Here is a 54,014-nt window from a genome sequence, read left to right as displayed (position 1 = left end):
CGCACCAGCACGGCTTGTCCGTCCTCATCGAGAGTATCGAACAGGCGCAGCAGAGCTTGCCAGTACGGATCAGTTGCCTTGTTCCGGTCCACATTGCGCAGCAAGCCTTCGTAGGTGGCGACCAACTCGTCGACAGCCCCTGCGTGGAGAATGGCGGCGAGTTGTTCGCTGTTCACCGCTCGGCTGCCATCACGAAGTCCGCACACCGCTCGCCGATCATGATGCTCGGCGCGTTGGTGTTGCCGCTGACGAGCTTGGGCATCACGCTCGCATCCGCCACCCACAGGCCCTCGAGACCGTTGAGCCTCAGCGTCGGATCGACCACGGCGTCCGCGTCAGAGCCCATGCGGCACGTGCCGACGGGGTGATAGACCGTGTCCGCCCGCGCGCGGATCAGCGTGTCGAGCGCGGCGTCATCGTTGAGGTCGATCGGGTGCCGGTCGCGCGGGCCGAAGGCCTGCAACGGCGGGGCTTCGGCGATGCGGTGCGACAGGCGCACGCCCGCGCGCAAGCAGGCCATATCGCGCTCGTCGTCGAGGAAGTTGGGATCGATCACCGGCGCGGCGGCGGCATCGGCGCTGCCGAGGCGCACCGTCCCGCGGCTCTCGGGCCTGAGCACGCAGGCGTGGAGCGAGAAGCCGTGCGCCTTCACCTTCTCGCGCCCGTGATCCTCGAGCACGGCGGGGACGAAGTGCCACTGCACGTCCGGCGCAGGGCTGTCAGGCATGACGGTCCAGAACCCGCCCGCTTCGGCATAGCAGGTGGTCATCACGCCGGTCCGCTTGCGGCGGTGTTCGAGAATCGCCGCGGCCATCTTGAGCGTACCCTTGAGGGTCTGACCCATTGGCACGTCGCTCTCCGTCTCCCAGCCCGAGACATAGTCGATGTGGTCCTGAAGATTGCCGCCCACCGCGGGCCGATCGACCACCACGTCGATGCCGTGATCCTTGAGGTGCGCGGCCGGGCCGATGCCGGAGAGCATCAGAATCTGGGGGGAATTGAACGCCCCCGCGCTCAGCACCACGCCGGCCTTCGCGAGCAGCGTCTCGCGCTTGCCGCCGCGCCGGATCTGCACCCCGGTGACGCGCCCGGCCTCGATCACCAGCTTCTCGACCAGCGTGTCGGTGCGCACCGCGAAATTGCCTGCCCCGCGGATCGGCTCGACATAGGCGCGCGCCGCAGACCAGCGTTCGCCCTTGTGCTGGGTGACCTGGTATAGGCCGAAGCCCTCCTGCCGTTCGCCGTTGAAATCGCGGTTCGTGCGCAGCTGGAGCGCGGCGGCCGCCTCGACAAAGGCGTGGCTGGCGGGATTGGCGTATTTCTGGTCCTCGACGAACAGCGGGCCACCGGCGCCGTGGAAGTCGTCGCCCCCGCGCTCGTTGGCTTCGGCGCGCTTGAAGTAGGGGAGCACGTCGTCATAGCCCCAGCCGGTCGCGCCCATCGCGGCCCAGTTGTCATAGTCCCAGCGGTTGCCGCGGATATAGACCATCGCGTTGATCGCCGAGGAGCCGCCGAGGCCCCGCCCACGCGGCTGGTAGCCGGTGCGCCCGTTCAGGCCCTTCTGCGGCACCGTTTCGTAGCGGTAGTTCGCGTTCTTGAGCAGGAAAGGCATGAAGCCCGGGGTCTTGACGAGGATGTTGTCGTTGCGCCCGCCCGCTTCCAGCAGGCACACCCGCCGCGTGCCGTCGACGGCAAGGCGCCCCGCGACAGCGCTGCCCGCGCTGCCACCGCCGATGACGATGTAGTCGAAACTTTCCATGATCTCTCCCTTTGACGGGGGAGATTAAGCAGCTTCTTGCGTCCCCGCAATCGGGTTTCGATCAGCTACTGATGCAGTTTGTGGCGCAGCGGTGCCGACCCGCGCCTGCCACTTTGCGCGGATCATGTCCGAGGTCTCGCGGCTGCCGTCATGGCTCCATCCCGGCTCGCGCAGCAGGTAGGCAAGCTTGTGCTTCCACGGCGCGCGCCAGATGTCGGAGAGCATCCCGATCCATTCGTGAAATACCGACCACAGGAGGTTGAAGCTGCCGAGCTGCTTGACGATCCCGTAGCGGATTTTCTCGTCATCGACCTCGGGAGTGAAGGTGCCGAACAGCTTGTCCCAGACGATGAAGACGCCCGCGTAGTTCGTATCGAGATAGCGCGGGTTGGTCGCATGGTGGACGCGGTGGTGCGAGGGGGTGTTCATCACCGCCTCGAACCAGCGCGGCATCCTGCCAATCGCCTCGGTGTGGATCCAGAACTGGTAGATGAGGTTGAACCCGCCGCAGATCGCGATCATCGCCGGGTGGAACCCGAGCAGCACCAGCGGCACCGCAAAGAGGAAGCCGAAGGTAAACATCCCGGTCCATGTCTGCCGCAGCGCGGTTGAAAGGTTGTAGTGCTGGCTCGAATGGTGGTTCACGTGGCTCGCCCACATCCAGCGGATGCGGTGCCCGGCGCGGTGGACCCAGTAATACTTGAGGTCGTCGAGCACGAAGCAGACCGGCCAGGCCCACCACACCGCCCACCACTCGGGGCCGAAGTCGAAGACGCGGTATTCGTAGGTCTTGATGAACACGGTGAGCGCGAAGCCGCCCAGCAAGGCCCCCGCCACGGTCGAGCCGAGGCCGAACATCAGGCTGACGAGGGTGTCCTTCGGCTCATAGGCCTCGGGCGCGCGGAATTTCGCCCAGATCATCTCGGCCAGCACCGCGATGACGAACAGGGGAATGGCGTATTTTACAGGCTCGAAGTCAGGCATCCTTGCGCCCGTCTAGCCGATTGATCGCCTCGGCCCAAGCCTGCGCGTCCGGAAGGCTGAGGAACACCTTGCCGAAGCCCGGCTCGCCCGGATCGACGACCAGATTGAACTCGCCCGGATGGTCCTCCGCTTGCGCCGAGGCCCCTGGCCCCAGCACGCGCCCGGCAAACCGGTTGCCGTGGCGCCTGATCACCATGATCCGCCCGCCCGCATCGCGGGCGAGTGCGCTCGCGCCCTCGGCGTCGCAGGATGTCGCAACCGGCGCGAACCCGTCCTCCACCTCGCCTGCCGCACGCGCGACCGCCTCCGCGCTGTCGAGCCGGGGCGCGCCGCCCAATTTCAGCCACCACGCAAGCCCCGCCAGCGCGAGAATCGCGACTAGCGAGCCGGCAGTCTGGGTCAGCAGGGCCACGGGTGGAAGCGCCTCAGCGCGCAGCGAGCATGTCGATCATCGCGCGAATCGGGGCGACATCGTAGCCCGCCTGCGCCGCCGCGCGGGCGATGGTTTCGGGATCCGCGCCCTGCTTGGCGCTCGCCAGCGCCCACAGCAGGGTCGAGCGCGTGCCCGAGCGGCAATAGGCGAGAATCGGCCCCTCGGCCTGATCCAGCGCGGCGATCATCGCATCGACCTGCGGCTCGGAAAAGCCCGAATGGCCGACCGGAATGGCGACATAGTTCAGCCCCGCCGCGGCTGCGGCCGACTCGATGGCGTCACCTTGCGGGGCCGAGGGTTCCTCGCCGTCGGGACGATTGTTGACGATGGTGGTGACGCCGAGCGCGGCGGCAGCGGCGATATCCTCCAGCGCAAGCTGCGGGCTCACCAACACATTTTCGTTGAGGCGGCGAAAATCGCTCATGCTGTCGTCCTGCTTTGCCGGGGGGCGATGGGTCATTGATCGCGCCATTCATGCCCGCTGGGCGCAGCCCGCACAAGACCCGCCCGGTTCCCCTGACGGGCACGCGCGGGCAGGCCAGCGGGGCCCCGGTTATTTCGTTCGCAAAGCAGGCTTTTGTGCGCTATACCTAAAGTCACGTGCGCTGCCGGACAACATGCTCGGCGCGTCTGTGTCCGGTGCGGCTCACTGCTCACGACATCGGCGCATTGGAGGACGGGCAGTGTGGCAAGGTACGTACTGATCTATGGGTTACGATAGGGGACGCCGGCGCGGCCGCGACAAGCGCGACGGTTTCGGCGAAGATGGCTTCGATCCGTTTGGCGGCGGGAATGACGGTTTCCCGCCCCGCGACTTCGGCGGCGACCGGTTCGGGGGCGGTGACCGCTTCGGCGGTGGCGGCGACCGGTTTGGCGGCGGCGGCGGTGATCGCTTCGGCGGCGGCGGCGGTGGCCCGCGCGGCGGCGGTGGCGGCGGCTTCGGCGGCGGCCCGCGTGGCCCCGGCGGCGGCGGTGGCGGTGGCGGCGGTTTCAGCCGCATGCCCGCCCAGATCGTCGGCACCGGCAAGGGCACGGTGAAGTTCTTCAACGCCCAGAAGGGTTTCGGCTTCATCCAGCAGGAAGGCGGCGGGGAGGATGTGTTCGTGCACATCTCCGCGGTCGAGCGTGCCGGCCTCGAAGGCCTCGCCGAGGGGCAGGAGCTCCAGTACAACCTCGTGGATCGCGGCGGCAAGGTGTCGGCGCAGGATCTCCAGGTCGTGGGTGACGTGATCGCCGTGGCGGCCAAGCCCGCCGCCCCGCAGCGCGAGCTGACTGGTGAGCGCGCCAAGGGCACGGTCAAGTTCTTCAACGCGATGAAGGGCTTCGGCTTCCTCGTGCGCGATGACGGCCAGCCGGATGCCTTCGTGCACATCAGCGCGGTCGAGCGTTCGGGCCTGTCGGCCATCAACGAGGGCGAGCGGTTCGAATTCGATCTCGAAGTCGATCGACGCGGAAAGTATTCCGCCGTCAATCTGGCACCGATCGAAGGCTGACCCGGCCGCACTCCGCTCCCCGCGGTTTGACCAGGGGGAAGCGGAAGATTAAACGGTAAAGCGGATGGCGGCTCTGGTTCAGGGCCGCCATTTGCGTTTCAACTCCCCATCCAACGAACATTCAGGAAGCTGCTTATGTCCATCACCCCGCTCATGCCCGTCTATCCGCGCTGCGGTGTCCGGCCGGTGCGCGGCGAGCACTGCCATCTGATCGGCGAGGACGGCACCCGCTACCTCGATTTCGCGAGCGGTATCGCGGTCAACCTGCTCGGCCATTCGCACGAGGGGCTGATCGGCGCGATCCAGCAGCAGGCGGCGACGCTGATGCACGTCTCGAACCTGTATGGCAGCCCGCAGGGAGAGAAGCTCGCCCAGTGGCTGGTCGACAAGACCTTCGGCGACACGGTGTTCTTCACCAATTCGGGCGCCGAGGCGGTCGAGGCCGCGATCAAGACCGCGCGCGCCTATCACCAGAACGGAGAGGGGGGCGACAAGGGCCGCTTCGAGCTGATCACCTTCCACAACGCCTTCCACGGCCGCACGATGGCGACCATCTCGGCCTCGAACCAGGAGAAGATGCACCACGGCTTCTCGCCGCTTCTCGCCGGGTTCAAATATGCGCCGTTCGATGATCTGGAAGCGGCCAAGGCGCTGATCGGGCCGAACACCGCGGGCTTCCTCGTCGAGCCGATCCAGGGCGAGGGCGGGATCCGGCCCGCTTCGATGGAGTTCATGCAGGGCCTGCGCAAGCTCGCCGACGAGCATGATCTGATGCTGGTGCTCGATGAAGTGCAGTGCGGCGTCGCGCGCACGGGCAAGCTCTATGCCTACGAGCATTACGGGATCGAGCCCGACATCCTCGCCACCGCCAAGGGCATCGGCGGCGGCTTCCCGCTGGGTGCCTGCATCGCCACCGAGAAGGCGGCGCGCGGGATGACCTTCGGCACCCACGGATCGACCTACGGCGGCAACCCGCTCGCCATGGCGGCCGGGACGGCGGTGATGGAAGCCGTGGCGAACGACGAATTCCTCGCCTCCGTGGCCGAGAAGGGCGAGCGCCTGCGCGCGCGGCTTGAACAGTTCATCGGCAACTATCCCGAGCTGTTCGAACTGGTGCGCGGCAAGGGCCTGATGCTCGGCCTCAAGATGAAGATGGAGAGCCGCCCGTTCTACGTCCACCTGCGCGATCATCACCAACTGCTGACCGTGGCCGCGGGCGACAACACGATCCGCATCATCCCGCCGTTGGTGATCGGTGACGCGGAGATCGACGAGTTCTTCGACAAGCTCTCGGCGGGTGCGGCGAGCTTCAAGGTGCCTGAAGCGGCATGACCGGCGGCACGGGGGCGCTGCGCCACTTCCTCAACCTCGGCGATGCCGGGGGTGACGATATCGCGGCGATGATCAACGATGCGCTGGATCGCAAGGCGGCGCGCGCAGGGCTCCCCAAGGGCGCGCCCGATGCCGATGCACCGCTCAGCGGAAGGGTGCTGGCGCTGGTGTTCGAGAAGAACTCGACCCGCACCCGTGTCAGCTTCGACATCGCGATGCGCCAGCTGGGGGGCACGGTGCTGCTGCTCGATTCGGCCTCGAGCCAATTGGGGCGGGGGGAAACCATTGCCGATACCGCGCGGGTGCTCAGCCGCATGGTGGACGGCATCATGCTGCGCACCGACGATCACGCCAAGATCGAGGAGATGGCCGCCCACGCGACGGTGCCGGTGATCAACGGCCTCACCGACATGTCGCACCCCTGCCAGATCCTCGCCGATCTGCTGACGGTGATCGAGCACGGCAAGGCGCTTCCGGGCCTTGAGGTCGCGTGGTTCGGGGATGGCAACAACGTGCTGCACTCGATCCTCGAGGCGGCGGGGCTGATGAAGTTCAACGTCCGCGTGGCGACGCCTGCGGGCTACGAGCCTGATCCGGCCTTTGTGGAACTCGGCCGCGCGGGCGGGGCGACGGTCACGCTGACGCAGGATGCAGCGGCCGCCGCGCGCGGCGCCGACGTGATCGTCACCGACACCTGGATCTCGATGGGCCAGGCCCATGCCGCGGAAAAGCTCGCCGCGATGGCGCCTTTTCAGGTCAACGCCGCGCTGATGGCGCTCGCCAAGCCCGATGCGGTCTTCCTCCACTGCCTCCCCGCCCATGTCGGCGAGGAAGTGAGCGAGGAGGTGTTCGAGGGCCCGCAATCGGTGGTGTTCGACGAGGCCGAAAACCGCATCCACGCGCAGAAATCGGTGCTCTTGTGGGCCTTCGGGATGCTCGGGGACTGACGGGGGGTTTCGCCGCTCGCCCTGCGTCCCCATATGGCGGCGCATGACCGAAACGACCGCCCCAACCGAAACGACCCCCGAGACCTTCTCCGACACCCTGATGGGCTTCACCCTGCCCTCGCGCAATGCACGCGGGCGGGTGGTGCGTTTGGAAGGCGTGCTCGAGGAGGTGCTCTCCGCCCACGATTACCCCGCCCCGATCACGCACCTTCTGGGCGAGGCGCTGGTGCTGGGCGCGTTGATGGGCGGGCTGCTCAAGGGCGAGAACGCGCAGATGACCCTCCAGGCGCAGACCCAGGGCGGGATCGTCAAGCTGCTGGTGTGCGACTATCGCGCGGGCGCGGTGCGTGGCTACGCCGATTTCGACGGCGAGCGGCTGGCGACGCTGGGCGCGAACCCGAGCCTCGCGGCGCTGTTCGGCGAGGGCTATCTCGCGATCACCTTCGAGACCGAAGGACGCCAGCGCTATCAGGGGATCGTCCCGCTCGAAGGCGACAGCCTTGCCGAGGCGTGCGAGAGCTATTTCAGTCAGTCCGAACAGATCCCGACCCTGATCCGCGTCGCCAGCCGTGCCGGTACCGGCGGTCGCATGGCGGCGGGGCTGCTGGTGCAGCACCTGCCCGATGGCGAGGAAGGGCGCGAGCGGCTCCACGTGCGGCTCGACCATCCCGATTGGGAGCATGTCGCTGTGCTGGCAGGGACGATCAGCCACGAGGAACTGCTCGATGCAGATCTGTCTCTGGAGGGCATCGCATGGCGGCTGTTTCACGAGGAACCCGAAGTGCGCGTCCAGCCAGGCGACGTGCTGTCGCGCGGGTGCCGCTGCTCCTCAGAGCATTACGAGACGATCATCGCCCGTTTCCCGCTCGAAGAGCAGGAGGAGATGCGCGGTCCCGACGGAGTCATCGCCGTAGACTGTGCATTCTGTTCCAAGACGTTCGCGCTAGCGATCTGACGTTTGGTCGAAAATCTCGCGATAGGCGCAGAAATGCGTCCATTATTTGCAAGGCGCGGACGCGCAAAGCTGGCATTAGGGGGTGTATGACTAACCGGACTGACAGCAGCATGCGGATGGCGGGCCTTGCGCTGATGGGCGCCGGGGCGCTTATCGGCATGGCCGTTCCGGTGCTGGCGCAGGGCAACGGGCTCGCCATGCTCGGCACGCTTGCCAGGGGCGAATGGACCATCCGGCAGCGCGGCGGCGCGCCCGATCGCAAGATCTGCCTGAAGTCCGGCACCGAGCTCATCCAGCTTATGCACCGCGAGAGCGGGTGCAGCCAGTTCGTGGTCGAGGATGGCGCGGCGCGGGTGACGGTGCAGTACACCTGCCCCGGCAACGGCTATGGCCGCACCAGCATCCGGCGCGAGACGCCCGCGCTGGTGCAGCTCGAAAGCCAGGGCATCCAGGGCGGAATGCCGTTCGAACTGACGGGCGAGGCGCGCCGCACGGGATCGTGCTGACGGCCGCCGGATTGCCTTTGCGCGCCCGCGTGATAGGGCCGCAGCGATGACTGATCCGGCACAAACCCAGCCGCTCGCCGTGGTGCTGCTCTCGGGCGGGCTCGATTCGATGGTAACCGCCGCGCTGGCGCAGGAAGCGGGCTTTGCGGTCCATGCGCTGAGCGTCGACTACGGCCAGCGTCACAAGCTCGAGCTGCAATCGGCGGCGCGGATCGCCGAGAAGCTGGGGCTGGCGCGCCACACTCCGATCGCGCTCGATCTGCGCGCTTTCGGTGGATCGGCGCTGACCGACAGCATCGAGGTGCCCAAGAGCGGGGTGGGCGACGATATCCCCGTGACCTACGTGCCCGCACGCAATCTGGTGTTTCTTGCGCTGACCACGGCTTGCGCGGAGGCGGCGGGGGCGCGCGATGTGTTCATCGGGGTCAACGCGCTCGACTATTCGGGCTATCCCGATTGCCGCCCCGAATTCATCGCCAGCTTCGCCGAAACCGCTCGGCTCGGCACCAAGGCGGGGGTGGAGGGCGCGCCCTTCACGATCCACGCGCCGCTCCAGCACATGACCAAGGCCGACATCGCCCGCGAATGCGCGCGTCTGGGGCTCGACCCGGCATGGAGCTGGTCGTGCTACGATCCGACACCGGACGGGTTGGCCTGCGGACTGTGCGATTCGTGCCGTTTGCGGAAAAAGGGTTTTGCCGAGGCGGGGATTGTCGATAGCACCCGCTATAACGCCTGACCGGCTCCGCGCCGGTCTCGAGCGAATACACGGGATAGGGGATCGATCTTGAGCGAGGACACCACGGCGGCGCCCGTCAGCAGCGAGGCGCCCGCGTCGGCCTACAGCTGGTATGTGCTGGGGGTGCTGGTTGTGGTCTACATCCTCAACTTCATCGACCGGCAGATCCTCTCGATCCTCGCGGTCGACATCAAGCGCGATCTGGCGCTGACCGACGGACAGCTGGGCTTCCTGGGGGGCGCTGCCTTCGCGGTGTTCTACGCGCTGTTCGGGGTGCCACTCGGCCGGCTCGCGGATCGCTGGAACCGGGTGCGGCTGCTGACCATCGGCCTGTTGCTGTGGTCGACGATGACCGCGGCTTCGGGCTTTGCGAGGAATTACCTCAGCCTGTCGCTCGCGCGGATGGGGGTGGGCGTGGGCGAGGCGACCGCCAGCCCGACCGCCTATTCGCTGATCTCGGACTACTTCCCTTCGCGCCAGCGGGCGACCGCGCTCGCGATCTATTCCTCGGGGCTTTATCTGGGCGGCGGGGTATCGTTGCTGATCGGGGCGAAGATCTCGCAGGTCTGGGACGCGGCCTACCCGGGGGGCGGGATCGGGGGGCTGGTCGGCTGGCAAGCGGCGTTTCTCGCCGTGGGCGCCCCGGGGGTGCTGTTGGCGGGCTGGGTCGCCTCGCTGCGCGAACCGGTGCGGCAGCCCGACGCGGCGAGCGGCGTTCGCCACCCGCTTGCGGATTTCTTCGTCGACCTGTCGATGCTGCTGCCGCCTTTCACGCTGCTCCACGCGCTGCGGCGCGGGCCGATGGCGGCGCTGGTCAACGCGGGCATGGCTGCGGCCATGACCGCTTTCGCGCTGGGGATGATCGAGCTGACGGGGAACGTGCCGCAGTGGTCGGCGATCGCTTTCGGCTACTACGCGGTGTTCTCGTGGGCCTCGACGCTCAGGCGCCACGATCCGGCGACCTTCCGGCTGATCTGGGGAACGCCCGCCTTCATCTGTACTGCATTGGGCTACGGGCTCGTGTCGCTCGGCGCCTATGCGCTCGCCTTCTGGGCGGCGCCCTATGCCGAAACGGTACTGAAGCTGCCCAAGGCGGAGCTTGCCTTCGTGCTCGGAGGAAGCGGGGCGCTGTCGGGCTTTCTGGGGGTGATCCTCGGCGGACGCATGTCGGACTGGCTGCGCGGACGCAATCCTTCGGGGCGGATCCTGGTGGTGATGTTCGGGATCCTCGCGCCGGTGGTGCCGATCTGGATCGGCTTCACCACCGAGGTGCCAGCGCTGTTCTACGCGATGAATTTCCTGGCGGGGATGTTCGCGGCGACGGCGTTGGGCGCGGCAGCGGCGACAACGCAGGACCTTGTCCTGCCGCGCATGCGTGGCACCGCGACGGCATCGTTCTTCCTCGCGACGACGCTCGTCGGCCTGGGGCTCGGGCCCTATATGGTCGGCGCGATTTCCGAGGCGAGCGGGAGCTTGCGAATCGGGGTGCTGTCACTGATCGGGGTGGCACCGGTCTCGCTGGCGCTGCTGGTCTACGCCTATCGCTCACTGCCCAAGGCAGAGGCGACGATTGCCGAGCGTGCCGCGGCGGCGACGGCGGGGGCATGAGCGACGCCAAGGCGGCGACCTTCTAGAGGCTCAAGCCCGGTCGCGCTCCAGGTCCGGGTCACGCACTAACGCAAAAGAGCGCGCCGCAGCACGGGCATATGCCCGGCTGCGGCGCGCTCTTCGTGCTTTTATCGATGGTGTCAAAGTGCCGCCGGGCTGCTCGATCAGCTGGCCGACTGGATGGGATAGCGCGACCAGTCTGGCATAGGGCAACAAAAAAGGGGCCGGATAGCTCCGGCCCCTCTTCGTGTTCCATGGGAACCTGGACTTACATGCCCGAGCCCGGACCGTAGGTCACTTCCACGCGGCGGTTCTGCGCTTCGCGCACACCGTCGGCGGTCGGGACGCGCGGCTTGGTTTCGCCGAACGACTGGCCGGTGATGCGGGCGGCAGGGATGCCGCGACCGGTCAGGTAGGCAGTAACCGCCTTGTTGCGACGATCGGCCAGGCCTTCGTTGTACTTGGTGCTGCCCGAACGGTCGGTGTGACCGGCCAGCATCACGCTCGCCGTGCCGCAGTTGGCATAGGCGGTGACGGCGCTGTTGAGGATGCCGGCGGCTTCCGAGGTGATGTCCGACTTATCGAAGTCGAAGAACACGATGTACGGACCCGTGTTGCACGGCGCCTTGGGCGGCGGCGGCGGAGTCACCGCGGCCGGGGCGACGACCGGCTCTTCACCACCGAAGTTGTAGGTGATCGAACCGAGCAGCGAGTGCGAGGTCATCTTGGTGTCGAGCGTGCGGCCGAGGGCGTCGACCAGGTTCACGTCTTCGGCGCGGAAGTAGCGATACTTCAGACCAACGTCCCAGGAGTCGCTGAGCGGCGCGCGAACGCCGGCGAGCAGCTGCCAGGCAAAGCCGGTGTCCGAATCGTTCCAGACGCCCGGACCGTTCGAGTTGACGCGGCCGTCCAGATCGACGCGGGCCACGCCCACACCGCCACCGACAAAGCCCTGCAGGCTGTCATCATCGCCGAAATCGACGAGGCCGTTCAGCATGAAGCTGAGAGCGTTGACCTCACCCAGCGCATCGCGGGTACCGGTGAAGCGGGTGAAACCGCCCGGGGCACCTGCGGAAGGGTTGAGCGCAAGGCCCTGATTGCCAGCAACGACTTGCGTGAGGTCGGCTGCGCGGTAGCTGGCTTCAGCTTCGAGGCGGAAGCCGCCGAAGTCATAGCCGACAAGCCCGCCAAAATCGTAGCCGGTGTCATAATCGGCCTTCGCGTTGTCAGCGACGCCGTTGACATCGAGAGATTGGTCCTGGACGATCATCACGCCGCCATCACCCTGAATATACCACTGACCGTCGCGGGCCATGGCGGGCGTGGTCAGCGCGGTCGAGGCCATCGCCATTCCAATGACGAGTTTGCGCATTTCCAAAATTCCCCTTTGCGTTAGACTTGAGGCACGGGCTGTCTCTATCTTTTCCCCCCACGCGAGGCAAGCAGACATTGCCCTTTGGGTGTTGCAAGAATGTCGCTGAAAAGGGGGTGGGCATAAAAATATTGCCGCAAAATGCGCGGTAATCCGCCATTCGCGCGCCTTATGGCGTGGGCGGGGCGAGGAATCCCATCGTCGTAAGGGACGTGATCACGGCCGCGATGGCGGCCCGCGCCTCGGCATCGACCACCGTTCCGCCCGCCGGGACGGCCACGACCGAGGCCGAATGCCAATGCGACCGATAAATGACAAACGCGGTGACGGCCCGGTCGAACACCAACATCCCATTTGCCGGCGCAATGAAGTGCCACTCTCCTGCGACCAGGACAGCAAGCCGATCTTCCTTGCCGGTCCACGCGGCCGTAGCAGGGGACGTGACCCGATAACACGCGCCATCCTCCGCGCTGGCGGGCGGGGCAGACTGCGAGGCTGTCACTGCGCGAGCGTGGAGCGCGTCGAGCAGGCTCAGTGCCTCGTTGACGAAGAACTCCTTTTGCGCCTGTCCGGCGAACAGAAGCGGAAGGCCAAGCGCGGGCGTCGAACTGGCAAGGGCGATCGGGTCGGACATTCAAGTCTCCTGGGCGTCAGATCAGGTCAGGCCAAATCGGCGAGTTGCAGCGGCGGGGAGTGGTCGAAGGTGCCCACCTGACGGACCCACAGCGCACCGGGGCCATGAGCGGCGATGAGGCTGGCGCGCTCGGCGGATGTGAGCGCAAGCGAGGGGGAGTCGGTTTGCCACATGGCGTGGGGCGCCCCGGCTGGCCCGAAACCGACGAGGTAGGCTTCCCGCTCCTCGACCAGGGGCACCTCCACGCTATCCTCCCAGCGATACTGTCCGCGCGCACGGCGGGTCCAGCGCCAGGTTGTCGTCCCGCTTGTGGCCCGCTGCGTACGAGGGTGGACGGGGCACAGCGGGCGCCGCGAAAGGCCCGCGTTGGCGAGCGGTGCGATCACTGTCTCGGCATCTCCCGTGGACATGGCCGCGATGCGCGAGGTGGCGAGCGGGGGAACCGGCACCGGATCGATCGGGATCAGGCTGTCGTCGACAAGGATCGTCGCAGTGCCAACAGCGTGGCCGAGCGCGGCAGCAGGCTCGGTGCCACCACGCCCGCGCAGCAGCCCGGTGAGCCGCCAGCGCCCGCCGCCCAGCGGCTCAGCGCGCAGGAATTGCACAAGCTCACCCCCGATCAGCATCCGGTTTGCGCCTGACGCAATACCGTCGCGATCCGTGTCGAGCAGATCGAGATCGTCCGCGACCAGCGCCACCACCGCTTCCGCGGCGGGCTCGAGCAGAAGTGCGCGCGATGCCGCAAGCGGCGCGTCGAGCGTGCCCGTCACGGCCCGCCGGATGCCGGTCGTGCCGAGCTCGACGAGGGCGGTGCCCTGCAGGGCGTAGAGCGCGGCCCCCCGCCACGCGCTGTTGGCGGCCGATGCGGCAGCGAAGATCAGCGGCTGGGCGGGGTTGGTGCCGGCTTCGGGCGGCATTTCGAAGGCAGCAAGGCTGGTCGCCGGGATGGGCAGATCGACCGGCGCGAGGTTCTCGCCAGGATCACTCGCGCGCGCGCTGCCGCATGAGGGAGCGAGCCGTTCAAGCTCGAGCGCAACGCCGCGGTCGAGCCATTCCCAGCTGCGCAGCAGCCAGTACCCGGGCGTGTCCGGCAGCCTGACAATGCTGCCCGGGATCAGGCGCGGGTCAAGCTCGCCGATCCGCCAGGTGACGGTTTCGTGCTGCCAGCGGGAACGGTTGGCATTGTCATTGGCAAGCTGGCGCGCGCCGCTCGCGGTGAGCGTCGCGGGCAGATCGATCATCAGTTCGCGGCCCGCCTTTCGGCTGCCGCTCGCCCGTTGCACGCCTGTCTGGTAGTCGCGCTCCTCGTCGTAATAGCGCAGCGCGGCCGGGGTCCGGGCGGGCAGGCCGGCGCGCTGCTTTACCCTGCTTTCGTCCCGATCGCGGTCGTCGCGGGCGAGCTGGTCGGGGAGCGTCATCACCTCGCCTTCAGGTTGCACGCGCGTGGCGATGGTCAGCCCCTCCTGCCCGGATGTGCACACCAGCGGGATCACCTGATCGATCGCTGCGAGCGTTGAGGAAAGCGCGCCGCCCTCGTCGGCAAAGCCGCGCGCCTCGGCGAGCGGGGGTTCGGCCGGCGGCAGCACCGCATCGGGCACAAGCTGGGCGAGCGAGACCGTCTCGTCGCCGCCATCGGCGAAGATCTCGAAGCTCATTGCCGGGATGCGGTTGCCGTAGTCGCCCAGCTCGAGGTTCTCGAAGACGACGTAGGCGCAGTCGCGGAAGGCGGGTGCAAGGGCGCCCTTGGCGGCAGCGATCAGCGGGTCGACGGGATCGTCGCCGAAGCCGCGATAGACCCGCAAGGTGCCGCCGACCTTCAAGTCCTCCTGCGCGCCGCGCAGCAGGTTGCCATCGGCCCAGATCCGCCCGACACGGTCGATCGGCGTGCTGGACAGGGCGATGGCGAAGGAGGCCGAGTAGGAATAGACGGTGGTCGAGGGCTGGCCCTTGCGCCCCTTCTGCTTCTGCTTGCTCTCGATCAGATCGGTTGACCAGATCACCGTTCCGCCCACGCGCATTCGCCCGAACTGGCGCGGGATCGGCTGGCCATAGCTCGAGGTGCTGAGCGTCAGGTCCTTGAGCCGCGGTCCCTCGCGCCCCTTGGGGCCGAAGACGCGCGCGTCGATCTGGTGCCCCACCAGAGCGCCGAGCGCGCCGCCAAGCGGCCCGCCGATCGCGCTGCCGAGAGTGGTCAGGAGCAAGGTTGCCATCAGATTAGCTTTCGCAAGAGGAAGCGAGGCGCCATGCGGCCTCGATCTGCCAGGCGGGCTCGCGCGGCTGCCTGACCACGCGTCGCAGGCCGGCATGGGCGTGAACGACGCTGCCCGCGTCGATGGCGATCACCAGATGGTGCTGCGCATAGCCGAGGGCGAGGAGCAGGACGTCGCCCGCGCGGATCGGCCTGCCCGCCGCGACGAGGCCCGATTGCATGGCCAGGGGGAGCCAGCCATCGATCGCGATGTTCCGCAGCCCGTAGCCCTGCGGTGTCACCGTCCGCACGCCGGCAGCGGCCAGAGCGGTATCAACCAGCCCGATGCAGTCGAGCCCGGTGGCCGGATCACGCCCGTGCAGACGGAACCGGCAACCGACAAGGCCGAGGGCGGCCTCGGCCACGGCGCTGCCGTTCGGGCTCACGACTGACCGTAGCGGGCCAGAAGGTCGTTCCCCGGCAGAAACGGCTCGCCCCGGAAGTTGGCGGCATTGCCGAAACGGTCCGAGCAGGTGGCAATGGTGTGATCGCAGCCCTCGCGCAGTTCCGCCAAGGTGCCGGGCAAGGTACCCTCGACCAGTGGCCTGTCGAGCACCAGCCACTCGCCGTCGGCGTCGATCACGCCGAAGGCCACGCCGGTCTGCGGACCCGCCATGAATCGCAGCCGGCCATCGACATGGGCCTCCCCGTCGACCCCGGCAAAGCGCACGCGATTCCCTTCCAGATCGATCTCTGCCAGTTCCGGCTGCGAGGTGAAGCGCACCGCCGAAAGCCCGCATCCGGGCCCGCAGAATTCGGCCCGGCAGGTCGGCGAGGTGCGCGGCACAAGATCCTGTTCGAGCAAGCTCTTGTTCGAACGCAGCTCGGCGGAGAATTGCACCTCGTCGTCCTCGATCCGGCCGATCTGCCCGGTGTAGAGGGTGTGGTGCTCTAGCGCTGCCCAGTCGACAGCGCCGATCTCGATCGCGGCATCGTCGAACAGCCCGGCGGCCAGCTCGCTCTCGCGGATCGAATCGTGATTGAGCGCTCCCTGCACTTCCGCGCTGTCATTCGCCAGTTCGGCGGTAAGGCGGATCGCGGCGGGGATCATGCCGGGGGCGGCGAGATGGCGGATGCCGCCGAAGGTGAGATCGCGATCGTGGCTGGTGAAGGCGAGCGTGCTGCCATCGCGCCGGTAGATGCGCCAGAAGGTTGCCACCGTATCGAGCTCGCGGTCGAAGAACACGCGCGGCATCAGGCCGTCTCCCTGATCTCGATGAGCGGGACCGAGGGGGCTTCACCGGCGGCGAAATTGATTGCCGATACGTCGAGCCGGTCCTCGGCAAAGCGCACCGGCACGTCGAAGCGGAAACCCGCGCGCACCTCGGCGCCGGCGGCGGGGGCGGCGGCGAAGCGGAGCATGCCTTTCTCGCCGAGCGTCCAGGCGGTGGTGGCGACGCCGCCTACGCTGACCACCAACGTATCGGCCCGCGGGCGGGTGATGGCGCGTACTTGCGGCTGCGTGCCGCCGCCGTAGAGCTTCACCAGCTGGAAATCCGCGCGCACGCCGTCGCCAATGCCCAGCAGCTGGTCGAGCCGGGTGGGCGTGCCGGCCATCCCGTTGGAACTGTTGTCGAACGGGTCCATCAGCCGGAAGCCGCGGGCAGGGCCACGGCGGGCGCGGAAGAAGGCGATCAGATCGGCAAGCTCGGTCTCCGAGCGGATGCCCGGGCCGACATCGAAATGCAGCCGCGCGTCCGACCACAGCGAATTGCGCCTCTCGTGCCCGGACGCGGTCACTGCGATCGAGGTCGAGAATTCGGGCGCCACTGATGCGCTCCGGCCGAGCGCGAAGGGATAAAGCACGTCGTCGAAGGGGTCCATGGCTTGCTCCGGAGGAGGGGCGAGGCGGGTGTAGCCGTCGCGGCTGACCTGCGGCAGCGCCCAGACATAGCGGCGGGCGATGCCCCGGGTGGCGGCCTCGTCGAGCCCGGCATCGATGCGCGTCCAGAAGGTTTCGGCATTGGCCGGATCGAGAACAAAGCCGGCAAGGTAATCCTGCGCCGCGAGCGGGTAGCCGAGTCGGGAGTTGACGAATGTGTAAGCCGCGCGCCGCTCGGCGTCGGCGCCCGAGGTGAGCCAATCGTAGTCTTCCAGCTGCAGGCGATTGAAGGCGGGATAGGCCCAAGCGGCCGGTAGATTGGCGCGGTACAGCTCGGGCATGTTCGCGGCGAGGATCGTCGGCGTGAAGGCAAGCAGCATCACTTCGGATGGGCCTTGCGCAGCCGTGCGCACCGCGGCCGTCAGCGCAGCGGTCGACTGGGCGAGCAGCACGCCCGCCGCATCAAGCAGCGCTTTCGCAGCAGCATCGAGCGGGGCGGCCATGTCGGTGATCGCTACGGGATTGCCGCCGAGCGCCGCCTTGGAGGCATCGTCATAAAGGCAGATTTCGCGATTGGCCGTCACCCACCACCAAGGCTCGCCGATCTGGAAGCGCACCGGTTGGCCGGCCGCCTTGAGCAGCGCGACGAAGCCGACCGCGGCACCCGCCAGCCATGTGCGCACCCCATTGTTCGCGGGCGAGAGCAGGCTCGACGGCGGTACCCATCCGGTCAATGCCGGCGCGCCGCCGGTGGTGCGCTGCTTCCATTTATCCCGGGCGTAGCTGTCGAACAGCTCGTAGGACAGCGAGGTGATCACCTCGAACCCGGCCGTCTTCGCCCCGGCGAAGAAATTGTCATGCCATGCGGCCGCCGGGGTGCACAGGGCACCGGCGGCATCGACTTTGAGTGTGCCATCTGCTTGCCTGGCAAGCCGCATGAAGTGGCTCATGCCGACATAGTGCACGATGTCCCCGCGGTAGCCGAGGCCGGTCACCGTGCGCAGCAGGCGCGCCGGGGTCTGGTTGTAGGCATCGTCATAGGCGGTGGCGATGCGCTCTCCATGAGGCGGCACGAGCACGTCACCCAGTTCGAGCATCGCCCGCGATCCGTCAGCGCGGATTTCGGATAGGCTCACCGATCCGTTGAACCGCGCCGGGAGCGCTGCCGTGCTCCCCGCGACAAAGCCCTGCGGCACCAGAGAAATGAACATGCGATCAATATCGCCCGCGAAGATCGGCCCGCCCGGCAGACCATAGCCGCTCTGGAGCGTAGAGAAGGGCAGGGTGATCCGGGCATCGGCGGGCGTGCCTTCGGCATAGTTCCAGAGCCGGACATACCAGACCCGGGGCTCGCCCGCGGCATTGCGGCCCTCGATCGTCAGCGTCGGCCCGTTGGGCTGGTCAAGCGCGATGACGCCGGTCGATTGCCAGCGGAAGCTCAGCGTCGTGTAACGATAGTCGCGATCGGTGGCATAGGCGAGCAGCGGGTGATCGAGGGTGTCGACGCTCTCCCAGATCAGACCGACAATCTCTCCTGCATTGTGCAGCTCGACGTCGACCCTCAGCGCATCGGGAGCGGTTGTGATCACCGAGGCCATCGCGGGCCGCGGGAAATTGACCGTCCAGAAGCGCGGATCGAAGCGCTGCATGAAGGTGCTTTCCTGCGCGCGGCGTTCGCGGGCGAGCCAGAATGCCATCCTCGTGCTCCTTGCTCAGACCTGTTGCAGCGCGCGGCGCACGGCACTGGCGATCTGGCGGGAGGAGCGCTGCATGGCGGTGGGCGCTGCCTGCCCGCGCGGCACGGCAACCTGGATCGCGACGCGCACATCGCGGGCCTGAGCGGCTGCCGGGCCGCTCTCGATCCGCCCCGCAGCGGTCGGCACGAACACCTCCGGCCCACGCTCGCCGACCAGAAACGCGCGGCCGGGCGAAACGGGGCCGCCGGTGGCGCGTCCCGGCAGGCCGAAAGCGGCGCTGAGCGTCCCGCTGAGCAGACCGCCGAGACCGCCGCCATTGGCGCCGCCGCCTCCGCCGAACAGGCTGCCGATCCCCGCCTGCAGAGCGTAAGCGGCGATTTCGGACAGGGCGGCGAAGGCGACGCGCTTCAGGTCATCGAAGCCCAGGCTCCCGCGGCGCAGCGCGCCCAGCAGGCCGCGCTCGAGCACCGCGCCCGCGCGGCCAAAGCCGTCGGTAAGCGAGCCGTCGAGCGAGCGGCGCATCGCCTCGACATCGCTCGCAAAGCCATCGGTCTTGGCGCGTACATCGACCACCAGTTCGTCGAAATTGTCAGTCATCGGCGTCGCGCTCCATCATGCGGGCGATTGCCTCGCGGCTTGGCGGGGGAAGGGCGGTCGGGTCGTCGTGAGGGGTGAGCGCGGTCGCGAGCTCGGCAGGCGTGGCAGACCAGAATTCGGCCGGTCGCCACCCGAGCAGCTGCGCGGCAAGGCCCGCCCAGCGCAGGGCGGCGTCGCCAAAATGGGCGGTCATGCCTCGCCCTGAAGCACCTGTGCGAGCACAGCGCGCACCGGCACGGTGGCGCCGACCAGCCCCATGCCCAGCACCGCCTCGCCTACCGCGACCCGTTCGGGGCGGTGTTCGGACGGCAGGCAATGCCACAGCAGCGCGGTCATGTCGGTGAGCGTCAACCCGCCCGCCGCTGCGCGCTCGACCAGCGCAAAGAGCGAGCCGAGTTCGGCCTCGGCCAGCACGAGGTTCTCGAAGCTCGGGCGCAGCACATGGGTGACGCCCGCGACCACAAGCGTTGCCTCGCCGCGCAAGAGGTTGGCGGTGCGCGTCACGATGCCACCACCGGGCCCGAGCTTTCGAGCTGCAGCGTGTAGCTGCGCTCGCCGTTGAAATCCCCGGCATAATCAAGCCGCTGGACGAGGAACTTGCCGCGCAGCTTCGCGCCGTCCTCGAAGGACAGCTCGTAATCGTCGAGCGTCCCGTCGAGCGCGCGGGTGCGCACGGTGTTTTCGGCCACGCTGCCGAGGAAGATCCCCGCCGCGCTCACCGAAACCGAGCGCGTGCCCGCACCCGAGAGGATGTCGCGCCAGCCGCCCGATTGCTTGTGGGTGACGACCACGGTGTCGCCGTTGATCGACAGCTGCGTGGTCCTGAGGCCCGCGATCGTCTGGTACACCGCGGGCGTCGCCCCGTTGGTGATCTTGAGCAGGAAGGCGGCGCCGGATTGTGCGGGCATGGGGGTTCACTCCGTCAAAGGGGTTCGAAAATGCGGAAGCGGTATTCGAGCAGCGCCCCGCGCTGATTGTCCGCGCGGGCTTCGCTGCGCGAGCGCAGGAAGCGGATCGAGGCGAGTTCGAAGCCGGGCTGGAACGGCGGCAGATCGAGCACGCGGCGCTCGATCGCGGCGAGCAGCGGGGCGTCGTCGCCAGCCGCATCGGTGCGGCTTTCGAGCTCGAGCGCGATGCGCACCTCGCGCCCCTGCCGGTCCTTCGTGCCCCAGTCGATCGACGCGCTGGCAGCGATGCCGAGCCATGGCGGCGTGACGGAGGGCGGGGCCTCCTCCTCGATGGCGTTGATTGCGGCCAGCGCCGGATCGGCGCGCAGCCAGGCAATCAGTGCGACGCGCAGGTCATTTTCCATCGCGGCTCACTCCGGTGAAGTCAGGCCACAAGGCGGTGGCCGAATGCCAATCGGCAGGACCGCGAGATGCCCGGCGGCGGCCTGGGGCAGCAGCGCGCGCAGCGGCAAGCCGAGCGGCGCGGGCGCGCAGGCGCTGGACGAGAGCGGCGGACCGGGTGACGACCGCGATCATCCCAGTCGCACCTCGCGCCACGGCCGCCATAGCGCGGTGACGCTGGCGGGCGGAACGGAGGCCGACTTGCCCTCGCGATCGCGGAAGTGGAACGCGGCGAGCCGGACGATCCCGTGCCGCAGGGGCGCGGGCAACGCATTCCAGTCGCCTGCGATCCCGACCACCATTTCCACCGCCAGCCCGCGCCCCTCGAAAGGGCGGAGCAGCTGGATGCAAGCGCTGGTCCCGATCCGCCATTCGAGCGCATCGCCGCTCACGGCGAGGGAAGTGCGCGTCCCGTCCTGGGCGATCACTGCGGCCGCAGAGATGTTCTGCACCGGCCGCGAAACCAGCTCCTGCCAGCCTCCGACGAGCGGAACCGTCTCCTCGACTGTCTGCCGCAGCGGCGTCTTGCCGGTGAACGCCTCGCAGATCGCGAGGCTGGTTGCGAGCAACTGTCTCAGCGCCTCGTCTTCATTGGGGCGGGTGATGCCGAGCCAGTGCTTGAGTTCCGCCAGAGCAGCGTCGCCCGGCACCGGGGGCTGCACGATTGTCCGCTGCATCGCGGTTTCTCCCGATTGATGATCCACAAGAAGTGCGCCCGCATCGCGCTGGTCAGGCGGGAGGAACGGCCTGAGGCGATGCGGGCGCGAGAGCCCGGCAGCAGCGCGAAGGGGGCACGCGCTGCTGCCGGGGAACAAGGCAAGGCTTGAGGCCTCAGGCCTCGATCTTGAGCAGCTTGATCGCCGCCGAATCGAGCACCTTCCCGCCCAGCCGCTTGGTGGCGTAGAAGTGGACGAAGGGCTTGTTGCTGAAGGGATCGCGCAGGATCCGCGTCGCGCTGCGCTCGGCGATGAGGTAGCCGTTCCTGAAGTTGCCGAAGGCGATCGGGAAGGCGGCGCCGGCAACGTCGGGCATGTCCTCGGCCTCGACCACCGGATAGCCGAGCAGGCGGTTGGGCTGGCCTTCGACCATCCCCGGCTGCCACAGGAACGCACCATCGGTCGTCTTGAGCTTGCGCACCGCGGCGAGCGTGGTCGAGTTCATCACGAACACCGCGCCCTGGCGATGGCCCGGACGCAGCGCGTGAATGAGGTCGATCAGCTTGGTGTCGAGCGCGGTGCCGAGCCCGGTGGCGCTCCCGGTGCCGATGTACTGCATCGTCCCGAAGGCGCGCACGCCGTCTTCGGCGGTCGACTTGGTGCCGTTGATGAAGCCTTCGGGCTGGTTGACGCCGGTGCCCTTGACGAAGGCGGCCCCCTCGGCGCGGGCGAATTCGGTCGCGATCTCGTTCGCCAGCCAGCTTTCGAGATCGAAGCCGACATCGTCGAGCATCGCCTGGCTTGCCGCCGGGTTGGCGTAGAGATCGCCGCTCGGCGGGGCGATTTCGGCGAACTGGGGCGTGCCAGTCTCGGGCCGCGGCGCGGTCTCGCTGACCCAGCCCGAAGCGACGTTGGTGGTGGCGACGAGCTTGCGATAGCCTGCGGTGCCGGTCTGCACGACCTGGGCGATGGCGCGGATCGGGCTCATCTTGACGATGCGCGAGGCGATCGCCGCGTCGATCTGGCGCGGCACGGCAAAGCCGCCATCGGCCGGGTTGACGCCATTCAGAGATTTGACCTCGGTCTCGCGGCCGAGGCGCAAGTAGCCATCGACGAAGCTCTTCACTTCGGGGGCATCGGCAGCGGGCGCGGCGCCACCGATCGCCGGACGGCTAGCGGCGCGGGCGACCTTTTCGAGACGCGATTTCACCTCGTCGACATCGCTGCGCAGCGCGGCGATATCGGCTTCGGCCTGATCCTGACGGGCGACGATGTCGAAGCTTGCATCGAGCGGATCGGCGGCGGCGGAGGTTGCGGGGGTGGTCATGTTATCCATGGGGCAGAGGCCTTTCGGTTGGGCGTAAAAAAGGCCGCCCCAGAGGCGGCCGGTGGGAGAGACGGGAGAGGCGAAAACTCAGATGACGAGGTGTACCCGCGCCATCGGGTGCAGCGGGTCGGTAACGAGGCTGACTTCGAACAGCTCGACCTCGAGCAACTCGCGCCCCGCCGCCGATTGCCGCGCCGCGCGGGTGCGGAAGCCGAAGCTGAGACCGCTGACCTTGCCGGCGGCGAGCAACTGCGCCGCGCGGCTGGCGGGGCGGTCGATCCGGGCGATTACGCGCAAGCCCCGCGCATCCTCGGCGGCCTGTTCGACCACGCCGATCGGCTGATCGGGCCGGTGCTGCCAGTAGAGCGGCAGCGGCGTGCTGCGCGCCGCCAGCGTGGCCGCGAAGGCCCCGCGGCGGATTGTGTCGTGTCCGGTATCGGCGATGTCGAACAGCGCGGCGTAGCCGGCGAAACGGATCGGGGAGGGCGCCGCCGTCACAGCAGCTTCCACACGCCGAGCCGCACCGCAATGCCGACCAGCAGCAGCGCCAGCACGCCCCGGATGGCCCAATCGACGAAGGCCTTCCACGCGCTGGTCTTGGCGTCGCGCCACGCCTGCAGCAGCTCGCGCAGCTCGACGAGATCGCCCTCGGCGCCCGGATCGCCGAGGCCCAGCCGCTCGAGCGCGCGGTCGGTCGCGAGTGCGCTCGCCTCCTCGACGATGGCGCGCAGCGAGACGAGACCCGCCCCCTCCTCGCGCGCCTGCGCCATCAGGCTGGCCAGAATGTCTTCGCGGCTCATGGGGCATTCTCCTCTGCGGGCAGGCCCAGCATCTGGCGCTTTTCGGCGCGGCTCAGGAAATCGGCGTCCGAGACCTGCGACCACAGCCGCTCGCGGTCTTCGGAAAGGGCGGGAACCTGATCGAGATTGACGCGCAGCTCGGCATCGGGAAACCACGGGGCGAGGCCCTCTCGGATCGCAGCAAACAGCTTTTCGGCGAGCGGCAGCAGCGTCAGCCGCCACAGCGCGCGGTTTGCCTCGCGGTAGTTGGCATAGGTGTTGTCGCCCGGCAGGCCGAGCAGCATCGGCGGCACCCCGAAGGCGAGCGCGATGTCGCGCGCTGCCGCACTCTTCAGGGTCGCGAAGTCCATGTCGGCGGGCGTCAGCGCCATGCTCTGCCACTTGAGCCCGCCGTCGAGCAGCATCGGCCGCCCGGCATTGGCCGCTCCCGAGAAGGCGATGTCGAGCTCGCGCTTCAGCCGTTCGAACTGTTCGTGCGCCAGGCTCGCCCCGTCGCCGGTCTCATAGACCAGCGCGCCCGAGGGGCGGGCAGCGTTCTCGAGCAGCCCCCGGTTCCAGCGGGTCGCGGCGTTGTGGATCAGCACCGCCTGCCACGCCGCCTCGAGCGCGCCCGCGCCGACGTGATCGTCGAGTGGATGCATCGCGCGGATCGCGATGATCTCGGGCCAACCGTTCTCGTCTTCGACCGGGTGACGGCTGGCCGCGCCCGCGACGGTATAGTCATAGGCGACCGGCCAGCCATTGGCATCGAGCACCACCTGGACCCGGTCGGGACGCAGCGCGAACAACTCGACCGGCGTGCCGCTCGCATCCTTGAGGATCTGCACGTAGCCATTGCCGTGCAGCAGCAGATTGGCCGCCAGCGTCTCGACCAGCGATTGGCCCGCGCTGGTTTCGGTCACCAGCGCGGCAAGGCGCGGGTCGGGGCAGGCGAGCGGTGCCTGTCCGATCCCTTCTGCGATGAGCCGCACCGAGCGCTGGGCGATCGGGTTGGCAAGAAAGCCCTCCCGGATGCCGCGCCCGTAGCTGTAGTGGCCATTGGCCGGACCGCTCTCGAAAGCGGGAATCCAGCCCTGCGGAAAGCCGGAGGCAAGCGGCACGCGAGTGTGCTCCCCGCCCTTGAAGGCGGAGCGGAGAATGTCGAGCAGGGGCATGGGAATTCCTCGGTTTGCTGGACTGCCGGGGCGGGCTGCGATAGCCATCGGGGGCGAAGGCACAGGAGAACCCATGCGCCGCAGTTTCATCATTCTGACCTCGATCACCGCTGCCGCCGTTCCGGCGCTGGCCGCGGGGAATGGCAAGCTCGAACTCTATCGTGCTTTCGGCCTCGCCGAAGGACGCTGGGAGACGGTGGTCACGATCGAGAAGATGGTCCTCACCCCCGGCCCTGAGCGGGCGGACGATCCTGACGCGGTCGCGAAGGCCAAGGAGGCAGGGGCGCAGGTCGGCCGAGTGATCGGGACGACCGATTGTCTGGGCAATGGGCTGCCGGCATCAGGTGAGCTCATTCTTCCGGGCGTTACGATCGGTGGCAATTGCACCATCACCGATCAGGTCGTGACCGGAGACAGCTTCGCGTTTACGGCCCGGTGCGGCAACCGATCCCAATACGGCATGACATTCAAGGGGACCAAGACTGCCAAGGATATTCAGGGCTCGGTCGACATGGACGGCTTGATCGGCGGAATGACCATCGCGGCCACGACCCGCCTCGAAGGCAAATGGGTGGGCACCTGCACGGCAGGATAGGCTCTGGTAGCGTCACAGCGCCGTGACGCTCGGCCGCCCGTTGCGGCCAAGCAACAATTCGCTCAGTGCCCATACCAGCGCGTCCGCCCGGTCGGGGCTGCCGCCCGGTCCGGCATAGGTCCCTCCGACGAGCATACCGCATAGCTGGTCTTCCAGCCGCGCGAACACCCCGACATGGCGCACCCGGCCGGCCGAATAGAGCGCCGCCACCGGCTCGGCCCGGGCGACTTTGCCGCGCGAGGCGTGGACGAGCTTCACCGGCAGCATCTCGTCGGCGGCGCGCAGTACGCTTTCGACCATCGCGCCACCCTGGTTGGCTTCGGCCACCACCCGGTCGGCGTTCCATTCCCGCGCGGTGTCGGCAACCCGCCTCGCCCAGTCCGCGGGCGAAGCGCCACTGATCGAGCAATCGGCCATCACCCGCGTGATCCCGTCGACGCCCAAGGCTGCGACAATAATCCCGCACTCGTCGCCGTTCGCACTCGCGGGCGGATCGACCGCGACCACCATGCGCGCCGCCTCGGGCACAGCGCCCGCCTCGCGCGATTGCTCGAGCAGCGAGCGGGTCCACAGCGCGCCCTCGATATCCTCGAGCAGCTCGCCGTCCATTTCCTGCCGCGCGAGGAGTGTCCCGGCGTATTCGCTCTCGACCGCATCGAGGAAACGGTCGGGCAGGCGGACGTTATCGCCCGTTTTGCCGTGTGTGATGACGACCTCTTCGCCCTTTGCCGCCTGCGCGACCAGCCGCTTCACCAGCGGCACCGCGCGCGGCGTGGTGGTAACCGCGACGCGCGGATGCTCGCCCAGCCGCATGCCCAGCATCAGGTTGTCCCAGCAGCGTGTCGCGCGCTCGTGCGCCAGCGGCCACTTGCCGATCTCGTCGCACCAGGCGTGGGTGTGCTGGGGCCCCCGCAGGGCCTCGGGTTCGGCGGCCGAGAACAGCTGTGCCTGAGCGCCGTTGGCGAAGCGGACCCGGTGCAGCGAGGGCTCGAAATGCGGTTTGTGGCCCGGGCGGCAGATCGCCAGCAGCCCGCTCTCGCCTTCGACCATCACCGCGCGCGCCTCGGCGAGCGAAGCAGAGACCAGCGCGATCCGCGCATCGGGGTTGGCATCCGCGATCATCCGCACCCACTCCGCGCCCGCGCGGGTCTTGCCGAAGCCGCGCCCGGCCATGATCATCCAGACCCGCCAATCGCCCGGCGGGGGCAGCTGGTTCTTGCGGGCGGTGTACTCCCACAAATAGTTGAAGCTGTTCATCTGGTTCTGGTCGAGTTCGTCGGGCAGTTCGCGATAAACCCTTTCGCTGTCGGCCTTCTCGCTGTCGGGTTTGTAGGGATCGGCGATCTGGTCGATCATCTCGTCATAGGGGCCGCTCATTGGCCCTTGCCTTCTGCCGCGGCCCTCTCGCGGGCGATGCGGCGGCGGATGTCCTCGATCTTGCGGTCGATCGAGGCGCGCACTTCGGCGGCGGTGACATCGGGCACCTGGCTTGCGCTGTGTGCCGTGCTTGCGCGGTGGGCGGACAGCAGGCGAATGGCGTTGGCGAAATCGAACTTCTCGCCGTCTCCGGTCTTCCCGTCGCCCTCGCGCAGGCGGCGGATGACCTCGAGTTCGAGGCCGAGATAGCCGTCAGCAATGGCGGCTTGCCAGCCGCGGGCGAATTCGGGCTCTTCGCGGCGCGCCTGACAGGCCTCGGCGATGCTCACGCCCGCATTGCCGGCAGCGCGCTCAAGGTTCGAGGTCGCGCTCAGGGTGTCGAGAAACCGCTTCTGCCAATGCCGCCCGGGGGCGGTGCCATCGCTGCGGGAACGGGCAGGCACGTTGCTGGCCATGGGCACCACTCCTGGGGCGAATGGGAGCGGGCGGCGCTTCCCGGTGGAAGGCCGCCCGGCGGCGACTCGCTATTTCTGGATGATGCCCTCTCATAACCAATGAGCGTCACGATGTCAAGAAAAATAACCATTCAGGTTAATTGACACATCGCTGTCGCAAGCCCCGCTCCAATAGCCTGTTGACCATACGCCATTTCGTGCGATTTTCGCACACCCGCTTTTTCTTCAACGAGTCCAAGGAGGAGAGGTGATGACCGACCGCGCGTTCCTGGCCCAGATGGCAGGCTACGGCCTGTCAACGGTCCAGATCCACTACTACATGCCGGACCATCGCAGCCTGTTGCAGCAGTTCGTGATGCAGCAATACGACGTCGCGCCCCAGTTCCCGGAGCTCGACCGCTTCCTCGCCTTCTGGCGGCGCGAGATCGACGCGGTGCTCCACTCGGTGCGGGTGGCGCACAAGCATCTGATCGGCCCGCAGGAATGGCGCGCCGTGGACGGGATCGTGACGATCAACTGATCCACGGACCCTAGGCGGGGTCGATCCGGAACAATTCGCCGTCACCGTCGAGAATGAACATACGGTTCTGGTCGTCGATAGCGAAAGCGACCGGCGACTCTATGCGACCCGCATCGGGCGCAAAATCCTCCGTCCGACGGTCCAACTGCGCCAATCCGAGCAGGAACCCGCTTGCAAGGTCGCTGAAGGTCACGGACCAGAAGGTGCCGCGACGGTCGCCGAAGACGAAGCGATTGTCGAGATTGGCAATCGGCCCGCGATAGAGGCCGCCATAGATGATCCCCGTGCCCTGATCGGGACCATCGCCAAAGCCATAGACGATCCGCGGAGCGTTGACTGCCGCGGGTGGATTGGCGCCGATGCCGCGCGTCCCCTCACGGCCCGGCCAGCCGAAATCGAGCGGGCGGGCATTTGGCAGGAAGGCGGTCAGCTCGTGCTCGAGCGAGCCGCCCTGGTCGCTGAGCAGGATCTCTCCGTTGAAGGCACCTGCCCCGCCCGATCGGCGGATTCCGCTACCGATAATCCGGGCGAGGTAGAAGCCAGGCCTGACGCTCGCCCCGGCGAACGGGTCCTGCTCCTCGAGGAAGATCAGCTTGCCGAGCCGCGAATTCGGGTTCTGCGCCGAAGTGCCAGCCTCGTCCGAGAGTGTCATGTATAGGTTGCCGCCCGGCGCGGAATTCGCCGGGCCGGTGAACAGAGATGCGGAGACCTGTGCCGAGCCGCTCGGCAGGATTTCCAGTTCCTCGATCGCACCCACGGTATAGCGTTGCAGGAATACGCGCCCGTCGGGTTCCTGCCCAAGGGCGTACAGGCCGCTGTAGAATCCGGTCGCGCCACCTTTGAATGTCATCGCGAGCAGACGGCCGCGCGGCCTGCCGGCGAAGATGTCCGCCAACAGGGTCCGCGCGCCGGTTGCACCATCGACGTCGAAGATTTCGCCGTTGGTCCGCGCAATCGCGATCCGCCCGGTGGAGGCCACATTGGTGAGGTCGCGCGTCACGAGAAAGGACGCAGCGGCCGGATCGGTGAAGCCGGTTGCGATGCGCCTGACCGCGATCCCTTCCTTGCTGTTCGTGACGGTCACGACAAGGTTCGCGCTGGTGGATGCACCGCGACTGTCCTGCGCCGTGACGGTCAGATTATACACGTTGTCGCGGTTGCCGTCGGCAGGCCGCTCGAAGTCGGGCGTCGCGCGGAATTGCAGGGTCGATCCGGCAAGCTGGAAAGCGTCGCTATCGCTGCCGCCGATCGCGAAGGCCACGCTGTCGCCGTCCGGATCGCTCGCTGACAATGCTATTGCGGCGTTGCTGTTCTCGATCTGCGTCACCGCCGTCGCCGAGCTGATCTGCGGCGCGCGGTTGCTGCTCGAGCCCCCACCGCTGCTTCCGCCCCCGCCGCATCCCGACAGCACCAAGGCCGCAGCGCCAACGGACGCGACGATGACGGCCCGGCGAGCGGGTGAAACGAATGTCATAGCTTGCGACCCCTTGAAATACAGGGGTAAATTATCCGCGTTCGCGCGAATGGCAACCGCCAATCGCGTCCTCGATCAAATAATCCCGATCGCCTTGCCCGCGCGTTCGAACATGCCGAGGATGGTCTGCACCTGCTCGGCCGAATGCTCGGCGCACAGCGAGCAGCGCAGCAGGGTCATGCCGGCCGGCGTCGCCGGGGGACGGGCAAGGTTGACGTAGAGGCCCTCTTTCAAGAGCGCTTCCCACATCATCGCGCCCTTTTCGAGATCGGGCATGATCACCGCGATGATCGCGCTCTGCGGCGTCTCGGTGCCAAGCTGGAAGCCGAGATCGCGCAGGCCCTTGTGCAGCGTGCGGCTGTTCTCCCACAGATGCGCGCGCTTGTTGCCGTTGTGCATGAGCTTGCGGATCGAGGTGGCCGAGCTTGCCATCACAGCGGGCGGGAGCGCGGCGGTGAACACGTAAGGCCGGCACACCAGCCGCATCACCTCGAACTTCGGGTGGTTGGAGACACAGAAGCCGCCAACAGTCCCGACGCTTTTGGAGAAGGTGCCGATGATGAAGTCCACATCGTCGATCACGCCCTGGTCCTCGGCCACGCCGCGGCCGTGCTCGCCGATGAAGCCCATCGAGTGCGCCTCGTCGACCAGCACCATCGCGCCGTGGGCCTTGGAGATGCGGACCATTTCCTTGAGCGGGGCGACATCGCCCATCATCGAATAGACGCCCTCGAGCACCACCAGCTTGCCCGCGCCTTCGGGGATGCGCTTCAACCGCTTCTCCAGCGCCTCGACGTCGTTGTGCTTGAAGGGCACCACTTCGGCCCGGCCCATCGCGCAGCCATCGTAGATCGAGGCATGGCTGTCGATGTCGAGGATGATGTAGTCACCCTTGCCCGCCAGCGTCGAGATCACCCCGAGATTGGCCTGGTATCCGGTCGAGAAGACCATTGCATGGTCCATGCCGTAGAATTCGCGCAGCGCCGCCTCGACATCGCGGTGGTCGCGGAAGGTGCCGTTGAGGACGCGGCTGCCGGTCGTCCCCGCGCCGAAATCCTCCATCGCCGCCTTGCCCGCGGCGATGACGTCATCGTCGAAGGTCATGCCCATGTAGTTGTAGGTGCCGAGCAGGATCGTGTCGCGCCCGTTGCAGATCGCGCGGGTCGGCGAGAGCACCTGCTCCATCACCAGGTTGAACGGATCCTCCACCCCGGCAGCGAGCAGCTGCTCGCGCGTCTGGATGATCGGGTCGAACTTGGCGAGGAGGTCAACAGGTTCGGCGGCGGTCGTCGTTTCGGTCATGGCGGCTGCCATTATCAGCTATCCTGCAGCTTGTGGACTGCCGCGACGAGCTGACCCCAGTTTTCGATCTCGGCCTGCTGGTTCATCGAGATGATCACGTCGAACGCGTCTTCGATCTCGGCGACGAAATCCATCACGGTCAGGCTGTCGAACTCGAGATCACCGGCAAAGGTGGTCGCGTCCTCGATGGCGATGCCCTTCTTGTTGAAGGGCTCGATCAGCGTGCGGATCCTGGCGTCGACGTCTGCGGGGGTCATGAGGCGGCGTGCTTTCGGTTTGATGGGCGGGCGGCTGCCCTCTAATCTAATACGCGTGCAAAGCGGCGGATGATGCGGCTTGTCAAGCTTTCGCCGCCTCGCGCGTGCGCGGGGATGCCGATCCGGGGGGATTTTATGAGCGAGGATGGAGTGCAAGCGGATCGGCTCGGGGCGTCACCTTCGGTGCTGTCGCCTTCGGGTTACTCGAACCATGCGATCCACATGGTGCGCACCGTCCAGCAGATCAACGTGTCGATGAGCCAGATGGCCGACAGCAAGGCCTCGATGCTGATGGGGGCGACGTTTCTGGTCTTCACGATCTGCGTCGGTCAGGCGAAGGGCGGCAGCCTGCCGTGGTCCCTGATCGTGCTGGCCGTGTTCGCCTTCGTCTCGGCCATGTGCGCCGTTTCCGCCGTCCTGCCGTCGGTTGGTCCGCGCAGGTCGGCGCAAGGAGTGCAAGCTGCCCCGAACCGGCTGTTCTTCGGCCACTTCGCCACGTTGGACGAAGAGGAGTGGACCCGCTCCGTCCTCGCCGATCTGCGCGCCGACGAGACCGTGTTCCGCCTGATGCTGCACGACATCTACCAGAACGGCCAGGTGCTCCAGCGCAAGAAGTACCGCTTCCTGGGCTATGCCTACAGGAGCTTCATGTTCGGCCTGTGCCTGACGGCCTTGGTGTTTGGCGCCGAGATGGCGCTGGCGCCGCGCTGACGAGAGGGTCAGACCAGCGCGTTGACCGCGCTCATGAAAGGGCCGATCGAGACCGGCTTGGAGAGATAGCCCTCCGCCCCCGCCGCACGGATCCGCTCCTCGTCGCCCTTGGCGGCAAAGGCGGTTACCGCCAGCACCGGGATCGCAGCCAGCCGCCGGTCGCGCTTGGCCGCCTCGATCAGGTCGACCCCCGAGATGCCGCCCAATTGGATGTCCATGATGATGAGATCGGGCGAGACCGCGCGCGCCGTGTCGAGCACCTTGTCGCCCTCGGCCACCGGCTCCACCTCGAAGCCGTTGGCGCGCAGGACATCACAGAACAATTTCCGGTTGAGGTCATTGTCCTCGACAACCATGATCCGCTTTGTCACTGAACGCCCCGCTTTCGCCCGTGTTTCTAAACTAACCCCAGCCGAAGGACAGGACAATCCCGCATCGTCCCGCATCCGACCCCCAAAGCCCGCAGGTGCTGGCGCTCGCGGCGCTCGGCTGGGTGCTCGAATGCGAGGACCGGGCCGCGCGCTACCTTGAACTCACCGGCCTCGATCCCGATTCTCTGAGGAGCGGCCTCGGCGATCCCATGATCCTCGCTTCGGCGCTCGAATTTCTCGCCAACCACGAACCCGATCTCATCCGCGCTGCCGAAGCCCTCGCCGTCACGCCCGAGGAACTGGTCGCCGCCAAGGACGCTTTGCAAGCATGACCCGCCCCCTGATCATCTCCGACTGCGACGAAGTGCTGCTGCACATGGTCGCGCCGTTCAAGACCTGGCTCGAAGGCTCGCAGGGCGTCAGCTTCCACCTCGAAGGCCACAATTTCGCCGAGGCGCTGCGCTGGCAGGAAAGCGGCGAGCTGCTCGCCCCGCCCGATATCTGGCGGATGCTCAGGACCTTTTTCGACAACGAGATGGATTCGCAAAAGCCGATTGCGGGCGCGGTCGAGGGGATCAACACGCTCGCCGAGAAGGCCGACGTGGTGATCCTCACGAACCTCGTCGACCACCACCGCGATGCCCGCGCCGAGCAGCTCGCCAAGGTCGGGATCAATGCCCGGGTGTTCACCAATCAGGGCCCCAAGGGCCCGCCGCTGAAGGCGATCATCGAGGAATACCGGCCCACCCGCGCGATCTTCATCGACGATCTCGCCCAGCATCATGCGAGCGTCGCCGAGATCGTGCCCGATGTGACCCGGCTGCATCTGTGCGGCGAGCCGATGATCGCCCATGCCATTGATTGCGCCCACAAGGCAGGCCACGCCCATTCGCGGATCGACCGCTGGGACGAGGCGCTGCCGTGGCTGCTTGCCCAACTGGAGGACTGACGAATGAGCTACACCGCACGCCTTGCCGAACTCGGCATCACCCTGCCCAAGGCCGCCGCGCCCGTCGCCAGCTATGTGCCGGTGGTGGTGAGCGGCGGGATGGCCTATGTCTCGGGCCAGCTGCCCTTCGTCGACGGGGCGGTGGTCACCGGCCGGCTGGGCGATGATGTGAGCGTCGAGGACGGCAAGGCCGCCGCGCGCGCCTGCGGGTTGATGATCCTCGCGCAGCTCCAGAGCGCCGGTCTGCTCGATCACGTCGAGCGGGTGGTGAAGCTGGGTGCCTTCATCAACTGCACGGCCGACTTCACCCAGCAGCCGGAAGTTGCCAATGGCGCCTCGGACCTGATGGAGCAGGTCTTCGGCGGCGCGGGACAGCATGCGCGCGCCGCAGTGGGCGTGCCCGCCCTGCCGCGCGGCGCGGCGGTGGAAGTCGATGCGGTGGTCGCTCTGAAGGCATGATCGTAAGGCCCGCCCCCGGCTGGCTGACGCAGTGGGAGTTCGCTCACCGCGGGCTGCATGGCCCCGGCGTGCCCGAGAACTCGCTGGCGGCTGCCGAGGGCGCGATCGCCCGCGGCATGGGGATCGAGTGCGACATTCAGCGTAGCCGCGACGATCACCCGATCGTATTCCATGATTGGGACCTCGCGCGGTTGACCGGCGAGAGCGGAGTCGCGGCCGAGCGCACCGCTGACGAGCTCGAGGCACTGCACCTCCTTGGCACTGACCAGCGCCCGGTGCGGCTGGCGCGGTTCCTCGAAGTGGTGGCGGGCCGGGTGCCGCTGCTGATCGAGGTGAAGTCGCTCCCTGACTACGATGTCGAGCGTTCGTGTCGCGTGGTGGCAGAGCATCTGGACTCCTATCATGGTGACGTTGCGGTTATGAGCTTCGATCCGCGCGTGCCGATGTGGTTCGCGGCCGAGGCTCCCGATATCACCCGCGGCCTTGTCGGCACCGACTCCTACGAGAACGGCTTCGAGGGCGTGTGGCGCTCTCATGAGGCCGTCACCGCCGCTGAGCCCGACTTCCTCGCCATCGACGTGCGTGACCTTGCGCGGCCCGAGGCGGCGGCGTGGCGCGCAGGCGGAAGGCCGCTGCTCACCTGGACCGTCCGCTCGCCCGAAACCCGCGCCACCGGCCTCGCGCTCGCCGACGCCCTCATTGCCGAGGGGGACGGGCTGGCGTGAGCGCGCCGGAGCTCACCGTCCGCATCGCCTCCTCCGTCGGCGCCTTCGACCCCGCCGCGTGGGACGCACTCGGCGGCAGCGACAACCCCTTCGTCTCCCACGCCTTCCTCACCGCGATGGAGGACTCCGGCAGCGTCGGCCCCGGCACCGGCTGGGAGCCTGCGCCCATCGCCATCACCGCCGCGGACGGCACCCTGCTCGCCGCCATGCCCGCCTACGCAAAGGGCCACAGCCAGGGCGAGTATGTCTTCGACCACGCCTGGGCCGACGCATGGCACCGCGCGGGCGGACGCTACTACCCCAAGCTCCAGATCGCCGCGCCGTTCACCCCGGCGACCGGCCCGCGGCTGCTGCTCTCCGACGCGAGCCTTGCCCCGCACCTTCTCAAGGGCGCCGAGGCGGTGTGCCTCCAGAACAAGCTCTCGAGCGCCCACGCCACCTTCATCGACCCTGCCCAGCTCCCGCTGTTCGAAGCGGGCGGCTGGATGCCGCGGGCCGACATCCAGTTCCACTGGTTCAACCGCGGGTATGCCACCTTCGAGGACTTCCTCGCCGCGCTCTCCTCGAGGAAGCGCAAGGACCTACGCAAGGAGCGCGCCGCCGCCACCGAAGGCCTCACCATCCGCCACCTGACCGGCCCCGAGATCCGCGAGGAGCACTGGGACGCCTTCTGGGTGTTCTATCAGGACACGGGAGCCCGCAAATGGGGGAGCCCCTACCTGACCCGCGAGGCCTTCTCGCTGCTTGGGCAGAGGATGGGAGAGCGGATCGTGCTGATCCTTGCCTATGACGGGGCCACGCCGATTGCAGGGGCGCTGAACTTTGCGGGCCGCGATGCGCTCTACGGGCGCTACTGGGGCTGCACGCGCGAGGTGCGCTTCCTCCACTTCGAGCTGTGCTACTATCAGGCAATCGACATTGCGATCGCGCGCGGCCTCGCGCGGGTCGAGGCAGGCGCACAAGGCGGGCACAAGCTCGCCCGGGGCTACGAGCCGGTGCAGACCTGGTCGGCGCACTGGATCGCCGATCCGGGGTTCCGCAGCGCGGTTGCCGACTTCCTCGCGCGCGAGCGGGCGGGGGTGGCGAGCGACCAGCTCTACCTCGGCAGCCGCACCCCGTTCCGCAAGGGCGAGTGAGGCGGTCTCCCGCCGTGTTGGAGACAGATGAGACACTGTCCAGACGCGGAAAACAGGTGCCGCGCAACGTCAGTTGAGGATCGCGGAAAAGATGCGTGCGACGGGCCATCCGCCGACGGTGCCGCATTCCATCGCGGTAGGAAAATGCCTTTATTCCAACCTGACGCGCAAAGCCTCAGGCCGCGCGCAGACGACCCTCGGCCAGCCACTGGCGCGCACGGCGCTGGGCTTCGGCGATCTCGCGCGCGGTCATCTCCTCGGAGATGTCGGCGCGGCAATGGGCGGCTTCCTCGTGCCCGCGCGCGGCGGCGAGGTTGAACCACTTGTGCGCCTCGATCAGATCGCAGGGCGCCCCGTTGCTCCCCGTCGAAAACGCGACGCCAAGGTCGTAGCACGCCCCCGCATCGCCGCGAGCGGCACCCGCCAGCCAACCGCCGATCAGGCCTTCGTCACCATTCTCGCGGGAGACATTGGCTCCGATTGCGATGATGTTCATTGTCAGTCCCCTTCACCCGGTCACCCCCCTCGGCGACCTTCCGTGAAGCGAAGGTGCGGCAATTATGGTCAAAAATTAGTTAACGCCGTTTGCGCCTTGTGCAGGCAGACTTTTCCCGCGCAGTTTTGCCCCCAACATGCTTGCCAAAGCCGCTTGTGTGCCCTCGGGGCCTTGCCTATAGGGCGCGCATTGCCTTCCGCTTGCTGGGACCAAGTGAGCCAATGAAAAAATTCATGGCGTCAGGACGCGACGGTCTCCCCGGCGGCTCACGAAATGAGAGTGCGTGATGCCATCCACCGCGTCTGACGACATTGATGTTCTCGAAAAGGCCAAGCGTCTTCTGGCTCCGGACTATGTCCCGAGCGAGGACGAGGAATACATGAACGAGCGCCAGCAGGCCTATTTCCGGATGCTGCTGATCGAATGGAAGCGCTCGATCCACTCGGCCGCCGGGCAGACGCTGCAATCGCTCCAGGATGGCCCGATCCGCGAGGCCGACCTCACTGACCGCGCCTCGAGCGAGACTGACTGGGGCATCGAACTGCGCACCCGCGATCGCCAGCGCAAGCTGGTCTCCAAGATCGATGCGGCGCTGCGGCGCATCGATTCCGGCGAATATGGTTATTGCGAGGTGACGGGCGATCCGATCGGCCTCAGGCGCCTCATCGCCCGTCCGGTCGCGACCATGACGGTCGAGGCGCAGGAAGCCCACGAGCGCCGCGAAAAGGTCTCGCGCGACGATTGATCGCGGCTGCGGACAAGGATGGGTCGGCCACCGTGTCTAGCCATCTTTCAACAATGCCGGCAAACCTGTTCCGCCTTGGGACGCATGGCAAGGTCAGCGCTCCACGGGGGTAAAACTTTACTGCCCGTTAACTGCGAAAGGCGCACGAGCGAAGCAGCACAAGCGCGGGTTCGCACAGTTTATCCCTACGCGCAGGCGGCATGACTATTCGGCTCAGGAGGTTAACCGGAAGATGACGGGGGTTGAAACACGCAGTGTCGCGCGCGACAGCCTGTTTCTGCTGGCTGACGTTCGTGTCGAACAGAACGCCGAGACCTACCGTGTGCGGGTCCGCAATCTTTCCGATGGCGGCATGATGGGCGAAGGCCAGCTGCGCGTGCAGCGCGGGCATCGCGTGATGGTCGAGCTGCGCAATATCGGCGCGGTAGGCGGGACGGTCGCGTGGGTGCAGGACAACCGCTTCGGCGTCGCCTTCGACGAGGAAATCGATTCGCAGAAGGCCCGCCGCCCGCTGCAGGGCGACGATGATCCGGCCGCGGCCGTGGTCAAGCCTTCGTGGGCCCACCGCGCGCCTCTGCCGCCCCATCCTACGACTCTGCGCAAGATCTGAGCCATTTTCGGGGCACTATGCGGCCCCGCGCCGCTCCCCAAGCTGACCGCCGCGTTTCAACCTGCTAGGCAGGGGTGATGCGAATCTGCGTGCTTCCGCTTGCCGTGCTGGCACTCTCGTCCTGCAACCTCGGAGCGGGCGAAGGGGCGATCGAGGTCGCGGTCATCGGCACGCCTGCTGCCATGTTCGACGATGGCGTGCGCCTGACCCCGGCCGCACAGCTAGTGCGCGGCGCTACGCATGAAGGCCTCGTCACGCTCGATGCCTCCGGGCAGGTCGTGCCCGCGATCGCCGAGCGCTGGATCGTCACCGATGACGGCCTCAGCTACATTTTCCGGCTGCGCGACAGCACCTGGCCGGGCGGCGAGGAGATCGAGGCGGGCGACGTGCGCGATCAGCTGCGGCGCCGGATCGTGCAGCTGGAAGGCACCTCGCTCGGGCTCGACCTGGGCAATATCCGTGCGATCCGCGCGATGACCGGGCGGGTGATCGAGGTGCAGCTGACCGCGCCGATGCCCGATTTCCTGCGCCTGCTCGCCCAGAGCGAGATGGGCTTCACCCGCGGCGGCAGCGGCGCGGGGCCGATGGCGATGTCGCGCGGCGAGGGCCGGGATGATGCCGTCGCTCGGCTCTCGGCGCTTCCACCGGAAACCCGCGGGTTGCCTGCCCGGGAGGACTGGGAGGAGGTCGCCCGCCCCGTCGCGATCCGCGCGCTTCCGGCCGGCAAGGCGGTCGAAGCCTTCGCGCGCGGCGATGTCGATCTGGTGCTGGGCGGCAGCATCGTCGATTTCCCCGAGGCCACCGCCGAGGCCGGGCCCCTGTCGCGCGGGACTGTCCAGGTCGATCCGACAGTCGGCCTGTTCGGGCTGACGGTGCGGCGCGAGGCGGGCCTGCTCGCCGACCCGTCGCGGCGCGAGGCCTTGTCGATGGCGATCGACCGGCCCGCGCTGATCCAGGCGTTCGGCCTTGGCGGCTGGCGCGACAACAGCTGGATCGTCCCGCCCGAGGCCTTCGCCGCGCCGACCTATGGGCAAGACCGCTGGAACGGCGCCTCGATCGACGAGCGCCGCGAGGCCGCCGCTGCCCGCATCCGGGCGTGGGCAGGCCCGGGGCGCGAGGCGGTGGTGCGGGTTGCGCTTCCGCGCGGCAAGGGAAGCGATCTCCTCTTCCGCCAGCTCGCCGAGGCCTGGGCCACGATCGGCGTGACCACCCGCCGCGCGGCGCCGGGCGAGCCCGCCGACCTCGAGCTGCGCGATACGCTCGCGCGCTATGTCTCGCCGGTGTGGTACCTGAACCAGTTCAACTGCCGCCTCGGCACCGGGCTGTGCGCGCCGGCGGCCGATGCGCTGGTCAAGCAGGCGCAGGCCACACGCGATCCGGCGCAGCGCGAGGTGCTGCTCGCCGAGGCGCACAAGGTGCTCGCCCAGAGCGAGGTCTACATTCCGCTCGGCGTCCCCGTGCGCTGGTCGCTGGTGCGCGGGACCTTGCGCAACTTCCAGCCCAACCCCTGGGCCTTCCACCCCTTGTTCCCGCTTTCGCAGCCCACCACATAGGGGGTATGGAACGACCCATGCCCGACCGCCCCGAACCCATGCGCTTTGCGCTTCCCGCCGGGACCGATCCGGCCTCCGTGCGCGCGCGCACGGTGATGCTTGAGCGGCTGCTCGAGCGCAGCTTCACGATCCCCGGCGTGAACATGCCGGTCGGGCTCGACGCGATCATCGGCCTCGTGCCGGTGCTGGGCGATGTGGTGACGACCGCGATGGGCGCCTACATCGTGTGGGAGGCGAAGAACCTTGGCCTGCCCAAGTGGAAACTCGCGCGGATGGGAGCGAACGTGCTGTTCGACACCGCGATCGGCGCGATTCCCGTGGTGGGCGATGCGGCGGACCTCGTGTTCCGTTCGAATTCGAAGAACCTCAAGATCCTGATGCGGCATCTGGACAAGCACCATCCCGAGACGCGGGTGATCGAGGGCTAGTTTCCTCTGCCGCCGGGGCACGCTAGGAGGCAGGGCATGAGCGCCGATGTCACCTACGCGAGCTATCTCGATCTTGGCCGAATCCTCGCAGCGCAGCACCCTGCCTCGGATGCGCATGACGAGCTCCTGTTCATCATCGTCCACCAGGCGAGCGAGCTGTGGCTCAAGCTGTGCCTGCACGAGCTGACCGCCGCGCGCGAGTGCATCGAGGCCGATGACCTGAGGCCTGCCTTCAAGATGCTCGCTCGGGTGGCGCGGGCGCAGCAGCAGTTGATCCAGAGCTGGGACGTGCTCAGCACCATGACCCCGCACGATTACTCGGCGATCCGGCCCCATCTGGGCGCGTCTTCCGGGTTCCAGTCGGCGCAGTACCGAATGATGGAGTTCATGCTCGGCGGGCGCGACGGGAAGCATGTGCGGCTGCACAAGTCGAATGCCGACTGGGCGGGTCGGCTGGAGGCGGAGCGGGGGCGTGCGAGCCTCTATGACGCGGCAATCCGCCTGCTTGCGCGGCGGGGGCTGGCGATCGACGCGGCCGTGCTGGCGCGCGATCCGGCCGTCCCCTACACCCCCGATGCCAGCGTCGAGGCGGCGTGGGCGGCGATCTACCGCGACCCGCAGGCGCACTGGGATCTCTATGAACTGGCCGAAAAGCTGGTCGATCTCGAATACCACTTCCAGCGCTGGCGCTTCGGGCACTTGAAGACCGTGGAGCGCATCATCGGCTTCAAGCGCGGCACCGGCGGCACGCCGGGGGTGCCCTACCTTGAGGGCGTGCTGAAGCAGGCGTTCTTCCCCGAGCTGCTGAGCGTCAGGACCGCGATATGACCCCCGAGGCGCGCGCCGCCGACTTCGACGCCGCCGACCCGCTGGCGGGGTTCCGCGAGCGGTTCACGCTGCCCGAGGGGGTGATCTATCTCGACGGCAACTCCTTGGGCGCGCTGCCCAAGGCGACCCCGGCCGCACTGGCGCGGGTGGTCGAGAGCGAGTGGGGCGAGGGGCTGATCCGCTCGTGGAACAGCGCGGGCTGGTTCGACATGGCGAGCCGCATCGGCGGCAAGATCGCGCCCCTGATCGGTGCTGCCCCGCACGAGGTGATCGCCTGCGATTCGACCTCGGTGAACCTGTTCAAGCTGATCGCCGCCGCGCTCCATATGCGGCCCGGGCGCAAGGTGGTGCTGTCCGAACCGGGCAACTTCCCGACCGATCTCTACATGATCGCCGGATTGGAAGCGCAGGGCCTCGCCGAACGGCGGCTGGCGGAGCGGGACAGGCTGGTCGCGGCGCTGGATGGCGATGTCGCGCTGCTGATGCTGACCCACGCGCATTACAAGACCGGCGCACTCCACGACATGGCCGCGCTCACCCGCGCCGCGCATAAGGCGGGCGCGCTGGTGCTTTGGGACCTGTCGCACTCGACCGGCGCGCTGCCGGTCGACCTGAACGCCGTGAAGGCGGATTTCGCGGTCGGCTGCGGCTACAAATACCTGTGCGGCGGCCCGGGCGCGCCCGCCTTCGCCTTCGTCGCCGAGCGCCATCAGGCGGGCTTGCAGCAGCCGCTGACCGGCTGGTTCGGCCACGCCGCGCCCTTCGCCTTCTCGGACGACTATGCAGGTGCGCCCGGCATCGAGCGGCTGCAATGCGGCACGCCCCCGGTGCTGGGGCTCGCGGCGCTGGAGGTGGGGGTCGATCTGATCGTCGGGATCGGCGTCGACCGGCTCTACGCCAAGTCGCAGGCGCTTTCGGAGTTCTTTCTCGAAAGCCTGATGGCGCATGATGTGGCGCTCGAACTGGTCAGCCCGCCGCGCGCCGCCGAGCGCGGGAGCCAGCTTTCGTTCCGCCACCCCGAGGCCTACGCCATCTGTCAGGCGTTGATCGCGCGCGGCGTGATCGGCGATTTCCGCGCGCCCGACGTGCTGCGGTTTGGTTTTGCGCCCGCATATCTCAGCTTTGCGGATATGGCCGCCGCCGCCCGCCACCTCGCCGAGTTGCTGGCGAGCGGCGAGTGGCAGCGCGAAGAGTTCAACCAGCGCGCGGCGGTGACTTAACCGACGGTTCTATCCGCTTTATCGGCCGCATTCGTGCCCTTGATCATCGCGCGCATCTGCTCCCACTCGGCATCGCCGAGGCCTTGAAGCATGGGGTAGAACGTGCCGCCATTGGCCTGGAAGCCCGCGCCGTCGATGGCGATGGTCTGGCCGTTCACATATTCCGCGCCCGGCCCCATCAGGAACACCGCGAGATTGGCGAGCTCGTGCATCTCGCCCGCGCGGCCCATCGGGTTGAGGCTGTTGCCCGAATTGCCGCCCGCCCCGCCCGGATGCAGCCGCGCGCTCATGCCCTTGGTCGGGAAGAGGCCGGGGGCGATGGCGTTGAAGCGCAACCCATAGCGGCCCCATTCGGTGGCCAAGCTCTGGGTCATGGCGTTGATCGCGGTCTTGCTCATGGCGCTCGGCACCACGAAGGCGCTGCCCGACCACACCCAGGTGGTGAGGATCGAGAGGAAGCTCGCCTTCTTCTTCTCCGCGATCAGCCGCTTGCCGATGTCGAGCGTGACGTAGAAGGTGCCGCGCATCACGATATCGGCGATGGCGTTGAAGCCGTTGACCGACAGGTCCTCGGTGCGGCTGATGAAGTTGCCCGCAGCGTTGTTGACGACGCCGGTGAGCGCGCCGCCATCGGCCCAGATGGCGTCGACCATGTCGTGGATCGCGTTCGCATCACGGATGTCGCAGGCCATCCCCACGATCTTGCCGCCATGCAGCGCGGTCAGTTCGGCGGCGGTCTCGTCGAGCTTGTTCTGCCGGCGGCCGCAGATGTAGACCGTGGCGCCCAGCTTGAGGAAGGCCTCGGCCATCTCGCGCCCGAGGCCCGTGCCCCCGCCGGTCACGAGAATGCGCTCGCCTGCCATTAGGCCATCGCGGAACATCAGTTTCGAAGCGTCCATTGGTGCGTCCTCTCTCGTTTCTCGTCATTGCGAGCCGCAGCAGGCGGCGCGGCAATCCATGGCCGGCCCTCGCCATGTTCGAGCGCCGGTCGATGGGTTGCTTCGTCGTTTCACTCCTCGCAATGACGAGGATGGGTTCGTTCAAAGCCCCAGCACGGTTTTCGCAATGATGTTCTTCTGCACCTCGTCCGATCCGCCGAAGATCGTCGAGGCGCGGTTGTTGAGGTATTTGCCCATCGCGGTCTGGGCATATTCGCTCCCCACCGGTTCGGGCGCCTCGTTGCCGTAGAGCGGGCGCTCGAGCGGCAATTGCAGCGCGTCCGGCCCCAGCAGTTCAAGACGCAGCACATCGACCTTCTGGCCGAGGTTCGAGCCGAGCAGTTTCACCAGCGAGGTCTGCGGCCCGGGCGCGCGGCCTTTCGCCAATTCGGCGAGGATGCGCAGCTCGGTCACTTCGAGCGCCTCGGCCTCCAGCCGTACGCGGGCGAGGCGGTCGCGGAAACGCGGGTCATGCGCGATCGCGCCGTTGACGCCGGAGGGCTGGGTCTGGGCGAGGCTTTCGAGCCGGTCGATGCTCTGGAGCAGGCGCGGGGCATAGCACGACCCGCCGCGCTCGTTCTCGAGCAGGAACTTGGCGATGGTCCACCCGGCCCCTTCCGCACCGATGCGGTTGTCGACCGAGGTGCGGGCATCGGTGAAGAACACTGCGTTGACCTCGTGATCACCCGACATCGAGTGGATCGGGGTGACCTCCACCCCCGGCTGGTCCATCGGCACCAGCAGGAAGCTGATCCCCTGCTGCTTCTTCACCGTGGTATCCGTGCGTACCAGCGCGAAGATCCAGTCGGCGTGGTGCGCGTGGGTGGTCCAGATCTTGGAGCCGTTGATGACGTATTCGTCACCCTCGAGCCGCGCCGAGGTTTTCAGGCTCGCAAGGTCCGAGCCGCTGCCCGGCTCGGAATAGCCCTGGCACCAGTAGTCGTCGCCGGACAGGATGCCGGGCAGGAAGCGCGCCTTCTGCTCGGGGGTGCCGAATTCGCAGATCACCGGTCCGACAAGGCGCAGGCCGAGGATCGCCAAGGCAGGCGCGCCGGCGAGGGCGCATTCCTTCTCGAAGATGAACTTCTGGGTGGGCGTCCAGCCGGTGCCGCCGTCCTCCTTGGGCCAGTGCGGGGCGACCCAGCCCTGCTTGAAGAGGATGCGGTGCCACTCCATCCCGATATCGGGCTCGACGAAAACCCCCGGCGTGCGGCGCGCGCCGTCGCGCAGCCGCTCGGGCAGGTTTTCAGCGAGGAAGCTGCGCACTTCCTCGCGGAAGGCGATGTCCTCGGGGGAGAAGTCCATGTCCATTGCAATCAGTCCCAGTCTTGATCCCTCAAGCTACGGCCGTCAGGCCCAGCCAGCTTCATTCCCCGTCCCGCATCCCCCATGCGATCGTCCGCCGCAGCAGGTCGTAATAGACGTCGTAATTCCACGCGCACATTTCCTTGTGCGGGTAGAAATCGGCCATGCCGGGAAGGTCATAGTGCCCGCGGCAATGGCCGAGCGCATTGTATACGATCCGCCCTCGCCCGATATCCCTCGTATAAACGATAGGAACCGTGGTCTTTTCCCACGTGCTGTGGGTGAAACCGGTCGCCTCGCCTTCGAAGGTGGTCTGCATCAGGGTTTCGATGGGGGCGGTGGTCTTGGAGAGGTAGAGCTCGTCCACCACCTCGAAATCCTCGATCCCGCGGGTCAGCTCGTGGTCCTTGTTGACCACCTCGACCGGGAACTTGTCGATGGGCGGGTGGGCCACAAACTGCGTGCCGAGCATTTCCATCACATCGGGACGCTCGTCGGGGGCGTCGACGAGCCCTTCGGCGGTGAAGACGAGGATCGAATTGGTGCCGTGGAGCGCCATCCACTTGCCGCCCTTCTCCAGCCACGCTTTCAGCTGCTGCGCCTGCTCGCGGGTCGGCATCAGGTCGCAGGTATAGGTGATGAGGAAGCGGCACTGGTCGAGCCGCTCGAGCCCCGAATAGTCCGCCGCCACGGTGGTGCGGATATGCGGGTGTTCGGCGAGCAGCTTGAGGATTTCGAGCCGCGGATAGTCGATGTCGTGATACTTGCCCGCGGCGATGAAATGCGCGTCGATGCGGGTGGCGGGTTGTGCGCCCATGCTTAGCTCCTGATGCTGCCGCCACCGTCGACGGTTAAGTCGCAGCCGGTCGTGAAGCTTGCGTCGTCGGAGGCGAGGAAGACCACCGCGCGGGCGACTTCCTCGGGCTCGCCGATGCGGTTCATCGGGTGGGTAGCGGCGAAATTGGTCTCGATGTTCTCGGGCGTGTCGGCGCCGGAGAACTTGTAGCGGTTGTACATCGGCGTACGGATCGCGCCGGGGTGGACCATGTTGACGCGGATCGGGAGGCCTCGCTCGGCAAGGTCGAGTGCCACGGATTGGGTGAGGCCCCTCAGGCCGGTCTTGGAGGCGGAGTAGGCCGCCACGAAGCTTGCCGGGCGCAGCGCGATCATCGAACCGATGTTGACGATGGCGCAGGGCTCCCCGCTTGCCTCCATCGCCGGGATCGCGGCGCGCATCCCGTAGAAGGGGCCGTGGAGATTGATGTCGATGGTGCGCTCCCACACGTCCAATGCGCCGTCGGGGACGTTGCCGGGCTCCGAGATGCCGGCGATGTTGCACAGCACGGTGAGCTTGCCGAAGCGCGAGAGCGTGGCGGCGACCGCGGCCTCCCACTGGGCAAGCTGGCGCACATCGAGGTGGGTCGCAGCCGCGCGCTCGCCCAGCTCGGTGGCGAGCGCCTGCGCTTTCTCGAGCTGCACATCGCCCAGCATCACGCTGCCGCCCTCGCCGACGATCAGCCGCGCGACCGCCGCCCCGATCCCCTCCGCGCCGCCCGAGACGAGCGCGACCTTGCCCTGCATCCGGGTGCTCATTCGCGCTCCAGGATCGCGACGCCGGACAGGCCGGGGGCGCCATAGACGTGGGAGTAGCCGAACCGCACCTTGCGCCCATTCTTTTCGGGCACCTGCCGCTCGCCCGCCCGGCCGCGCAGCTGGGTGACATTTTCGTAGACCTGCCTCAGGCCCGACGCACCGATCGGCTCTCCGCAGGCGAGGCACCCGCCGTCGGTGTTCACCGGCAGCTTGCCGCCGTTGATCTCGGTCCAGCCATTGGCGAGCCATTCCTCCTGCTCGCCGTCCTTGCAGAAGCCGTTCTCGGCCATGTGCATGATCTCCGCGCCGCTCTCGGTGTCCTGCAGCTGCGCGACCGAGATGTCCTCGGGACCGATCCCGGCCTTCTCGAAGGCGGCCTGCGAGGCGAGGACGGTGGGCTTGCCGCCTTCCTCGATGCTGATGCCGGCCTGGAACACCTCGAAGGAATTGGGCGGGCGGGTCTTGACCGAAACCGCGCGGATCTTCACCCCGTCCGCGCCCAGCTCCTTCATCTTCTTTTCCGAAGCGAGGATCAGCGCCACCGCGCCCTCCGCGGGCGAGCAGAACATATATTTGGTCAGCGGGTCGTTGATCATCGGCGCGTTCATGATCGTCTCGAGATCGACCGGACTGCGCCGCCACGCATGGGGCGTGATCGTGCCGTTGCGGAAGGCCTTTTCGGCGACCCGCCCCAAGGTGGTGCGGCTGATGCCGTGCAATTGCATGTAGCGCTGGATCTTCAGCGCGAAGAACTGCGTGGTCAGCATCATGCCGGTCTGCCCGTACCATTCGGGCAGGCCATAGTCCGAAGGCTTGGCGTTGAACGCCCCGCGCGGGTGCTTGTCGAAGCCGACCGCCAGCGCGAGGTCATACATGCCGCTCGCGATCGCCTGCTGCGAGGCGGCGAGCGCGCTGCCGCCCGTGGCGCAGCCATTGGCGACATTGGTGAAGGGCAGACTCGTCAGCCCCAGCTCGTTGACCATGATGTCGGCATTGCCCGCCGCCGCGCTGCCGCCATAGGCGCATTCGATATCGGGCCATTCCAGCCCCGCATCGGCCAGCGCCTCGCGCACGGCATAGACGCCCTGTTCGCGGCCCGAGCGGCTGTCGGTGCGGCCGAAGGGGTGGATCCCGGCGCCGATGATGTAGACGTTCTCGCTCATGCGGCTTTGCTTTCGCTGGCGGTGGCAGGACGGAAGGCAAAGGTGTCGTAGCGCGCGTTGAACGGCACGATGCAGAATTCGAGCTCCATGCCGAGATGGAGGTCCTCCAATCGCGCGTCGACGATGCGGCTCTCGACGATCACTTCGCCGGGCAGCTCGACATAGCCGAGCAGGAACGGCTGGAAGTCGGGCGGGCCTTCGCCGGGGCCGGAGCCGGGGCCTTCATAGGGTTCCTTCGGCAGGAAGCCCTGCGAGGTCCACGACCACAGCTTGCCGCGGCGCGAGAGCTTGTAGGGCTCGACGCCCTCCGCCGCATCGCCCACCGGCATCGGGAAGACGATCTGCCCCGAGGGCAGCCTGCCGCCCATCAGATGCGGCTGCGCCCCGTCGCTCCACAGGTTCGGGTCGATCTTTTCGCCCATGATGTCGTGTCCCCTCCTCCCCGCGTCACGCCGCGAGCGCATATTCCGCAAGCACGGTGTCGACGTCGCCGAACAGCCGCGCGAGCACCAGCACGCGCTTCAGCGCATGGCCGATGGCGAGCTCGTCGGTGATCCCCATGCCGCCGTGCATCTGCACCGCCTCGCGGGCGATGGCGTCGACGTTCTCGCCGATATAGGCCTTGGCCCCGGCGGCGGCGCGCTGCCACTTTTCGGCATCGGCGCGGTCAGTCAATGCTGCGCGGTAAAGCATTGATCGTGCTTGTTCTTCGCGGGCATAGCAATCGACCAAACGGTGCTGCAATGCCTGGAAGCTGCCGATCGCGACGCCGAACTGCTCGCGCTCCTTCACATAGGCGAGCGTATCGTCCAGAAGGCGCTGTCCGAGGCCCACCATTTCGGCCGCGGCATAGAGCCGGAGGTCGGCGGCGATCGCGACAAGGCCCGCCATGTCGAGCGCCAGCTTCGCGCGCGCCGGGGTGCGCGTCAGCTTGATCTCGCCCGCGATGCTGCCGTCCGCAAGGCGATAGGCGCGCACCTCCAGCCCCGGCGCGTCGCGCGGCACGAGGAAGCAGGCGGTCTCCCCGCCGAGGTCGCCGGTGACGATGAACAGGTCGGCGAGCAGCGCGCCCATCACCATCGTCTTTTCGCCGGTGAGGGTGAAGCTGTCGCCGGCGCTTTCGGCCTTCATCCCCTTGGCCTTGAGGCTGTAGCGTTGGCTGCGCTCGGTCCAGGCGAGGGTCGCGAGGGTCTCGCCCGACAGCACGCCCTCCAGCACATCGCCCGCGCCGCCGCGTTCGAGCAACAGGGCGGGCAGGATGCCGTGTTCGAGCAGCGGATCGGGCGCGTTGGCCTTGCCAATCGCCTCCAGCACCAGCGCTAGATCGACCGCCGAGCCGCCCATGCCGCCCGCGTCTTCACCGGCGGCAAGCGCGATCAGCCCCATCTCGGCCAGTTGCTGCCAGCGCGCGCGGTCATAGCCGGTGGGCGAGAGCCGCAGTTTGCGGCGCCAGTCGACATCGACCGCCGCGGCGAAGCGCTCGACCGACGAAACGAACATCTGCTGCTCTTCGGAAAGGTCGAAATTCATGTCAGCCCTTCCGGGTAAACGTGATCGGCAGGTGGGTCACGCCGCGCAGCAGGATGTTGGGGAGGATGCGGATCTCGTTCTCGTCCGCGACCGCGAAGTTATCGAGCCGTTCGAGCAGCTCGTCGAAGGCGACCAGCATCTCCTTGCGGCTGAGCATGTTGCCCACGCACATATGCGGCCCCTTGCCGAAGGAGAGGTGCGTGCGGGCGTTCGCGCGCTCGATGTCGAAGCGGTCGGGATCGGGGAATTTGGACGGATCGCGGTTGGCCGCGGCATAGCGCAGCTGCACCACGCTGCCCGCCGGGATCGCCATGCCGCCAAGCGCCGTATCCTGCTTGACGATCCGCCACATCCCCGCGGTCGGCGTTTCGTAGCGCAGCGCCTCTTCGACGAGGTTCATGATGACCTTGGGATCGCGCCCACCGGCGGCGGCCTTGGCCTTGGCCATCTGGTCGGGGTTGCGGATCAGCTGGAGCAGGCCGCCCGCCAGCGTCGAGGTGGTGGTCTCGTTCCCCGCCACCATGAACTGCTGCATCAGCGACATGATTTCCGGGTCGGAAAGCGGCGTCTCGCCCTCGACCCGCGCCTCGACGAGGTCGGTGAGCAGGTCATTGCCGCCGTTGGCCTTGCGGTCGTCGATCAACCCCTTGATGTAGTGCTGGAACTCGACGAGGCTGCGGGCGCATTCCTTCTTGTGCTCGTGGTCGACCATCTGGCTGAAGCGGTCGACCGCCGCGTCCGACCAGCGCTTCACCCGCGCGGGATCATCGTCCAGACCGATCTGCCCGGCGATCATCGCGACGGGGAGCGGCACACCAAATTCCTCCACGAACTCGCACGAGCCCCGGTCGGCGAAAGCCTCGATCAGCTCGATCGACTTCTGCCGCATGTCGGCCTCGATCGCGTTGACGCGCGGGGCCGAGAAAGCCAGGTTCACCAGCTTGCGGTTGCGGGTGTGGACCGGATGGTCGGCAGTGAGCAGGGTGGGCAGGTCCGGCCAACCTTCGGCAAGGATCGCCTGGATATCCTCCTCCGCCTCGCGGCCCATCAGAGCGGTGAAGTCGTTCGAGAAGACCTCGGGCTTGGCCGCCGCCTCGCTGCACAGGTCGTAGGAATAGACGACCCAGGTGTTCATGCCTTCTAGGTGCTCGATCGCCACTCCCGCCTCGTGGACGGCGCGGTAATAATCGAACGGATCGATCAGCGTTTCAGGCGCAAAGACATTGCCTTCGGGCTTGTTCATGGGATGCGGCTCCAGACCCCTCTCGAGATTATGGGTGGAGCCTAGCGGCCCTCGCGGCCCGGATGCGATGCGCGTTTGTGTTAGGGTCGAGTGCGCCGCATCACGCCGGGGCAAATTCGCGCTGGAATTCTTGGCTGTCGAAATAGTCGCGCCAGCCGGTGATGCGGCCGTCGGTGCCGATGTCGAAAGTGCCCATCACCCGGATCGCGGCGCGACGGCCGTCCTTGAAATGGAAGATGTCGGTGCGCTCGGTCAGCACGGTGTTGCCGTTGGCGGCGATGGCGTGGGTCTGCCAGTCGCAGCGCTCGACCGCGCCGAGGAAGCCTTCGACCATCGCGCGCATCTGCGCGGTGCCGGTGACGGGCTCCATGGGCACGTTGTGGTAGACGATGTCCTCGGCGCACAGCGCGATCATCGCGTCGATGTCGCAGGCGTTCCAGTGCGCGATGAAGGCCTCGACGGTTTCCTGGGGCGTCATGCGGTTCCTCCTGAGATGTAGTCGAGCGCCTGCCGCAGAATCTGGCGCACGTGCGGGTTGGCGTAGGTCGCGGGGCCATCGCCGAATTGCAGGTAGACGAGCGGGGCGGGGCATGTGCGGCTCTCCCAGGCGACGCAGTTGCTGCCCGGCGGGTGCTCCCAGCCCGCATTGCTGAACATGGCCCCGGCGACGGCCTGCGCAGCGGAGTAGAAATTGTCCCGGGTGAAGGAGAAGCCCTCGGCCCGGATCAGGGGTGTGATGGCGCTCTCGTCGACGGGGCAGAGGTAGAGCTCGTCGGTGACGGTGAAGCTTGCGGGAAGGCCGCGCGTGACCGGATGGTCGGCGACCACCCGCGCTTCGTAAGCGATGTCGTGGCGGTATCCGGAATCGAGGCCATGCGCGCCCGGCCGGTAGTGGAACTGCCCGCTGAGCCAGTCGTGCCACTCCGGCCACAGCGCCCAGCCCGCCAGCGCATGGTGCATCGCCACCGCGCCCTTGCCGTCGGCAAAGCGCGCGGTGACGGCCTCGCGCAAGGCGGGCGAGGGCGGGCGCATCGTCACCGTGCCCTCGCCAAAACTGTAGCCCGCCATGTCGTAGAACAGCAGCGCGTGCGCCTCGCGGATGGCCTCGGCGGCGTCAGCCTCGCCGCCCTCGGGGTGGACGAGGTGCGTGACCTCCCAGTCGCCGAGGCTGTGCAGGAGTTCGTCGAACGGCCCCGCCTCGTAAGGATGGCCCCCTGACAGCACGAGCAGCGAGCGTGCCATCAGGCGATCTTGAGGATCATCTTGCCGTCATTCGTCCCCGCGAACAGGCGCATGAAGCTGTCGAAGGCGTTCTCCAGCCCCTCGTCGATATGCTCGTCGATGGTGAGGCGGCCTTGCGACGCCCAGACGCCCATCTGCGCGGCACCCTCGGCAAAGCGCGGGACGTAGTCGGCGACCAGCAGGCCTCTGATGTGCGCGCGCTTGACGATCAGCTGCCACAGGTTGCGGATGCCGCGCGGCTCGGTGTTGTATTCGCTGATGAGCCCGCACAGGCCGACGCGGGAATGCAGGTTCAGGTTCATCAGCCCCGCATCGAGGATGATCCCGCCGACATTCTCGAAGATCACGTCGACACCATCGGGGCAGGCTGCGGCGATGGCGGCGGTGAGCGCGGCTTCATCCTTGCCGCGATAGTCGATGGCGGCGTCGAAGCCGTATTTCTCCGTGAGCCGCGCGCACTTGGCCGGGCCGCCGGCGATGCCGACAGCGCGGCAGCCGTGGATCTTGGCGAGCTGGCCGACAAGGCTGCCCACCGCGCCTGCGGCACCGGTCACCAGCACGGTCTCCCCCGCCTTGGGTTCGCACACCTCCAGAAAACCGAAATAGGCGGTCATCCCCACTGCGCCGAAGATCGAGAGGTAGTTGGTGACGCTTGGCACCAGCGAGGGATCGATCGGTTGGGTGAAGCCGCCTGCAACGCCGATGGAATAGTCCTCGAGCGCGTTCAGCCCCATCACCCACTGGCCGGGCGCAAAACCTTCCGCGCGGCTTTCCTCGACCACGCCGATGGTGCTCGCCCGGACGGACTCGCCCAGCGGGATGGGGGGCATGTAATTGCCCTCGGCATCCATCCAGCCGCGCATCGCCGGATCGAGCGATGCGTAATGGTTGCGGATCAGGAATTGCCCCGATTCCAGCGCGGGGGTCGGCTCGGTTACAAGCGCGAAATCATCGGGCACAGGGGTGCCTTGGGGGCGTCGCTGAAGCAGAAAACGGCGATTCTGGGGCATCTGAAATTCCCGATATGGTTAAAGTTAGGCCGGTTCCAATTTAACCGGAATGGCGCTTTGCAAGCTCTGCCCGGTGATCGGATCGTAGTCGACAACCTCGCTGACGAGCCGGTTGGTCGAGGCGCCGCGGGTCCGTACATCGTCCTTCCCCGCATCGGCATCGCCATAGGCATGCGCCATCGAAACGATCCCGCGCCGCACCTTGTCGCTTGCCTTCACCACCCCGTGGATCGTGGCGTGGGGGCTGGTGATCGCGACCAGCCCGCCTTCCTCCAGCCCCAGCGCCGCAATGTCGTCGGGATGGATGAAGGCCGGGTTGGTGGTGGTCTTCTCCTGCAGCTTCTTCAAGGGATGGCCGATCGAGTTGAACCGCGTCTTCGAGCGCCGCGAGATCAGCCGGAAATCGAAACCCTCGCGCGCGGCGCTGGCTTGGGCATACTTGCCGATCTCCGAGGGCATTGCGCCCACGGCAAGGTCGAAGCGGTGGAACTCGCTCTCGTCGACCGGCTCCACCAGCGGGTGCTTTTCGGGATAGAGCACTGCCGCCCCGCCGTTCGCCGCGCAGTCCTTTCGCACCTGGCTCGGCGGCACGAGGCAGCCGGTCACCGCAAGGTCGAGAAACTCCTGCTTGGTGGGCTTGCGATCCATCGGCAGCGGGCCGCCCGCGAGGTTCATCTGGATGCCGAGATGGTGCGCCAGCGTCCAGAACATCTCGTACTCGTCGATGCAGTCGCCTGGCGCTGCGACTACCGCTTCAGTGTAGCGGGCATAGGGTTCCTCGTGCCACCATTCGGACAGGCTGGTGATGTCCTCGCGCTCCAGACATTGCGAGGGCGCCAACACCACATCGGCGCGTTTGGCGCTCGCGCTCATCCACGGGTCGATCTGCACGAACAGCTCCAGATCATCGAGCGCACGAACCATCTTGGCCTGATCGGGGAAGCCCACCACCGGATTGCCGCCAACCGAGATCAGCGCACGCACCTGCCCCTCGCCGGGAGTGAGGATCTCGTCGGCCAGCACGTTGCAGGGCATCTCCCACCCCAGGTGCCCGAGCCCGCGGAACCGCGACTTGGGCATCCCCTCCGCCCCGAACATCGGCACGGGCGGCCCCACCTGCGCACGGCGCGCGGTCTGGTAGGGGCTGAACACGCCGGGGATCGCGGCCTTCTCGCCCTCCTGCTTGAAGCGGGCGCAAATGGTGTTGAGGCACACCACTAGATATTCGGTGAGCGTCCCGTTCCCCGCCATTTCGGGCCCCGTTCCGGTCACCGCGCAGCCCTTCGAGCCCTGCGCGAACATCCGCGCGGCGGCGATCAGCTGGTCTTTATCGAGCCCCGCACGTTCCGCCGCAACTTCGGGCGGGAAGGCCTTCACCGCCTCGGCCAGCTCGTCGAACCCGTCCACGTGGGCCGCGACGAAATTGCGGTCATACAGCCCCTCGGCGATGATCACGTTGAGCATCCCCGCCAGCATCGCCGGGTCTTCGCCCGGCTTCACGGGCAGGTAGATGTCGGCCAGCCGCGCGACATCACTCTCGCGCGGGTCGGCGACAATCAGCTTCATCCCCTCCATCTGCTTGTCGCGGATGCGGCGCGAGGGGCTGAAGGGCGGGACGCCGCCCACCGGCGAATAGTGCGAGACGATCGGGTTGTTGCCGATGAAGAAGGCGACGTCGCTTTCGGAGAAGGTGTTCGGCCCCGCCATCCACTTGCCGTAGCGTGCGGTGGTGAAGACCTTGGCGGGCTGATCGAGCGTAACCGAGGTGTAGAAATTGCGGCTGCCCACCGCTTGCGCAAAGCTCAGCGAGGCGGACATGGCGGCGCTGTTCTGAAAGCCGCCCGAGCCCATGAACACCGCTACCGAATGCGGGCCATACCGGTCGATGATCCGGCGCAATTCGCTCGCGACATGGGCGAGGGCCTCATCCATCGTGGTCGAGACGAATTCGCCCGCTTCGTTCCGCACGAGGCTGTGGTGCAACCTGTTCTCGGAGTTGTGCGAATCCGGCAGCTCGCGGCCCTTCATGCAGGTGTAGCCGCCATAGGCCGGATCGTCCGGATCGCCGCGGACCTCGACGACCTTTCCGTCCACGACATCCACTTCCATCGCGCAATTGGCATGGCAGAAACGGCAGAAGGTCTTGTGAGTCTGAACGCCCATTGTCTCTCTCCCCGGCAGGTCGGGCGAGACTATCACAGGGGCGGGGGCGCTCGACTGACACTTTTGTCCGTGGAGGCCCCGCGCGCGGCCCCGCAATAGGGCACTCGAACCAAGGAGATACCCCATGCCCACCACCACCCGCCAATGGCTCCTCAACGGCCACCCGCGCGGCCGCGGGATCGAGATCGAGAACGATTTCAAGCTGGTGGAAACCCAGCTCCCCGATCCCGCCCCGGGCGAGATGCTGCTGAAGCAGCACTATCTCGGCTTCGATCCGGCGCAGAAGGGCTGGATGGAGAACATCGCCGACTACGTTGCGCCGATGAATATCGGCGACGTGATGCGCGGCAGCGGGATCGCCGAGGTGGTGGCGTCCAACGGCGGCAGGTTCGCAGTCGGCGACATGGTGTTCGGCACCACCGGCTGGACCGAATATCTCGTCACCGACGGCAAGGAGCTGACCAGGGTCGAGACCGAATTGTCGCCCACTGCCGTGCTCTCGGTGCTGGGGACGACGGGGCTGACCGCCTATTGCGGGCTGTTCAAGGTCGGCAAGCCCGTGGCGGGGGACACCGTGCTGGTGAGCGGCGCGGCGGGGGCAACGGGGAGCATCGTCGGCCAGCTCGCCAGAATCGCCGGGTGCCGCGTGGTCGGCATCGCGGGCGGGCAGGACAAGTGTGACTGGCTGGTGCGCGAGGCGGGTTATGACGCCGCGATCGATTACAAGGCAGGCCGCGTGAAGGAGCAGATCCGCGAGCTGTGCCCGCGCGGGGTGGACGTGATCTACGACAATGTCGGCGGCAAGATCCTGAACGACATGCTCGCCTGCATCGCTACCGGCGCCCGCGTGGTGATCTGCGGCGGGATCAGCCGCTACGAGACCGGCACGCTGCCCGCGGGGCCGGAGAACTACTTCAACCTCGTTTTCCGGCGCGGGACGATGGCGGGCTTCATCGTGCTCGACTGGGCGAGCGAGTTCCCCGGCATCCGCAAGCGGCTCGAGGGCTTCGTCAAGGACGGCTCGCTGAAGTACCAGGAAGACATCCAGCACGGCTTCGAGAACGCGCCGACGACCTTGCAGCGGCTGTTCACGGGGCAGAACCGCGGGAAGCAGATGCTGAAGCTGTAAGGGCAAGGGCCCACCCCCAGCCCCTCCCGCAAGCGGGAGGGGAGCGAGACTTGGCGGCTTTGCCGCCTAGTCGCA

62 protein-coding genes (1 of these 62 running past the window's edge) are annotated in these 54,014 nt (G+C 67.4%); 22 read left to right on the top strand and 40 right to left on the bottom strand.

Annotated elements, in window-relative coordinates; all coding sequences use genetic code 11:
- The 5 genes in view from AX708_RS09950 to AX708_RS09930 are tightly spaced (at most 24 nt apart) and all read right to left on the bottom strand, a layout consistent with a single transcriptional unit that may run on beyond the window.
- Window positions 1–176, bottom strand: the 5' portion of a protein-coding gene (locus AX708_RS09950; RefSeq protein ID WP_066531785.1) for a hypothetical protein. 136 nt of this gene lie to the left of the window's left edge; only the first 176 of its 312 coding nucleotides appear in the window; it begins with the start codon at window positions 174–176; the stop codon falls past the left edge of the window.
- On the bottom strand, window positions 173–1,759 hold the full coding sequence (locus AX708_RS09945; RefSeq protein ID WP_066531783.1) for a GMC family oxidoreductase: 1,587 nt from the start codon (window positions 1,757–1,759) through the stop codon (window positions 173–175). The genes AX708_RS09950 and AX708_RS09945 overlap by 4 nt, the downstream gene beginning before the upstream one ends.
- Window positions 1,760–1,783: 24 nt before the next feature.
- Complete coding sequence (locus AX708_RS09940; RefSeq protein ID WP_066531781.1) at window positions 1,784–2,743, bottom strand: sterol desaturase family protein; 960 nt, start codon at window positions 2,741–2,743, stop codon at window positions 1,784–1,786.
- Window positions 2,736–3,155 (bottom strand): hypothetical protein, encoded by a 420-nt coding sequence (locus AX708_RS09935; protein WP_197426226.1) that lies wholly within the window; start codon window positions 3,153–3,155, stop codon window positions 2,736–2,738. Before AX708_RS09935 ends, AX708_RS09940 begins: the two co-directional genes overlap by 8 nt.
- Before the next feature lie 13 nt (window positions 3,156–3,168).
- Window positions 3,169–3,600, bottom strand: a complete 432-nt coding sequence (locus AX708_RS09930; protein WP_066531773.1) for a TIGR01244 family sulfur transferase — start codon at window positions 3,598–3,600, stop codon at window positions 3,169–3,171.
- Between the two features lie 283 nt (window positions 3,601–3,883).
- On the opposite strand from AX708_RS09930, the gene AX708_RS21310 reads away from it, so the two are divergent.
- From AX708_RS21310 to AX708_RS09895, 7 genes are all read left to right on the top strand, one after another.
- Entirely contained in the window at window positions 3,884–4,669 is a 786-nt protein-coding gene (locus AX708_RS21310) for a cold-shock protein (protein ID WP_066531772.1), read from the top strand.
- A 135-nt stretch (window positions 4,670–4,804) separates the two neighbouring features.
- Window positions 4,805–6,001 (top strand): aspartate aminotransferase family protein, encoded by a 1,197-nt coding sequence (locus tag AX708_RS09920; RefSeq protein ID WP_066531767.1) that lies wholly within the window; start codon window positions 4,805–4,807, stop codon window positions 5,999–6,001.
- The gene (gene argF / locus AX708_RS09915; protein WP_066531766.1) at window positions 5,998–6,948 is read left to right on the top strand and encodes an ornithine carbamoyltransferase; all 951 of its coding nucleotides are present in this window, start codon (window positions 5,998–6,000) and stop codon (window positions 6,946–6,948) included. Before AX708_RS09920 ends, argF begins: the two co-directional genes overlap by 4 nt.
- A gap of 43 nt (window positions 6,949–6,991) precedes the next feature.
- Window positions 6,992–7,903: an Hsp33 family molecular chaperone HslO gene (locus AX708_RS09910; RefSeq protein ID WP_066531765.1), complete on the top strand. Its 912-nt coding sequence runs from the start codon at window positions 6,992–6,994 to the stop codon at window positions 7,901–7,903.
- 86 nt (window positions 7,904–7,989) lie between these two features.
- Window positions 7,990–8,409, top strand: coding sequence for a hypothetical protein (locus AX708_RS09905; protein ID WP_066531759.1), 420 nt, complete (start codon window positions 7,990–7,992; stop codon window positions 8,407–8,409).
- A gap of 46 nt (window positions 8,410–8,455) precedes the next feature.
- The gene (gene queC / locus AX708_RS09900) at window positions 8,456–9,148 is read left to right on the top strand and encodes a 7-cyano-7-deazaguanine synthase QueC (protein WP_066531756.1); all 693 of its coding nucleotides are present in this window, start codon (window positions 8,456–8,458) and stop codon (window positions 9,146–9,148) included.
- A gap of 48 nt (window positions 9,149–9,196) precedes the next feature.
- Complete coding sequence (locus AX708_RS09895) at window positions 9,197–10,756, top strand: MFS transporter (protein WP_066531754.1); 1,560 nt, start codon at window positions 9,197–9,199, stop codon at window positions 10,754–10,756.
- A gap of 268 nt (window positions 10,757–11,024) precedes the next feature.
- Here AX708_RS09895 and AX708_RS09890 read toward each other — a convergent pair whose 3' ends face one another.
- The 16 genes from AX708_RS09890 to AX708_RS09815 all read right to left on the bottom strand — a co-directional run bounded on the left by AX708_RS09890 (window position 11,025) and on the right by AX708_RS09815 (window position 24,412).
- Window positions 11,025–12,128, bottom strand: a complete 1,104-nt coding sequence (locus tag AX708_RS09890) for an OmpA family protein (RefSeq protein WP_067490065.1) — start codon at window positions 12,126–12,128, stop codon at window positions 11,025–11,027.
- A gap of 169 nt (window positions 12,129–12,297) precedes the next feature.
- Entirely contained in the window at window positions 12,298–12,762 is a 465-nt protein-coding gene (locus AX708_RS09885) for a DUF2793 domain-containing protein (RefSeq protein ID WP_066530119.1), read from the bottom strand.
- Window positions 12,763–12,788: 26 nt separating this feature from the next.
- Window positions 12,789–14,972 (bottom strand): phage tail protein, encoded by a 2,184-nt coding sequence (locus tag AX708_RS09880; protein ID WP_066530121.1) that lies wholly within the window; start codon window positions 14,970–14,972, stop codon window positions 12,789–12,791.
- A 4-nt stretch (window positions 14,973–14,976) separates the two neighbouring features.
- The gene (locus tag AX708_RS09875) at window positions 14,977–15,396 is read right to left on the bottom strand and encodes an NlpC/P60 family protein (protein WP_066530123.1); all 420 of its coding nucleotides are present in this window, start codon (window positions 15,394–15,396) and stop codon (window positions 14,977–14,979) included.
- Window positions 15,393–16,205, bottom strand: coding sequence for a DUF2163 domain-containing protein (locus AX708_RS09870; protein WP_066530125.1), 813 nt, complete (start codon window positions 16,203–16,205; stop codon window positions 15,393–15,395). The genes AX708_RS09875 and AX708_RS09870 overlap by 4 nt, the downstream gene beginning before the upstream one ends.
- Window positions 16,205–18,529: a DUF2460 domain-containing protein gene (locus AX708_RS09865; protein WP_066530127.1), complete on the bottom strand. Its 2,325-nt coding sequence runs from the start codon at window positions 18,527–18,529 to the stop codon at window positions 16,205–16,207. The genes AX708_RS09870 and AX708_RS09865 overlap by 1 nt, the downstream gene beginning before the upstream one ends.
- 15 nt (window positions 18,530–18,544) lie before the next feature.
- Window positions 18,545–19,126: a tail tape measure protein gene (locus AX708_RS09860; RefSeq protein ID WP_066530129.1), complete on the bottom strand. Its 582-nt coding sequence runs from the start codon at window positions 19,124–19,126 to the stop codon at window positions 18,545–18,547.
- Window positions 19,119–19,319 (bottom strand): phage tail assembly chaperone, encoded by a 201-nt coding sequence (locus AX708_RS09855; protein ID WP_066530130.1) that lies wholly within the window; start codon window positions 19,317–19,319, stop codon window positions 19,119–19,121. Before AX708_RS09855 ends, AX708_RS09860 begins: the two co-directional genes overlap by 8 nt.
- A complete protein-coding gene (locus tag AX708_RS09850) occupies window positions 19,316–19,630 on the bottom strand; it encodes a gene transfer agent family protein (RefSeq protein WP_066530132.1) in 315 nt (104 codons plus the stop codon). Before AX708_RS09850 ends, AX708_RS09855 begins: the two co-directional genes overlap by 4 nt.
- Window positions 19,627–20,034, bottom strand: a complete 408-nt coding sequence (locus tag AX708_RS09845; RefSeq protein ID WP_066530134.1) for a phage tail tube protein — start codon at window positions 20,032–20,034, stop codon at window positions 19,627–19,629. Before AX708_RS09845 ends, AX708_RS09850 begins: the two co-directional genes overlap by 4 nt.
- Before the next feature lie 14 nt (window positions 20,035–20,048).
- Entirely contained in the window at window positions 20,049–20,438 is a 390-nt protein-coding gene (locus AX708_RS09840; RefSeq protein ID WP_066530137.1) for a DUF3168 domain-containing protein, read from the bottom strand.
- A gap of 168 nt (window positions 20,439–20,606) precedes the next feature.
- Window positions 20,607–21,152 (bottom strand): hypothetical protein, encoded by a 546-nt coding sequence (locus AX708_RS09835; RefSeq protein ID WP_066530140.1) that lies wholly within the window; start codon window positions 21,150–21,152, stop codon window positions 20,607–20,609.
- Between the two features lie 154 nt (window positions 21,153–21,306).
- Window positions 21,307–22,467, bottom strand: a complete 1,161-nt coding sequence (locus AX708_RS09830) for a phage major capsid protein (RefSeq protein WP_066530143.1) — start codon at window positions 22,465–22,467, stop codon at window positions 21,307–21,309.
- 78 nt (window positions 22,468–22,545) lie between these two features.
- Entirely contained in the window at window positions 22,546–22,956 is a 411-nt protein-coding gene (locus AX708_RS20450) for an HK97 family phage prohead protease (RefSeq protein WP_197426113.1), read from the bottom strand.
- Window positions 22,953–23,258, bottom strand: coding sequence for a DUF6127 family protein (locus AX708_RS20445; RefSeq protein ID WP_066530146.1), 306 nt, complete (start codon window positions 23,256–23,258; stop codon window positions 22,953–22,955). Before AX708_RS20445 ends, AX708_RS20450 begins: the two co-directional genes overlap by 4 nt.
- Window positions 23,255–24,412, bottom strand: a complete 1,158-nt coding sequence (locus AX708_RS09815; RefSeq protein WP_066530149.1) for a phage portal protein — start codon at window positions 24,410–24,412, stop codon at window positions 23,255–23,257. The genes AX708_RS20445 and AX708_RS09815 overlap by 4 nt, the downstream gene beginning before the upstream one ends.
- Before the next feature lie 73 nt (window positions 24,413–24,485).
- Here AX708_RS09815 and AX708_RS09810 point away from each other — a divergent pair, with 73 nt between their 5' ends.
- Entirely contained in the window at window positions 24,486–25,007 is a 522-nt protein-coding gene (locus tag AX708_RS09810) for a DUF3617 family protein (protein ID WP_066530155.1), read from the top strand.
- A gap of 12 nt (window positions 25,008–25,019) precedes the next feature.
- Here AX708_RS09810 and AX708_RS09805 read toward each other — a convergent pair whose 3' ends face one another.
- Window positions 25,020–26,384 (bottom strand): DNA-packaging protein, encoded by a 1,365-nt coding sequence (locus AX708_RS09805; RefSeq protein WP_233999641.1) that lies wholly within the window; start codon window positions 26,382–26,384, stop codon window positions 25,020–25,022.
- Window positions 26,381–26,839, bottom strand: coding sequence for a hypothetical protein (locus tag AX708_RS09800; RefSeq protein ID WP_066530164.1), 459 nt, complete (start codon window positions 26,837–26,839; stop codon window positions 26,381–26,383). Before AX708_RS09800 ends, AX708_RS09805 begins: the two co-directional genes overlap by 4 nt.
- A 250-nt stretch (window positions 26,840–27,089) precedes the next feature.
- Here AX708_RS09800 and AX708_RS09795 point away from each other — a divergent pair, with 250 nt between their 5' ends.
- On the top strand, window positions 27,090–27,359 hold the full coding sequence (locus AX708_RS09795; protein ID WP_066530166.1) for an usg protein: 270 nt from the start codon (window positions 27,090–27,092) through the stop codon (window positions 27,357–27,359).
- Between the two features lie 10 nt (window positions 27,360–27,369).
- On the opposite strand, the gene AX708_RS09790 is transcribed toward AX708_RS09795, so the two are convergent.
- Genes AX708_RS09790 through AX708_RS09780 form a run of 3 tightly spaced genes read right to left on the bottom strand, consistent with a single transcriptional unit; the run spans window position 27,370 to window position 30,392 of the window.
- Window positions 27,370–28,896 carry a hypothetical protein gene (locus AX708_RS09790; RefSeq protein WP_156443412.1) on the bottom strand — a complete coding sequence of 509 codons (1,527 nt, stop codon included), beginning with the start codon at window positions 28,894–28,896 and terminating at the stop codon, window positions 27,370–27,372.
- Window positions 28,897–28,908: 12 nt separating this feature from the next.
- Entirely contained in the window at window positions 28,909–30,147 is a 1,239-nt protein-coding gene (locus tag AX708_RS09785) for an aminotransferase class I/II-fold pyridoxal phosphate-dependent enzyme (RefSeq protein WP_233999640.1), read from the bottom strand.
- Window positions 30,148–30,149: 2 nt separating this feature from the next.
- Complete coding sequence (locus AX708_RS09780) at window positions 30,150–30,392, bottom strand: acyl carrier protein (protein WP_066530172.1); 243 nt, start codon at window positions 30,390–30,392, stop codon at window positions 30,150–30,152.
- Between the two features lie 135 nt (window positions 30,393–30,527).
- Here AX708_RS09780 and AX708_RS09775 point away from each other — a divergent pair, with 135 nt between their 5' ends.
- Window positions 30,528–31,103: a Pycsar system effector family protein gene (locus AX708_RS09775; RefSeq protein ID WP_197426114.1), complete on the top strand. Its 576-nt coding sequence runs from the start codon at window positions 30,528–30,530 to the stop codon at window positions 31,101–31,103.
- 8 nt (window positions 31,104–31,111) lie between these two features.
- On the opposite strand, the gene AX708_RS09770 is transcribed toward AX708_RS09775, so the two are convergent.
- Window positions 31,112–31,474: a response regulator gene (locus AX708_RS09770; protein ID WP_066530173.1), complete on the bottom strand. Its 363-nt coding sequence runs from the start codon at window positions 31,472–31,474 to the stop codon at window positions 31,112–31,114.
- Window positions 31,475–31,569: 95 nt separating this feature from the next.
- Here AX708_RS09770 and AX708_RS09765 point away from each other — a divergent pair, with 95 nt between their 5' ends.
- From AX708_RS09765 to AX708_RS09745, 5 genes are read left to right on the top strand one after another with little or no spacing between them, the layout of a single operon-like run.
- The gene (locus AX708_RS09765) at window positions 31,570–31,806 is read left to right on the top strand and encodes a DUF3572 family protein (RefSeq protein ID WP_066530178.1); all 237 of its coding nucleotides are present in this window, start codon (window positions 31,570–31,572) and stop codon (window positions 31,804–31,806) included.
- Window positions 31,803–32,423 (top strand): hypothetical protein, encoded by a 621-nt coding sequence (locus AX708_RS09760; RefSeq protein WP_066530180.1) that lies wholly within the window; start codon window positions 31,803–31,805, stop codon window positions 32,421–32,423. Before AX708_RS09765 ends, AX708_RS09760 begins: the two co-directional genes overlap by 4 nt.
- A 3-nt stretch (window positions 32,424–32,426) precedes the next feature.
- The gene (locus AX708_RS09755) at window positions 32,427–32,882 is read left to right on the top strand and encodes a RidA family protein (protein ID WP_066530189.1); all 456 of its coding nucleotides are present in this window, start codon (window positions 32,427–32,429) and stop codon (window positions 32,880–32,882) included.
- Window positions 32,879–33,607 carry a glycerophosphodiester phosphodiesterase family protein gene (locus AX708_RS09750; RefSeq protein WP_066530196.1) on the top strand — a complete coding sequence of 243 codons (729 nt, stop codon included), beginning with the start codon at window positions 32,879–32,881 and terminating at the stop codon, window positions 33,605–33,607. The genes AX708_RS09755 and AX708_RS09750 overlap by 4 nt, the downstream gene beginning before the upstream one ends.
- Window positions 33,604–34,743, top strand: coding sequence for a GNAT family N-acetyltransferase (locus AX708_RS09745; RefSeq protein ID WP_066530198.1), 1,140 nt, complete (start codon window positions 33,604–33,606; stop codon window positions 34,741–34,743). The genes AX708_RS09750 and AX708_RS09745 overlap by 4 nt, the downstream gene beginning before the upstream one ends.
- A gap of 175 nt (window positions 34,744–34,918) precedes the next feature.
- Here the strand turns inward: AX708_RS09745 and AX708_RS09740 are convergent, their stop codons facing one another.
- Window positions 34,919–35,239, bottom strand: a complete 321-nt coding sequence (locus AX708_RS09740; RefSeq protein WP_066530203.1) for a hypothetical protein — start codon at window positions 35,237–35,239, stop codon at window positions 34,919–34,921.
- Between the two features lie 286 nt (window positions 35,240–35,525).
- On the opposite strand from AX708_RS09740, the gene dksA reads away from it, so the two are divergent.
- The 6 genes from dksA (at window position 35,526) to kynU (ending at window position 40,623) form a co-directional block, all read left to right on the top strand.
- Complete coding sequence (dksA, locus tag AX708_RS09735; RefSeq protein WP_026091984.1) at window positions 35,526–35,984, top strand: RNA polymerase-binding protein DksA; 459 nt, start codon at window positions 35,526–35,528, stop codon at window positions 35,982–35,984.
- Between the two features lie 232 nt (window positions 35,985–36,216).
- On the top strand, window positions 36,217–36,594 hold the full coding sequence (locus tag AX708_RS09730) for a PilZ domain-containing protein (protein ID WP_066530204.1): 378 nt from the start codon (window positions 36,217–36,219) through the stop codon (window positions 36,592–36,594).
- An 89-nt stretch (window positions 36,595–36,683) separates the two neighbouring features.
- Window positions 36,684–38,147, top strand: a complete 1,464-nt coding sequence (locus AX708_RS09725) for an ABC transporter substrate-binding protein (RefSeq protein ID WP_197426116.1) — start codon at window positions 36,684–36,686, stop codon at window positions 38,145–38,147.
- A gap of 17 nt (window positions 38,148–38,164) precedes the next feature.
- Window positions 38,165–38,575 (top strand): DUF4112 domain-containing protein, encoded by a 411-nt coding sequence (locus AX708_RS09720; protein ID WP_197426117.1) that lies wholly within the window; start codon window positions 38,165–38,167, stop codon window positions 38,573–38,575.
- Window positions 38,576–38,611: 36 nt separating this feature from the next.
- Window positions 38,612–39,403 carry a tryptophan 2,3-dioxygenase gene (locus tag AX708_RS09715; protein WP_066530212.1) on the top strand — a complete coding sequence of 264 codons (792 nt, stop codon included), beginning with the start codon at window positions 38,612–38,614 and terminating at the stop codon, window positions 39,401–39,403.
- Window positions 39,400–40,623 carry a kynureninase gene (kynU, locus tag AX708_RS09710; protein ID WP_066530215.1) on the top strand — a complete coding sequence of 408 codons (1,224 nt, stop codon included), beginning with the start codon at window positions 39,400–39,402 and terminating at the stop codon, window positions 40,621–40,623. Before AX708_RS09715 ends, kynU begins: the two co-directional genes overlap by 4 nt.
- Here the strand turns inward: kynU and AX708_RS09705 are convergent.
- The 12 genes from AX708_RS09705 to AX708_RS09650 form a co-directional block, all read right to left on the bottom strand.
- The gene (locus tag AX708_RS09705; protein ID WP_066530218.1) at window positions 40,620–41,522 is read right to left on the bottom strand and encodes an SDR family oxidoreductase; all 903 of its coding nucleotides are present in this window, start codon (window positions 41,520–41,522) and stop codon (window positions 40,620–40,622) included. The two genes, kynU and AX708_RS09705, sit on opposite strands and share 4 nt — an antisense overlap.
- A gap of 141 nt (window positions 41,523–41,663) precedes the next feature.
- Window positions 41,664–42,872: an acyl-CoA dehydrogenase family protein gene (locus tag AX708_RS09700; RefSeq protein WP_066530223.1), complete on the bottom strand. Its 1,209-nt coding sequence runs from the start codon at window positions 42,870–42,872 to the stop codon at window positions 41,664–41,666.
- Between the two features lie 55 nt (window positions 42,873–42,927).
- Entirely contained in the window at window positions 42,928–43,683 is a 756-nt protein-coding gene (locus AX708_RS09695; RefSeq protein ID WP_066530226.1) for a ThuA domain-containing protein, read from the bottom strand.
- A gap of 2 nt (window positions 43,684–43,685) precedes the next feature.
- Window positions 43,686–44,459, bottom strand: a complete 774-nt coding sequence (locus tag AX708_RS09690) for an SDR family NAD(P)-dependent oxidoreductase (RefSeq protein WP_197426118.1) — start codon at window positions 44,457–44,459, stop codon at window positions 43,686–43,688.
- Window positions 44,456–45,622, bottom strand: a complete 1,167-nt coding sequence (locus tag AX708_RS09685; RefSeq protein ID WP_066530229.1) for a thiolase family protein — start codon at window positions 45,620–45,622, stop codon at window positions 44,456–44,458. The genes AX708_RS09690 and AX708_RS09685 overlap by 4 nt, the downstream gene beginning before the upstream one ends.
- On the bottom strand, window positions 45,619–46,044 hold the full coding sequence (locus AX708_RS09680; RefSeq protein WP_066530231.1) for a Zn-ribbon domain-containing OB-fold protein: 426 nt from the start codon (window positions 46,042–46,044) through the stop codon (window positions 45,619–45,621). The genes AX708_RS09685 and AX708_RS09680 overlap by 4 nt, the downstream gene beginning before the upstream one ends.
- Window positions 46,045–46,069: 25 nt before the next feature.
- The gene (locus AX708_RS09675) at window positions 46,070–47,152 is read right to left on the bottom strand and encodes an acyl-CoA dehydrogenase family protein (RefSeq protein WP_066530233.1); all 1,083 of its coding nucleotides are present in this window, start codon (window positions 47,150–47,152) and stop codon (window positions 46,070–46,072) included.
- A gap of 1 nt (window position 47,153) precedes the next feature.
- Complete coding sequence (locus tag AX708_RS09670; RefSeq protein WP_066530236.1) at window positions 47,154–48,395, bottom strand: cytochrome P450; 1,242 nt, start codon at window positions 48,393–48,395, stop codon at window positions 47,154–47,156.
- A 100-nt stretch (window positions 48,396–48,495) separates the two neighbouring features.
- Window positions 48,496–48,873, bottom strand: coding sequence for a limonene-1,2-epoxide hydrolase family protein (locus AX708_RS09665; protein ID WP_066530239.1), 378 nt, complete (start codon window positions 48,871–48,873; stop codon window positions 48,496–48,498).
- Entirely contained in the window at window positions 48,870–49,637 is a 768-nt protein-coding gene (locus AX708_RS09660; RefSeq protein WP_066530241.1) for a ThuA domain-containing protein, read from the bottom strand. Before AX708_RS09660 ends, AX708_RS09665 begins: the two co-directional genes overlap by 4 nt.
- Window positions 49,637–50,647, bottom strand: coding sequence for an NADP-dependent oxidoreductase (locus tag AX708_RS09655; protein ID WP_066530243.1), 1,011 nt, complete (start codon window positions 50,645–50,647; stop codon window positions 49,637–49,639). The genes AX708_RS09660 and AX708_RS09655 overlap by 1 nt, the downstream gene beginning before the upstream one ends.
- A 24-nt stretch (window positions 50,648–50,671) precedes the next feature.
- Entirely contained in the window at window positions 50,672–52,810 is a 2,139-nt protein-coding gene (locus AX708_RS09650; protein WP_082745596.1) for a molybdopterin-dependent oxidoreductase, read from the bottom strand.
- A 124-nt stretch (window positions 52,811–52,934) separates the two neighbouring features.
- Between AX708_RS09650 and AX708_RS09645 the strand changes: the two genes are divergently transcribed.
- The gene (locus AX708_RS09645) at window positions 52,935–53,939 is read left to right on the top strand and encodes an NADP-dependent oxidoreductase (protein WP_066530249.1); all 1,005 of its coding nucleotides are present in this window, start codon (window positions 52,935–52,937) and stop codon (window positions 53,937–53,939) included.
- Window positions 53,940–54,014 lie beyond the last annotated feature (75 nt).

Origin of the sequence: Erythrobacter sp. CCH5-A1 (assembly GCF_001557115.1) — a bacterium.
Lineage (GTDB): Bacteria > Pseudomonadota > Alphaproteobacteria > Sphingomonadales > Sphingomonadaceae > Erythrobacter.
Note: the sequence above shows the minus strand (reverse complement) of the source record. Positions and strands in the feature narration are given on the sequence as shown.

Coding starts and splice junctions, on each gene's coding strand:
- AX708_RS09945 (WP_066531783.1), bottom strand. CDS start 1,759: ATGGAAAGTTTCGACTACATCGTCATCGGCGGTGGCAGCGCGGGCAGC.
- AX708_RS09940 (WP_066531781.1), bottom strand. CDS start 2,743: ATGCCTGACTTCGAGCCTGTAAAATACGCCATTCCCCTGTTCGTCATC.
- AX708_RS09930 (WP_066531773.1), bottom strand. CDS start 3,600: ATGAGCGATTTTCGCCGCCTCAACGAAAATGTGTTGGTGAGCCCGCAG.
- AX708_RS21310 (WP_066531772.1), top strand. CDS start 3,884: ATGGGTTACGATAGGGGACGCCGGCGCGGCCGCGACAAGCGCGACGGT.
- AX708_RS09920 (WP_066531767.1), top strand. CDS start 4,805: ATGTCCATCACCCCGCTCATGCCCGTCTATCCGCGCTGCGGTGTCCGG.
- argF (WP_066531766.1), top strand. CDS start 5,998: ATGACCGGCGGCACGGGGGCGCTGCGCCACTTCCTCAACCTCGGCGAT.
- AX708_RS09910 (WP_066531765.1), top strand. CDS start 6,992: ATGACCGAAACGACCGCCCCAACCGAAACGACCCCCGAGACCTTCTCC.
- AX708_RS09905 (WP_066531759.1), top strand. CDS start 7,990: ATGACTAACCGGACTGACAGCAGCATGCGGATGGCGGGCCTTGCGCTG.
- queC (WP_066531756.1), top strand. CDS start 8,456: ATGACTGATCCGGCACAAACCCAGCCGCTCGCCGTGGTGCTGCTCTCG.
- AX708_RS09890 (WP_067490065.1), bottom strand. CDS start 12,128: ATGCGCAAACTCGTCATTGGAATGGCGATGGCCTCGACCGCGCTGACC.
- AX708_RS09885 (WP_066530119.1), bottom strand. CDS start 12,762: ATGTCCGACCCGATCGCCCTTGCCAGTTCGACGCCCGCGCTTGGCCTT.
- AX708_RS09880 (WP_066530121.1), bottom strand. CDS start 14,972: ATGGCAACCTTGCTCCTGACCACTCTCGGCAGCGCGATCGGCGGGCCG.
- AX708_RS09870 (WP_066530125.1), bottom strand. CDS start 16,205: ATGCCGCGCGTGTTCTTCGACCGCGAGCTCGATACGGTGGCAACCTTC.
- AX708_RS09865 (WP_066530127.1), bottom strand. CDS start 18,529: ATGGCATTCTGGCTCGCCCGCGAACGCCGCGCGCAGGAAAGCACCTTC.
- AX708_RS09860 (WP_066530129.1), bottom strand. CDS start 19,126: ATGACTGACAATTTCGACGAACTGGTGGTCGATGTACGCGCCAAGACC.
- AX708_RS09855 (WP_066530130.1), bottom strand. CDS start 19,319: ATGACCGCCCATTTTGGCGACGCCGCCCTGCGCTGGGCGGGCCTTGCC.
- AX708_RS09845 (WP_066530134.1), bottom strand. CDS start 20,034: ATGCCCGCACAATCCGGCGCCGCCTTCCTGCTCAAGATCACCAACGGG.
- AX708_RS09840 (WP_066530137.1), bottom strand. CDS start 20,438: ATGGAAAATGACCTGCGCGTCGCACTGATTGCCTGGCTGCGCGCCGAT.
- AX708_RS09835 (WP_066530140.1), bottom strand. CDS start 21,152: ATGCAGCGGACAATCGTGCAGCCCCCGGTGCCGGGCGACGCTGCTCTG.
- AX708_RS09830 (WP_066530143.1), bottom strand. CDS start 22,467: ATGGATAACATGACCACCCCCGCAACCTCCGCCGCCGCCGATCCGCTC.
- AX708_RS20445 (WP_066530146.1), bottom strand. CDS start 23,258: ATGAGCCGCGAAGACATTCTGGCCAGCCTGATGGCGCAGGCGCGCGAG.
- AX708_RS09815 (WP_066530149.1), bottom strand. CDS start 24,412: ATGCCCCTGCTCGACATTCTCCGCTCCGCCTTCAAGGGCGGGGAGCAC.
- AX708_RS09810 (WP_066530155.1), top strand. CDS start 24,486: ATGCGCCGCAGTTTCATCATTCTGACCTCGATCACCGCTGCCGCCGTT.
- AX708_RS09805 (WP_233999641.1), bottom strand. CDS start 26,384: ATGAGCGGCCCCTATGACGAGATGATCGACCAGATCGCCGATCCCTAC.
- AX708_RS09800 (WP_066530164.1), bottom strand. CDS start 26,839: ATGGCCAGCAACGTGCCTGCCCGTTCCCGCAGCGATGGCACCGCCCCC.
- AX708_RS09795 (WP_066530166.1), top strand. CDS start 27,090: ATGACCGACCGCGCGTTCCTGGCCCAGATGGCAGGCTACGGCCTGTCA.
- AX708_RS09785 (WP_233999640.1), bottom strand. CDS start 30,147: ATGGCAGCCGCCATGACCGAAACGACGACCGCCGCCGAACCTGTTGAC.
- AX708_RS09780 (WP_066530172.1), bottom strand. CDS start 30,392: ATGACCCCCGCAGACGTCGACGCCAGGATCCGCACGCTGATCGAGCCC.
- AX708_RS09775 (WP_197426114.1), top strand. CDS start 30,528: ATGAGCGAGGATGGAGTGCAAGCGGATCGGCTCGGGGCGTCACCTTCG.
- AX708_RS09760 (WP_066530180.1), top strand. CDS start 31,803: ATGACCCGCCCCCTGATCATCTCCGACTGCGACGAAGTGCTGCTGCAC.
- AX708_RS09755 (WP_066530189.1), top strand. CDS start 32,427: ATGAGCTACACCGCACGCCTTGCCGAACTCGGCATCACCCTGCCCAAG.
- AX708_RS09750 (WP_066530196.1), top strand. CDS start 32,879: ATGATCGTAAGGCCCGCCCCCGGCTGGCTGACGCAGTGGGAGTTCGCT.
- AX708_RS09740 (WP_066530203.1), bottom strand. CDS start 35,239: ATGAACATCATCGCAATCGGAGCCAATGTCTCCCGCGAGAATGGTGAC.
- dksA (WP_026091984.1), top strand. CDS start 35,526: ATGCCATCCACCGCGTCTGACGACATTGATGTTCTCGAAAAGGCCAAG.
- AX708_RS09730 (WP_066530204.1), top strand. CDS start 36,217: ATGACGGGGGTTGAAACACGCAGTGTCGCGCGCGACAGCCTGTTTCTG.
- AX708_RS09720 (WP_197426117.1), top strand. CDS start 38,165: ATGCCCGACCGCCCCGAACCCATGCGCTTTGCGCTTCCCGCCGGGACC.
- AX708_RS09715 (WP_066530212.1), top strand. CDS start 38,612: ATGAGCGCCGATGTCACCTACGCGAGCTATCTCGATCTTGGCCGAATC.
- kynU (WP_066530215.1), top strand. CDS start 39,400: ATGACCCCCGAGGCGCGCGCCGCCGACTTCGACGCCGCCGACCCGCTG.
- AX708_RS09705 (WP_066530218.1), bottom strand. CDS start 41,522: ATGGACGCTTCGAAACTGATGTTCCGCGATGGCCTAATGGCAGGCGAG.
- AX708_RS09700 (WP_066530223.1), bottom strand. CDS start 42,872: ATGGACATGGACTTCTCCCCCGAGGACATCGCCTTCCGCGAGGAAGTG.
- AX708_RS09695 (WP_066530226.1), bottom strand. CDS start 43,683: ATGGGCGCACAACCCGCCACCCGCATCGACGCGCATTTCATCGCCGCG.
- AX708_RS09690 (WP_197426118.1), bottom strand. CDS start 44,459: ATGAGCACCCGGATGCAGGGCAAGGTCGCGCTCGTCTCGGGCGGCGCG.
- AX708_RS09685 (WP_066530229.1), bottom strand. CDS start 45,622: ATGAGCGAGAACGTCTACATCATCGGCGCCGGGATCCACCCCTTCGGC.
- AX708_RS09680 (WP_066530231.1), bottom strand. CDS start 46,044: ATGGGCGAAAAGATCGACCCGAACCTGTGGAGCGACGGGGCGCAGCCG.
- AX708_RS09675 (WP_066530233.1), bottom strand. CDS start 47,152: ATGAATTTCGACCTTTCCGAAGAGCAGCAGATGTTCGTTTCGTCGGTC.
- AX708_RS09670 (WP_066530236.1), bottom strand. CDS start 48,395: ATGAACAAGCCCGAAGGCAATGTCTTTGCGCCTGAAACGCTGATCGAT.
- AX708_RS09665 (WP_066530239.1), bottom strand. CDS start 48,873: ATGACGCCCCAGGAAACCGTCGAGGCCTTCATCGCGCACTGGAACGCC.
- AX708_RS09660 (WP_066530241.1), bottom strand. CDS start 49,637: ATGGCACGCTCGCTGCTCGTGCTGTCAGGGGGCCATCCTTACGAGGCG.
- AX708_RS09655 (WP_066530243.1), bottom strand. CDS start 50,647: ATGCCCCAGAATCGCCGTTTTCTGCTTCAGCGACGCCCCCAAGGCACC.
- AX708_RS09650 (WP_082745596.1), bottom strand. CDS start 52,810: ATGGGCGTTCAGACTCACAAGACCTTCTGCCGTTTCTGCCATGCCAAT.
- AX708_RS09645 (WP_066530249.1), top strand. CDS start 52,935: ATGCCCACCACCACCCGCCAATGGCTCCTCAACGGCCACCCGCGCGGC.